At 53.9% G+C, this 56636-nt stretch carries 61 protein-coding genes and 4 pseudogenes (2 of these 65 cut by a window edge); 57 read left to right on the forward strand and 8 right to left on the reverse strand.

Annotation, left to right across the window (positions count from 1 at the left end; genetic code table 11):
* The 3 genes in view from SD71_RS14490 to SD71_RS14500 are tightly spaced (each overlapping or abutting the next) and all read left to right on the forward strand, a layout consistent with a single transcriptional unit that may run on beyond the window.
* Positions 1-692: the 3' portion of an ABC transporter permease gene (locus tag SD71_RS14490; RefSeq protein WP_235427125.1), read on the forward strand. It extends 79 nt beyond the left edge of the window; the window shows 692 of its 771 coding nt (coding positions 80-771); its start codon lies off the left edge, out of view; its stop codon occupies positions 690-692.
* Positions 689-1468, forward strand: a complete 780-nt coding sequence (locus SD71_RS14495; RefSeq protein WP_200889607.1) for an ABC transporter ATP-binding protein — start codon at positions 689-691, stop codon at positions 1466-1468. Before SD71_RS14490 ends, SD71_RS14495 begins: the two co-directional genes overlap by 4 nt.
* The gene (locus SD71_RS14500) at positions 1461-2300 is read left to right on the forward strand and encodes a TatD family hydrolase (RefSeq protein WP_235427126.1); all 840 of its coding nucleotides are present in this window, start codon (positions 1461-1463) and stop codon (positions 2298-2300) included. Before SD71_RS14495 ends, SD71_RS14500 begins: the two co-directional genes overlap by 8 nt.
* Positions 2301-2525: 225 nt before the next feature.
* On the opposite strand, the gene SD71_RS14505 is transcribed toward SD71_RS14500, so the two are convergent.
* The 5 genes from SD71_RS14505 to SD71_RS24035 all read right to left on the reverse strand — a co-directional run bounded on the left by SD71_RS14505 (position 2526) and on the right by SD71_RS24035 (position 3771).
* Positions 2526-2717 (reverse strand): hypothetical protein, encoded by a 192-nt coding sequence (locus tag SD71_RS14505; RefSeq protein ID WP_041064554.1) that lies wholly within the window; start codon positions 2715-2717, stop codon positions 2526-2528.
* Positions 2718-2728: 11 nt separating this feature from the next.
* Complete coding sequence (locus tag SD71_RS14510) at positions 2729-2950, reverse strand: DUF2905 domain-containing protein (protein ID WP_041064785.1); 222 nt, start codon at positions 2948-2950, stop codon at positions 2729-2731.
* Between the two features lie 94 nt (positions 2951-3044).
* A complete protein-coding gene (locus SD71_RS24030) occupies positions 3045-3215 on the reverse strand; it encodes a hypothetical protein (protein WP_161793400.1) in 171 nt (56 codons plus the stop codon).
* 66 nt (positions 3216-3281) lie between these two features.
* On the reverse strand, positions 3282-3494 hold the full coding sequence (locus tag SD71_RS14515) for a PLDc N-terminal domain-containing protein (RefSeq protein ID WP_041064557.1): 213 nt from the start codon (positions 3492-3494) through the stop codon (positions 3282-3284).
* Positions 3495-3594: 100 nt separating this feature from the next.
* A complete protein-coding gene (locus SD71_RS24035; protein ID WP_161793401.1) occupies positions 3595-3771 on the reverse strand; it encodes a hypothetical protein in 177 nt (58 codons plus the stop codon).
* A gap of 377 nt (positions 3772-4148) precedes the next feature.
* On the opposite strand from SD71_RS24035, the gene rsmD reads away from it, so the two are divergent.
* Positions 4149-4748, forward strand: coding sequence for a 16S rRNA (guanine(966)-N(2))-methyltransferase RsmD (gene rsmD, locus SD71_RS14520; RefSeq protein ID WP_041064560.1), 600 nt, complete (start codon positions 4149-4151; stop codon positions 4746-4748).
* Positions 4729-5262, forward strand: a complete 534-nt coding sequence (gene coaD, locus SD71_RS14525; protein WP_041064563.1) for a pantetheine-phosphate adenylyltransferase — start codon at positions 4729-4731, stop codon at positions 5260-5262. Before rsmD ends, coaD begins: the two co-directional genes overlap by 20 nt.
* A gap of 286 nt (positions 5263-5548) precedes the next feature.
* On the opposite strand, the gene SD71_RS14530 is transcribed toward coaD, so the two are convergent.
* The gene (locus SD71_RS14530; protein WP_052476280.1) at positions 5549-6772 is read right to left on the reverse strand and encodes a hypothetical protein; all 1224 of its coding nucleotides are present in this window, start codon (positions 6770-6772) and stop codon (positions 5549-5551) included.
* Between the two features lie 79 nt (positions 6773-6851).
* The gene (locus SD71_RS14535) at positions 6852-8087 is read right to left on the reverse strand and encodes a nucleotidyltransferase (RefSeq protein ID WP_041064566.1); all 1236 of its coding nucleotides are present in this window, start codon (positions 8085-8087) and stop codon (positions 6852-6854) included.
* Positions 8088-8336: 249 nt separating this feature from the next.
* Between SD71_RS14535 and SD71_RS14540 the strand changes: the two genes are divergently transcribed.
* From SD71_RS14540 to hflC, 28 genes and pseudogenes are all read left to right on the forward strand, one after another.
* The gene (locus tag SD71_RS14540; protein ID WP_041064569.1) at positions 8337-8855 is read left to right on the forward strand and encodes a YceD family protein; all 519 of its coding nucleotides are present in this window, start codon (positions 8337-8339) and stop codon (positions 8853-8855) included.
* 48 nt (positions 8856-8903) lie between these two features.
* Positions 8904-9077: a 50S ribosomal protein L32 gene (gene rpmF / locus SD71_RS14545; RefSeq protein ID WP_027090926.1), complete on the forward strand. Its 174-nt coding sequence runs from the start codon at positions 8904-8906 to the stop codon at positions 9075-9077.
* A gap of 208 nt (positions 9078-9285) precedes the next feature.
* Positions 9286-9861 (forward strand): transcription factor FapR, encoded by a 576-nt coding sequence (gene fapR, locus SD71_RS14550; RefSeq protein WP_041064575.1) that lies wholly within the window; start codon positions 9286-9288, stop codon positions 9859-9861.
* A 14-nt stretch (positions 9862-9875) separates the two neighbouring features.
* Positions 9876-10865 (forward strand): phosphate acyltransferase PlsX, encoded by a 990-nt coding sequence (plsX, locus tag SD71_RS14555; RefSeq protein ID WP_041064790.1) that lies wholly within the window; start codon positions 9876-9878, stop codon positions 10863-10865.
* Positions 10866-10875: 10 nt separating this feature from the next.
* Positions 10876-11862 (forward strand): beta-ketoacyl-ACP synthase III, encoded by a 987-nt coding sequence (locus SD71_RS14560; RefSeq protein WP_041064578.1) that lies wholly within the window; start codon positions 10876-10878, stop codon positions 11860-11862.
* A 19-nt stretch (positions 11863-11881) separates the two neighbouring features.
* Positions 11882-12811 (forward strand): ACP S-malonyltransferase, encoded by a 930-nt coding sequence (fabD, locus tag SD71_RS14565; RefSeq protein WP_041064581.1) that lies wholly within the window; start codon positions 11882-11884, stop codon positions 12809-12811.
* Between the two features lie 45 nt (positions 12812-12856).
* Complete coding sequence (fabG, locus tag SD71_RS14570; RefSeq protein ID WP_041064582.1) at positions 12857-13603, forward strand: 3-oxoacyl-[acyl-carrier-protein] reductase; 747 nt, start codon at positions 12857-12859, stop codon at positions 13601-13603.
* 131 nt (positions 13604-13734) lie between these two features.
* Positions 13735-13968, forward strand: coding sequence for an acyl carrier protein (acpP, locus tag SD71_RS14575; RefSeq protein WP_041064584.1), 234 nt, complete (start codon positions 13735-13737; stop codon positions 13966-13968).
* Positions 13969-14045: 77 nt separating this feature from the next.
* On the forward strand, positions 14046-15287 hold the full coding sequence (fabF, locus tag SD71_RS14580; protein ID WP_041064586.1) for a beta-ketoacyl-ACP synthase II: 1242 nt from the start codon (positions 14046-14048) through the stop codon (positions 15285-15287).
* Positions 15288-15364: 77 nt separating this feature from the next.
* The gene (gene rnc, locus SD71_RS14585) at positions 15365-16066 is read left to right on the forward strand and encodes a ribonuclease III (RefSeq protein WP_041064793.1); all 702 of its coding nucleotides are present in this window, start codon (positions 15365-15367) and stop codon (positions 16064-16066) included.
* Positions 16067-16096: 30 nt separating this feature from the next.
* Positions 16097-19669: pseudogene (gene smc / locus SD71_RS14590) on the forward strand (chromosome segregation protein SMC).
* A gap of 299 nt (positions 19670-19968) precedes the next feature.
* Positions 19969-20961 (forward strand): signal recognition particle-docking protein FtsY, encoded by a 993-nt coding sequence (gene ftsY, locus SD71_RS14595; protein ID WP_041064588.1) that lies wholly within the window; start codon positions 19969-19971, stop codon positions 20959-20961.
* 114 nt (positions 20962-21075) lie between these two features.
* Positions 21076-21450: a YlxM family DNA-binding protein gene (gene ylxM, locus SD71_RS14600; RefSeq protein ID WP_041064590.1), complete on the forward strand. Its 375-nt coding sequence runs from the start codon at positions 21076-21078 to the stop codon at positions 21448-21450.
* Between the two features lie 41 nt (positions 21451-21491).
* A pseudogene (gene ffh / locus SD71_RS14605) lies at positions 21492-22875 on the forward strand (signal recognition particle protein).
* A gap of 42 nt (positions 22876-22917) precedes the next feature.
* Positions 22918-23190: a 30S ribosomal protein S16 gene (gene rpsP, locus SD71_RS14610; RefSeq protein ID WP_041064593.1), complete on the forward strand. Its 273-nt coding sequence runs from the start codon at positions 22918-22920 to the stop codon at positions 23188-23190.
* Between the two features lie 27 nt (positions 23191-23217).
* Positions 23218-23451, forward strand: coding sequence for a KH domain-containing protein (locus tag SD71_RS14615; protein WP_041064596.1), 234 nt, complete (start codon positions 23218-23220; stop codon positions 23449-23451).
* A 126-nt stretch (positions 23452-23577) separates the two neighbouring features.
* A complete protein-coding gene (gene rimM, locus SD71_RS14620) occupies positions 23578-24099 on the forward strand; it encodes a ribosome maturation factor RimM (RefSeq protein ID WP_041064598.1) in 522 nt (173 codons plus the stop codon).
* A 1-nt stretch (position 24100) separates the two neighbouring features.
* Positions 24101-24853 (forward strand): tRNA (guanosine(37)-N1)-methyltransferase TrmD, encoded by a 753-nt coding sequence (trmD, locus tag SD71_RS14625; RefSeq protein ID WP_041064601.1) that lies wholly within the window; start codon positions 24101-24103, stop codon positions 24851-24853.
* A gap of 189 nt (positions 24854-25042) precedes the next feature.
* Entirely contained in the window at positions 25043-25384 is a 342-nt protein-coding gene (rplS, locus tag SD71_RS14630) for a 50S ribosomal protein L19 (RefSeq protein ID WP_041064604.1), read from the forward strand.
* 75 nt (positions 25385-25459) lie between these two features.
* Positions 25460-26194 carry a signal peptidase I gene (gene lepB, locus SD71_RS14635; protein WP_082034265.1) on the forward strand — a complete coding sequence of 245 codons (735 nt, stop codon included), beginning with the start codon at positions 25460-25462 and terminating at the stop codon, positions 26192-26194.
* Positions 26195-26244: 50 nt separating this feature from the next.
* Positions 26245-27126, forward strand: coding sequence for a ribosome biogenesis GTPase YlqF (ylqF, locus tag SD71_RS14640; RefSeq protein WP_041064607.1), 882 nt, complete (start codon positions 26245-26247; stop codon positions 27124-27126).
* Positions 27127-27359: 233 nt separating this feature from the next.
* A complete protein-coding gene (locus SD71_RS14645) occupies positions 27360-27986 on the forward strand; it encodes a ribonuclease HII (RefSeq protein ID WP_041064609.1) in 627 nt (208 codons plus the stop codon).
* A gap of 60 nt (positions 27987-28046) precedes the next feature.
* The gene (locus SD71_RS14650; protein ID WP_041064613.1) at positions 28047-29825 is read left to right on the forward strand and encodes a hypothetical protein; all 1779 of its coding nucleotides are present in this window, start codon (positions 28047-28049) and stop codon (positions 29823-29825) included.
* Entirely contained in the window at positions 29822-30142 is a 321-nt protein-coding gene (locus SD71_RS14655) for an EscU/YscU/HrcU family type III secretion system export apparatus switch protein (RefSeq protein ID WP_041064616.1), read from the forward strand. The genes SD71_RS14650 and SD71_RS14655 overlap by 4 nt, the downstream gene beginning before the upstream one ends.
* An 8-nt stretch (positions 30143-30150) precedes the next feature.
* Positions 30151-30537: a YraN family protein gene (locus tag SD71_RS14660; RefSeq protein ID WP_041064619.1), complete on the forward strand. Its 387-nt coding sequence runs from the start codon at positions 30151-30153 to the stop codon at positions 30535-30537.
* Positions 30538-30693: 156 nt separating this feature from the next.
* Positions 30694-31710: an FtsH protease activity modulator HflK gene (gene hflK / locus SD71_RS14665; protein WP_082034269.1), complete on the forward strand. Its 1017-nt coding sequence runs from the start codon at positions 30694-30696 to the stop codon at positions 31708-31710.
* Positions 31707-31970 (forward strand): SPFH domain-containing protein, encoded by a 264-nt coding sequence (locus SD71_RS25635; RefSeq protein ID WP_268747752.1) that lies wholly within the window; start codon positions 31707-31709, stop codon positions 31968-31970. Before hflK ends, SD71_RS25635 begins: the two co-directional genes overlap by 4 nt.
* Positions 31912-32574 carry a protease modulator HflC gene (gene hflC, locus SD71_RS14670; RefSeq protein ID WP_268747753.1) on the forward strand — a complete coding sequence of 221 codons (663 nt, stop codon included), beginning with the start codon at positions 31912-31914 and terminating at the stop codon, positions 32572-32574. Before SD71_RS25635 ends, hflC begins: the two co-directional genes overlap by 59 nt.
* A 77-nt stretch (positions 32575-32651) precedes the next feature.
* Here hflC and SD71_RS14675 read toward each other — a convergent pair whose 3' ends face one another.
* A complete protein-coding gene (locus SD71_RS14675; RefSeq protein WP_041064622.1) occupies positions 32652-34208 on the reverse strand; it encodes a YifB family Mg chelatase-like AAA ATPase in 1557 nt (518 codons plus the stop codon).
* 385 nt (positions 34209-34593) lie between these two features.
* Here SD71_RS14675 and sucC point away from each other — a divergent pair, with 385 nt between their 5' ends.
* From sucC to fliM, 24 genes and pseudogenes are all read left to right on the forward strand, one after another.
* A complete protein-coding gene (gene sucC / locus SD71_RS14680) occupies positions 34594-35754 on the forward strand; it encodes an ADP-forming succinate--CoA ligase subunit beta (RefSeq protein ID WP_041064624.1) in 1161 nt (386 codons plus the stop codon).
* A 31-nt stretch (positions 35755-35785) separates the two neighbouring features.
* A pseudogene (sucD, locus tag SD71_RS14685) lies at positions 35786-36711 on the forward strand (succinate--CoA ligase subunit alpha).
* Positions 36712-36865: 154 nt separating this feature from the next.
* Entirely contained in the window at positions 36866-37987 is a 1122-nt protein-coding gene (dprA, locus tag SD71_RS14690) for a DNA-processing protein DprA (RefSeq protein WP_041064626.1), read from the forward strand.
* Positions 37988-38045: 58 nt separating this feature from the next.
* Complete coding sequence (gene topA / locus SD71_RS14695; RefSeq protein WP_041064802.1) at positions 38046-40145, forward strand: type I DNA topoisomerase; 2100 nt, start codon at positions 38046-38048, stop codon at positions 40143-40145.
* A 22-nt stretch (positions 40146-40167) separates the two neighbouring features.
* Complete coding sequence (trmFO, locus tag SD71_RS14700; RefSeq protein WP_041064629.1) at positions 40168-41508, forward strand: FADH(2)-oxidizing methylenetetrahydrofolate--tRNA-(uracil(54)-C(5))-methyltransferase TrmFO; 1341 nt, start codon at positions 40168-40170, stop codon at positions 41506-41508.
* A gap of 75 nt (positions 41509-41583) precedes the next feature.
* Positions 41584-42126, forward strand: a complete 543-nt coding sequence (gene hslV / locus SD71_RS14705; RefSeq protein ID WP_041064633.1) for an ATP-dependent protease subunit HslV — start codon at positions 41584-41586, stop codon at positions 42124-42126.
* 14 nt (positions 42127-42140) lie between these two features.
* Positions 42141-43532 carry an ATP-dependent protease ATPase subunit HslU gene (hslU, locus tag SD71_RS14710; RefSeq protein WP_041064636.1) on the forward strand — a complete coding sequence of 464 codons (1392 nt, stop codon included), beginning with the start codon at positions 42141-42143 and terminating at the stop codon, positions 43530-43532.
* A 39-nt stretch (positions 43533-43571) separates the two neighbouring features.
* Complete coding sequence (codY, locus tag SD71_RS14715) at positions 43572-44339, forward strand: GTP-sensing pleiotropic transcriptional regulator CodY (RefSeq protein WP_041064639.1); 768 nt, start codon at positions 43572-43574, stop codon at positions 44337-44339.
* A 250-nt stretch (positions 44340-44589) separates the two neighbouring features.
* Entirely contained in the window at positions 44590-45003 is a 414-nt protein-coding gene (gene flgB / locus SD71_RS14720) for a flagellar basal body rod protein FlgB (protein WP_041064642.1), read from the forward strand.
* A gap of 3 nt (positions 45004-45006) precedes the next feature.
* On the forward strand, positions 45007-45450 hold the full coding sequence (gene flgC / locus SD71_RS14725) for a flagellar basal body rod protein FlgC (protein WP_041064645.1): 444 nt from the start codon (positions 45007-45009) through the stop codon (positions 45448-45450).
* 42 nt (positions 45451-45492) lie between these two features.
* The gene (gene fliE, locus SD71_RS14730; protein ID WP_041064648.1) at positions 45493-45804 is read left to right on the forward strand and encodes a flagellar hook-basal body complex protein FliE; all 312 of its coding nucleotides are present in this window, start codon (positions 45493-45495) and stop codon (positions 45802-45804) included.
* A gap of 89 nt (positions 45805-45893) precedes the next feature.
* A complete protein-coding gene (fliF, locus tag SD71_RS14735) occupies positions 45894-47450 on the forward strand; it encodes a flagellar basal-body MS-ring/collar protein FliF (RefSeq protein WP_041064651.1) in 1557 nt (518 codons plus the stop codon).
* Positions 47451-47461: 11 nt separating this feature from the next.
* Positions 47462-48475 carry a flagellar motor switch protein FliG gene (fliG, locus tag SD71_RS14740; protein ID WP_041064654.1) on the forward strand — a complete coding sequence of 338 codons (1014 nt, stop codon included), beginning with the start codon at positions 47462-47464 and terminating at the stop codon, positions 48473-48475.
* Positions 48468-49310, forward strand: coding sequence for a FliH/SctL family protein (locus SD71_RS14745; protein ID WP_041064657.1), 843 nt, complete (start codon positions 48468-48470; stop codon positions 49308-49310). Before fliG ends, SD71_RS14745 begins: the two co-directional genes overlap by 8 nt.
* Positions 49297-50616, forward strand: coding sequence for a flagellar protein export ATPase FliI (gene fliI, locus SD71_RS14750; RefSeq protein ID WP_041064660.1), 1320 nt, complete (start codon positions 49297-49299; stop codon positions 50614-50616). Before SD71_RS14745 ends, fliI begins: the two co-directional genes overlap by 14 nt.
* Before the next feature lie 12 nt (positions 50617-50628).
* On the forward strand, positions 50629-51072 hold the full coding sequence (fliJ, locus tag SD71_RS14755; RefSeq protein WP_041064663.1) for a flagellar export protein FliJ: 444 nt from the start codon (positions 50629-50631) through the stop codon (positions 51070-51072).
* Positions 51073-51114: 42 nt separating this feature from the next.
* The gene (locus tag SD71_RS14760; RefSeq protein WP_041064666.1) at positions 51115-52026 is read left to right on the forward strand and encodes a magnesium transporter MgtE N-terminal domain-containing protein; all 912 of its coding nucleotides are present in this window, start codon (positions 51115-51117) and stop codon (positions 52024-52026) included.
* Between the two features lie 36 nt (positions 52027-52062).
* On the forward strand, positions 52063-53463 hold the full coding sequence (locus SD71_RS14765; protein ID WP_041064670.1) for a flagellar hook-length control protein FliK: 1401 nt from the start codon (positions 52063-52065) through the stop codon (positions 53461-53463).
* 22 nt (positions 53464-53485) lie between these two features.
* Positions 53486-53956, forward strand: a complete 471-nt coding sequence (locus SD71_RS14770; protein WP_041064673.1) for a flagellar hook capping FlgD N-terminal domain-containing protein — start codon at positions 53486-53488, stop codon at positions 53954-53956.
* Positions 53949-54337 (forward strand): annotated as a pseudogene (locus SD71_RS14775) (TIGR02530 family flagellar biosynthesis protein). The gene SD71_RS14770 and the pseudogene SD71_RS14775 overlap by 8 nt, the downstream one beginning before the upstream one ends.
* A gap of 95 nt (positions 54338-54432) precedes the next feature.
* Positions 54433-55251, forward strand: coding sequence for a flagellar basal body rod protein FlgG (flgG, locus tag SD71_RS14780; RefSeq protein ID WP_041064676.1), 819 nt, complete (start codon positions 54433-54435; stop codon positions 55249-55251).
* Positions 55252-55309: 58 nt separating this feature from the next.
* Positions 55310-55543: a flagellar FlbD family protein gene (locus tag SD71_RS14785; RefSeq protein ID WP_041064679.1), complete on the forward strand. Its 234-nt coding sequence runs from the start codon at positions 55310-55312 to the stop codon at positions 55541-55543.
* The gene (locus SD71_RS14790) at positions 55540-56022 is read left to right on the forward strand and encodes a flagellar basal body-associated FliL family protein (protein ID WP_041064682.1); all 483 of its coding nucleotides are present in this window, start codon (positions 55540-55542) and stop codon (positions 56020-56022) included. Before SD71_RS14785 ends, SD71_RS14790 begins: the two co-directional genes overlap by 4 nt.
* Before the next feature lie 39 nt (positions 56023-56061).
* A protein-coding gene (gene fliM, locus SD71_RS14795) for a flagellar motor switch protein FliM (protein ID WP_041064684.1) crosses the window boundary here: on the forward strand, positions 56062-56636 show its 5' portion. 427 nt of this gene lie beyond the right edge of the window; 575 of the gene's 1002 nt are visible here — the first part of the coding sequence; its start codon is at positions 56062-56064; its stop codon lies off the right edge, out of view.

Raw genomic sequence — 56636 nt, forward strand, 5'->3', positions numbered from 1 at the left:
CGCTGCCTCCTTACATGCTGCCGGATCCGTTACGGGTGGCTGAGCGGATGGCTGAGGACTCCTCTCTGCTGCTGAAGCATGTTGCGGCCACATTTCAATTGGCGCTCATGGGAGTCGCGGCCGGAGTCGCTGCAGGAATTATCGTGGCATTGATTTTGCACTTTGTACCGTGGCTGCGGTCAGCTGTAGCGCCGCTTATCGTCATGTCACAGAACATTCCGCTGATTGTTCTCGCGCCGCTGCTGATCATGTGGTTCGGATTCGGACTCAGCCCGAAGCTGATTTTGCTCGTCATTATTTGTTTTTTTCCGATCGCATGGTCGATGCTGGCCGGGCTTCGTCACGCGGAGCCTCATCTTCGCGAGTATTTGGCGATGATCGGGGCTTCCCGCCGGCAGATGCTGCTCCGTCTGGAGCTGCCGGCTTCGCTTCCTTATTTCTTTTCCGGTCTGAAAATAACGACAACCTACAGCGTTTCGAGCGTGGTCGTTGCGGAGTGGCTCGGTTCAAGCAAAGGCATCGGTTATTATTTGTATCTTAAATTTAAAGGCTATGATATTGCTGCTGCCTTCGGTGCCGTAGCGTGTATTATCGCTCTAAGTCTGTTGTTTTACGGTGCGGCCGCGCTTTTGGAACGTCTGGTCATTCGTTGGCGGCCGAGAACAGGTGAGAAGGGGGGCCGACAGGCATGAGTCCTATCCATAAGCTCGAACTTAGCGGGGTCTCCAAAAGTTACCGGCGGCGCGGGCACCTGCTCCCCGTTCTGGATCATATTTCGCTTCATGTTCGCGAAGGAGAATTTGTCACGCTCCTAGGCCCCTCCGGCAGCGGGAAATCGACGTTGTTCCGGTTGATCGGCGGTGTGGAACGGCCCGATGAAGGAAGCATCTCAATTGCCGGTAAAGAAATGACAGGCAAGACCGGGCATGTCAGTTATATGCCTCAGCAGGCCTCCCTGTTTCCTTGGATGTCGGTGGCCGATAATATCTCGACTGCGCTGGTTACATGCGGAGTTGAAAAGAAAGAAGCGAAAGAACAGGCTCGTGAATGGTTGAGCCGTATCACCCTCGGAGATGTCGCCGATGAATACCCGCACGTGCTGTCGGGTGGGATGCAGCAGCGGGTTTCGTTCTTGCGTGCGCTGCTGATGCCGAGAGATGTGATGTGCCTGGACGAACCGTTCGCCGCATTGGATGCGTTGACGAGAGCGGAGATGCAGCGATGGCTGCTGGAATTGTGGGAGAGCAACCGGCGATCCGTGCTTTTTGTTACGCACAGCATCGAAGAGGCATTGATATTGTCCGACCGTATCTATGTTCTTTCCCGCGCGCCTGCACGAATCCTGCGGGAGATTACGGTGCCGTTCGAACGTCCCCGCCGATCCGATGTCTGGACGCTTCAGGAGTTCGTGGAGCTGAAGAAGGATGTCCTGGAGCTGCTGGAAGAAGGAGAACCGGCTATTGTTTGATACGCATATTCATCTCGATCTGTATGAGTCCGGCGAGAGAGAGCTCATGTTGGAGTCGGCTTTCGAGTCGGGAGTGGATGGTGTCGTGTCCGTATCGATGGGATTGGAATCATGCCGCGTGAACCGTGAACTGGCGAGGCGTTATTCGGGAAATATCATGCCGGCTTACGGCCATCATCCCGAGCAGCCGCCGCTTAGTGACGAAGGGCTGACAGAGTTGATCGGGTGGATCCGGGAGCAGGGCGAGGAGCCGTTCGCGATCGGTGAAGTCGGACTTCCTTATTATTTGCTCAAGGAAGCTGAGAAGAAGGGTGAGAGGTTTGATCTTGAACCCTATATTCGGCAGCTTGAGCAGTTTGTCAGGCTGGCAGGGGAACTGGATCGTCCCATCGTCCTACACGCCGTGTATGAAGATGCGGAAAGGGCAATGGAGCTGTTGGAACGATATTCGATCCGCAGGGCCCATTTCCATTGGTTCAAAGGAAGTGCGGCTGCCGTACAGAGGTTAGTCAAAGCCGGCGCGTATATCTCGGTGACGCCTGACGTCCTGTATGAACGGGAAATACGTGAGATGGCAAGCAGCTATCCGCTGGAGCGGCTAATGGCAGAGACGGACGGTCCTTGGCCTTTTGAAGGCCCTTTTGCCGGACAGAAGACACAGCCAACCATGGTGAAAGCAGTCCTGGAGGAAATTGCTTTGCTTCGGGGGATGGAAGTGACGACCGTCACTGATCTCGTTAACGCGAATAGCAGAACGTTTTATGGGATGTCCCGACGGGGGGACGATTCGACTATTCACTCGAGGGCTTGCGCCACCGAACGCGATAACTAACGGGAAAAGCTCATGCTAATTTCTCTGTTTGATCATGTGGAAACCATTTAGATGGAAAAACTCCCGATAAATCGGGCAGGAGTTTCTCTCTCGCGACAAACCGGCATTATTAGCTGGAGCTTTTCCATCTAGAGTAAATAACGGTGTTGCCGCTCGGAGTTTAGCGGGAGGATTTCCAGTACAGCATATAAATGCAAGGGGCGGCCATTAAGGCCGCCGATTTTTTTAGCTGTGATAGCTGCCGATCGGTGCGTTCAACACCCACTCCAAAAGAAGCATCTGCTCCTCGAGACGGGCAATTTGACTCTGCAACGCCTGCTGTTCGGACGGATCAGTGGATGACGCTCTATTTTCAAACGTTTGTTTCTGAGCAGCCAGCTCATTGTACTTCCGTTTGATTTGATCGACTGTCCTCACCAAGAAACCTCCTACCGCGAAAATAATCTTATGATATAGAAAATGAGAGAAAGAACGATGCTGGCTACTATGCAAGTTACGATCGGAAAATAAAATCTGACATTCCCTTTTTCGTAAACAATGTCGCCGGGCAGCCTGCCGATGTTAAAAAACCGCCCTCCGACCATCCAGACGACACCCATGACAATGAGTGCAATACCCGCAATAATCAGCATTTTTGGAAAAGGATTCATCATTCATCACCCGCTACTATTATAAACAACTAAGGGTGGCTGATACACTATACATACGAAAGGCAGCTGCGAGGATCCCGCAACTGCCTTTGCGTCATACTGTGTCCGATCGACTCCGGCGTCTCGACATCATGAGCAGGCCGATAACGGCAGCGACGATGCCGGCAGCTCCGAACCAGAATACTAAAGTGATCAGCGCTTTTGTCAGCCACAGCACGACTGCAATAATTAGAGCGAAAATGCCCAGATAGAGGAGCATACGCATGGTGATGACCTCCTTGATAAGTAGATAGGTTCTATTACCCAAAATTGGAGGCCTAATCGATATCCGCTACAATTCATTGCGAATAAGCAAATACACGATGAGTCCCATTAGAGGGAAGAATAACAGCCCCAAAAGTACGAGCAGCGCATACTCATGGCTTCTCCCGCGCCGCAAGCAATCCCGGTAGCCCCACACGCAAATCGCGATATGAATGATGAATAGTACGATTGAAAAGAGCAAGAAGATCACGAACATACCGCCAAACACATCAAAAGGCATCAACGGCAAATCCCCCTCATCGATTATTTCATCACTTTGTATACGATTATGCAGGGGATGGAGTTACATGAAAAAGGCACCGTTACCGGCGCCTCAGAGTTTAAGATTTTCTTGGCTTGTCCTGCAGTCCGACATCCTCCTGGATGTCCTCGATCACCGCTTCAACCGCCCCGCTTATCATATCGATCGCCGAGACATCCTCTTGTTCGTGCGGCGTAGGAACGCTCGCTTCGTTGTAGAAATCGATGTCCAGCTCTTCGTTTTTCTTTTTGCTCAAAGGGCTCAACTCCCTTCCATCGTGTTTCTCTATATTAACCTGTTGACAATGCATCAATATCAGATACGCGTATAAAAAAGTCGAGCCCCGTCTCGCGACGAGGCCCTTCATGGGAGAGGAGAAACCGGACGAAGAGCTTATGGGGAAACGTAAGTCTTCTCCGCGGTTGTCCCCGACACCTCTCGGTGCCGGTAATCCTATTGTCACCTGAGAAAAGGAAAATATACGCACGGGCGGAAAAAAATTAATCGGGCAGAGATATCGACACAGCGTAGAAAGATGACGGCTTTTGAAAAATGCGGCAATGTGGTAACATAACACCTGCAAACATAGTACATAAGTGCTACCGTTCATGTCATCGTGCAGGGGTTGAAGATGTGCGAGTTATATCCGGACAAGCCAAAGGGCATCCGCTGAAGGCGGTTCCCGGGAGCAATACGCGCCCGACAACCGACAAAGTGAAAGAATCCATGTTTAGTATCATCGGTCCTTATTTCGACGAGGAGCGCGTGCTGGACCTATTCGCCGGAACCGGCGCATTGGGTATAGAGGCACTGAGCCGGGGAGCGGGAAGCGCAGTTTTTATTGATGCCAATTCACAAAGCGTAGAGGTTGTACGCCGCAATCTGGAGTCCACAAAGTTGTCCGGGAAGGCCGAAGTATATCGAAATGACTCTCGCAGAGCGCTTAAGGCGCTTGAGCGGAAGGGCGTGCCGTTTCATATCGTTTTTCTCGATCCTCCTTATGTGATGAAGGATTGCGACGAGCTGTTGAAGGAGATGGCTTCGCGGGGATTGTTGGCTGACGGTGCGCTCGTTGTCGTTGAACATCATCCGGACGTTAAATACGAAGACCGCTTCGCTGGCTTTGAGCGCACCAGATATGCCGAATACGGCGAGACCGCTTTATCGATCTACACGTATCAGATGCCTGCCGAGGCAGAGGAGGAACTTGGGCATGACAGTGAAGCCGAATGAATTCAGACATGAGCATCGTATAGCGGTATGCCCCGGCAGCTTCGATCCCGTCACTTTCGGTCATTTGGACATCGTCCGCAGAGCAGCCAAACAATTCGATCGCGTCATCGTGGCCGTGTTGAACAATACCTCGAAAAGTCCGCTGTTCAGCGTTCTGGAACGAAAGGAATTATTGGCGGAGGTTACGAAGGATTTGCCCAATGTCGAAGTCGACAGCTTCCGCGACCTTTTAGTCCGGTACATGCAATCCCGCAAAGCGCATATTATCGTGCGCGGCATTCGTTCCGTCACGGATTTCGAATATGAGCTGCAGATCGCTTCAACGAACCGCCAGCTGGACGAAGATATTGAAACCGTGTTCATGATGACCAATCCGAAATATTCCTATCTGAGCTCGAGTATTGTGAAGGAGATTGCCAGGTTTAACGGCCCCGTGCATGATCTGGTGCCCCCCGCGGTTGAGGCCGCACTCGTGCGGAAGTTGGGCGGAAAAGCCGGCAGCTCGCAGAAATAGTCAGCTGCATAAAAGTCCCAGGCCGTTGAGGCTTGGGACTTTTTGTCGTTGCTGTATGGGGCTGTGCCGGGAGTGGATGATGCATTGTAAGGCGGGTTTTCGGCCTTACAGCTCGCTGTGCCGATAGATGATCCGCTGTAGGGCGAATTGTTAGGCTTACAGCTCGCTGTGCCGATAGATGATTCGCTGTAGGTCGAATTGTTAGGCTTACACCTCGCTGTGCCGGCAGAGGATTCGCTGTAAGGCGAATTGTTAGGCTTACAGCTCGCTGCCGATCTGAACAGATTCATTTACCAGGCGGTTTTGGGCGTATGAGGGCTGCAATCATGGCCAGCAGCAGGAAAACTGCGAAGCTGGCTAGCGCTACAATCAGGGTCTCGGACATATGCCCCCATCCGTTAGGGAGAGGACCTTGTGCTGCCCATGCGTCCATCGCGTTCCATCGATCCGGCCAAAGGGCATACATCAAGTTCTCCACCGGCTTTGATGCGGCAGCCAGCGCCAGCGGATACGTACAAACAAGCGCGAGCGCGCTATGTAACAGGCGGCCGGCGATGATTCTGCCCCAAGGGAAGGAACGGCCTGTGCCGAAAGCAGCTCTCGCTTGCAGCAGACCGCTCCAGCCGCTCCAAGCCAAAGCCGCTGCAAGCAATGCCGAACCTTGTGCGGGAGCGAATGCGAAAATACCGGAACGGCTGCTTTCATAGGCGCCCAGATGCATTTCATAAAACCCTGGAAAGGCAAGCCACATATCGCTGCCTGGCACGAACAGCTGCAGAAGGGTGATAATGACGGCGCTCATCATGATGAGACCGCCCAAAGTCATCAAAATTCCGACGGCATGTGTAACGGAGTCCGCCAATTGTTTGCCGAAGGGGCGTCCGTCTTCTCTGCGGGCATCCGATGCCGCGCGATAAGCTCTTCTTAGAATAGCGGCAGGCTGGTTGAAGGGGAGCGGGGGAACTTTCGGTCTCGGCGGTTTCGTTATTCGCGCCCACAAAAAACCGGCTGCCACTGCGGAAGACCAAAGCCCTAAGGCGATCGCCCATCCGAGCTCAGGCGACTGCAAAAAACCGAAGCCGATGATGAGTACGACGAGGAACGGATTGGGCACGTGTGAGACCAGCAGCACCGTATCCACATCGTCGTCCTGGATCAGGCCTTTATCTCGCAGTCTGGCGGTTTCTTTGGCGCCTGCCGGAACTCCGGCCGACCAGCCGAACGCGATGGCCCAACCTGATGCGCCCGGCAGCCGAAACAGGCCCCGGGTGAACGGTTCGGCTAATGTGGAAAGGCCGTGAAGCAAGCCTGAAGCCGCCAATAATTCGGCAAGCATGAGCGGCGGCAATAAACCGGGGAACACATTTTGCCACCAAATCTGCAAACCTCGCAGCGAAGCCCGAAACGCTTCCCCCGGAGAGTGGACAATCCCGGCTACGACTAGCAATGCCGCTGTTCCGAGAACAAGTGAAAGGAAGATGGAGCCTCTCTGACGTATCACATTCTGCATACCGCTCCCCCTCCAGCGTGAGAAATACAATACAATGTACGCTCTTCGCAGGAGTGTTAGACCTACTTGTCCCTAACGGCTAGACTCGAATCGGCGGTTTGGTGAAATCGCGCATGGCATCTTCAGCGTTCGCATTGCGGAAGGCCAGCGAATACATCGCAGTTGCAGCGGTATCGAGCGACAAATAAGGCCAATCTGCGCGGGCTGCGGATGAAATGATCGGACGAGATGCTTTTGCGCGCATGTCATGGAGAAGCTTTTGACCGCGTTCGGAGAAGCCGAGCACTCTTATGTAATCGATTCCGGCCGACAGCCGCTGGGATGTCAGCAGCTCTTTATGATGTCCGAGCAGTATTCTGAGCAGCATTCGCTGCAGTTTCGTATGGGTATATCTTTTCGTTTTGAGAGCGGCAAGAAGGGAAGCGACGGTTAATTCTTCAAGCTCAGGAAGCACGTTTCGCACCCGATTTTCCAACCCCTCCGTAACTTCGGCAAACAGAGCCAGTTGGGAGACGTCCCGGCGGAACAGTTCGTGAAAAAGCGGACGCGCAAACAGTTCCCAGTGGATCGGAGCACGCCCGGCCTTGATCTCCCGTTCTAAAATTTCCAACGTAGAAGCGGGTACATAAGAGGCAAGCGTTGCCAGCGATCCGGACTCTCCGAGCAGCAGCTTCCGCAGAGCGGTCGCGCTGGCGATTTGGGCATCCGTGATATCGGCTTGCCCGTAGCCGGATTTCTCGCGCCGCACTGTATAAGGAACGATTGAGCTGCCCAGCTTCTTGAGAGCAATTAAATAATGAAGCCCGAGAGTATGATTAGGCTGCTCTAATGAGAAACCGATATCGCCCAAGCCTTTGTCTTGCAGCAATTGTTTGGAAGCCGCAGCGAACGCGGACGGATAAGGCACCCCTTGCTTCAGCATCCGGGCCAAATGCTCGGAAAGCTCGGGAGCTTCCTCCGCCAGCAAGGATGCCATCCGATCCAGTGCCTGTAAGTCTCCGCTCTCACTCCCGAAGCACAATGAATCCACGACACCTGTCGCTTCAAGCACGGCAACCGCCCCGTAGCCGAACCATTGCGCAGGCTGAGAGCTGTAAGCTGCAGGAAGCTCCAGCACAAGATCGCAGCCGGCACGCAGCGCCATTTCCGTGCGTGCCCACTTGTCCGCCAACGCCGGTTCTCCCCGCTGCAGAAAATGGCCGCTCATGACTGCAACCACATTTTCCGCCCCTGTTACGGCTTTAGATTGCTGAAGATGATAGAGGTGGCCGTTATGAAACGGATTATATTCGACGATGACTCCAACTGTAGACATGGGTTGCTCCTTTATTTAAACGGCAATGGTGTGTTCTCTTTCGACAGCCACAATATACCATGGGGCGCACATAGAAGAGAAGCGGCTGAACGACTTTGACGGGCCTCATTGCTTGACACGGCCATCCGGTGTTGTTAGACTAAAAACCTTGATAAATCCGCGAAGAACATGGAATCATGAAGTATAAACTCATTGACAAAATAGTCGAAACATCGGTATAATAATTTTTGTTTGTTTGGAGTGATCCCGATGCTGTTAAATGTACAAGAACTTGTGAGCCGGAAGCAGCCGATCGAGCTGCAAGGTACTCTCGATACAGCCGATATGTTCCGGAACAGCCCGGAATTCAAACCGCTCAGCCCGTTGGAATACAATCTGACTGCTGAAGCGGCGGATGAACGGATTCTTGTGTCCGGTCGCATTTCATGCAAAGTACGGATGCAGTGCTCACGCTGTTTGGAACCGATCGAAGAAGACATCCGTCTTCCTTTTAAAGAGCAGTTCCGCATCGTGAAGGCCGGCGAACCGAAGCCTGGTGAACAAGACGAGGCCATACCGGTGACGGGCGAACGCATCGATCTGGCGCCTTTGCTGGCGGAAGAGTTGATGGTTCAATTACCGTATGCCCCTGTGTGCCGGGAAGATTGCCAAGGTCTATGCCCGAAATGCGGAACGAACCGTAATGAACAATCATGCAGCTGCAATACGGAGTCCGTTGACCCCCGACTGGCAGCGCTCCAGGATTGGTTTAAATCTAAGGAAGAATAGTCGGGCTTATGGTCCGGCGGCGTTCACTCTGATAAGGAGGTGGGAACATTGGCAGTACCTTTTGGAAAAACATCGAAATCCCGCAAAAACAAGCGCCGTACTCATTTCAAATTGGTCGTTCCAGGAATGGTGAAATGCGATCAATGCGGCGAATTGAAGCTGGCGCACCGCGTATGTAAAGTTTGCGGTACGTACAAAGCTCGCGAAATTATCAAGCAATAAAGTCTAGCGCGTCTGGATTCTACGACGGAGGCGCGGCCGTATGTTTTGCAGCGGCTGCGGGCATCTGCGTTCGTTGCATACCGACGCGTTTTTCTTTATACTCTTTTTGGCACCTGGTATTAAATCCTATACATAAATTAAAGGTTCAATCGTATTCTATTTCTATTATTTTTCGGTGGTTCAATCTGCCAGGAAAGCGGTGGTGGCTATGGAACGGCTTCCTAAACGTCAGCGTCACCAGCAGCTCAGCCGGCTGCTGGAAGAAAATCCGTTCCTCACTGACCGTGAACTGACTCGGAAGCTGAAGGTCAGCATCCAGACGATTCGTTTGGACCGCCTGGAGCTGGCTATCCCTGAACTCAGGGAAAGATTGAAGCTGATGGCGGAGCGGTCTCACGACTCCGTTAAGTCTTTGCCTTTGCATGAGGTGATCGGCGATATTGTGGATTTGCAGCTGGACAAGAGCGGCATCTCTTTATTCGAAATTACTGAAGAGCATGTATTCTCCCGCACCGGCATCGCCCGAGGGCACCATGTCTTCGCGCAAGCGAACTCGCTGGCCGTCGCCGTCATTAACGATGAAATCGCTTTGACGGCATCTGCCGACCTGCGCTTCATTCGTCCGGCGCGGCTCGGGGAGAAATGCATCGCAAAAGCGTACGTCCGCTCCAGCGGCGAGCAAAAAGGAAAAGCGAAAGTGGAAGTATTCACTTATGTCGGAGAAGAAATGGTGTTTCAAGGCAATTTCGTCATTTACCGGTCCGCGGGAGAAACGAACACATGAAGGAGTTGACACTCATGCGTATCGCAATAGACGCCATGGGCGGAGACCACGCACCGCGTGCACAGGTTGAGAGCGCGATTGCCGCAGCCTCCGAATGGCCAGATATCGAACTTATACTTGTCGGCAATCCTGGTGTGCTGGAGCCGTTATTGGGCGCAGACGCACCTTCGAATATCCGTATTCACCCCGCAATGGAAGTAATCGAAAGCGACGAAGAGCCGGTTAAGGCAGTGCGCCGGAAAAGCGACTCTTCCATGGTGGTGGCCGGGCGGCTGGTGAAAGAAGGCCAGGCGGACGCGATGATTTCTGCGGGTAACACGGGCGCACTCATGGCCGTCGGCTTGCTCGTTGTCGGCCGTCTGAAGGGAATAGATCGCCCGGGATTGGCCCCTATGCTGCCGACATTGGACAATGCGGGCCTGCTCGCTTTAGATCTTGGGGCGAATATGGATGCCAAACCGGAGCATCTGCTGCAATATGCGCTGATGGGCAGCTTATACCGCCAGAAGGTGCATGGTATCGCCAAGCCGCGCGTAGGCCTCCTCAATGTGGGCAGTGAAGCGGCGAAAGGCAACGAGCTGACGAAAGCGGCATACGAGCTGCTCGTGCAAGCGCCGATTAACTTTATCGGCAACGTCGAGTCGCGGGATGTGCTGGAAGGGCAGTGCGATGTCCTGGTGTGCGATGGATTTTCGGGTAATATTCTGCTGAAAGGCATCGAAGGAACAGCATCCGCGTTATTTAAAATATTAAAGCGAGAGCTTACCGCCACGTGGACTTCCAAGCTTGCCGCGCTGGCGTTGAAACCCAGCTTCAGCAGAGTTAAGCGCAGTCTTGATTATAACGAGTATAACGGCGCACCCTTGCTTGGCCTTAACGGATTGGTATTGAAGGGCCATGGTTCCTCCGATGCGGCTGCGATGAAGACCGCTATCCGTCTCGCCCGCACGGCCATCGGCAACGGGCTGGTTACCGCGCTCGCCGATGAATTCAAGGGAAAGTGAGAGATATTGCATGAGTGAAATTTCAGTCGGCATTCTTGGTACGGGTAAATACGTGCCCGAACGCTGCTTAACGAATCAGGATTTGGAACAAATGGTTGATACGAACGATGAGTGGATCGTATCGCGAACCGGTATAAGGGAAAGAAGGATCGCCGCCGAACATGAAGCCACTTCGGATTTGGCGTATGAGGCATCTGTGCGCGCATTGCAAAGAGCGGGCATTACGGCTGACCAGCTGGACCTTATTATTGTGGCGACCGTAACTCCGGACATGTTCTTTCCTTCCACTGCGTGTCTGCTGCAGGAAAGGCTCGGCGCAAAGAAAGCCGCGGCATTCGATCTGTCCGCCGCTTGCTCCGGGTTTATATACGGTCTCGCGAATGCAACCGGGTTTATCAAGATGGGCATGTATCAGAAAGTGCTTGTCGTAGGAGCTGAATGCCTGTCGCGGATCACGGATTACACCGACCGCAACACTTGCATCCTCTTCGGTGACGGCGCAGGCGCTGTCGTGCTCGGCGAAGTGCCGGAAGGCCGCGGGTTCAAGTCTTTCGAGCTCGGCGCCGACGGGTCCGGCGGCGAACTGCTGCGTATTCCAGGCGGCGGCTCCAGGTTGCCTTCTTCGGAACAAACTGTGGCCGATCGCCGTCATTTTCTCGAGATGAACGGACGCGACGTATTCAAGTTCGCCGTCCGCGTCATGGGCAACTCCGCGGAGGTAGCTCTGTCCAAGGCAGGGCTGGGCACGGAAGACATCGATATGCTTATTCCGCATCAAGCGAATATTCGCATCATTCAATCCGCACTTGAAAGACTGCATTTGTCGCAGGACAAAGCAATGATCAATCTGGACCGTTACGGCAATGTGTCGGCCGCATCGATTCCTCTTGCGCTCGCGGAAGCGGTCGAAGAGGGCCGGGTGAAGGAAGGCGATTGTCTCGTGCTCGTCGGTTTCGGCGGCGGTTTGACCTGGGGAGCTTCCGTATTGATCTTGTAGGGAAAGGATGAACGTGAAGATGGGCAAAATCGCATTCGTATTTCCCGGCCAAGGCGCGCAAGCAGTAGGTATGGGGCGCGATGCTTACGAGACCATTCCTGCAGCCCGCGCCGTATTCGATCGAGCGGATGAGGCGCTCGGTTTCCCGATTTCCAAGCTTGCATTCGATGGGCCGGATGAAGAGCTGCGCCAAACGGCGAACACCCAGCCGGCGCTGCTCGCAACAAGCATCGCCTTGCTGGAAGCCTACAAGCCTCTCGGAGTGAAGCCGGATTTCGCAGCCGGCCATTCACTCGGCGAGTATAGCTCTCTGGTATGTGCGGGCGTGCTTTCGTTCGAGGATGCGATCCGGCTTGTCCGCGCGCGCGGACAATTCATGGAGAAGGCCGTTCCCGGAGGGCAAGGCGCAATGGCGGCGGTACTCGGTGCCGAAAGGGAGCCTCTTCAAACGCTTTGCAGCGAGATATCGGCATCTTCCGGGCTTGTCGAACTGGCCAATATCAATTGCCCCGGCCAAATCGTCGTTTCCGGATCGGCGCAAGGCGTTGCCTCAATCGCAGAGCGGGGCAAAGAGGCTGGAGCCAAACGGGTTATTCCGCTGGAAGTAAGCGGACCCTTCCACTCTTCGCTCATGCAGCCTGCTGCCGAAGCGCTTGCCCGCGAACTGGAACGTGTCACGTTCCATAACGCTTCGGTGCCGGTCATTGCCAACGTGCATGCCAGGCCGGTAACTTTCGGCGCCGAGCTTCGCACACTGCTCGTACAGCAAGTGGTGTCTCCTGTCTTATGGGAGGACACGATACGTTACCTCATTTCCGAAGGGGTCGATACTTTCGTGGAGATCGGTTCCGGTACCGTATTGGCAGGCTTGATTAAGAAGATTGACAAGTCCGTTCAAGTGATATCGGTCAACAGCGCGGCTGCAGCGAATGAAGCAGTTGCACAATGACGCTGAAAAAGCGACAATGGACGAGAGGTTGTGGAGAACATGCCAATGTGGGATTTAAGCGGCAAAAGCGCGCTCGTGACCGGCGCGTCCCGCGGAATCGGGCGAGCCATTGCCATTGCGCTGGCTGAAGCCGGCGCGGACGTTGCGGTGAACTATTCAGGCAGCGAAGCCGCAGCGGCAGAAACCGTAAAGGCGGTTGAGGCTCTCGGGCGCAGGGCGATCATGGTCAAGGCGAACGTAGGGAAAGCCGCGGAATTCGAGGATATGGCGGCGAAGACGCTGGAAGCGTTCGGAAAACTGGATATCCTAGTGAATAACGCCGGTATAACCAGAGACAACCTAATCATGCGAATGAAAGAACAAGAGTTTGACGAAGTGATCGAAACGAATCTCAAAGGCGTATTTAACGGATTGAAGGCCGTAACCCGCTCGATGATGAAGCAGCGCTCCGGTCGTATCATCAACATTTCGTCCGTCGTAGGCACCATCGGTAACGCCGGCCAGGCAAACTATGTGGCCTCGAAAGCAGGGGTGATCGGTTTGACCAAATCCGCCGCCAAGGAATTGGCTTCGCGCGGAATTACAGTCAATGCCGTGGCGCCGGGCTTCATCGAATCCGACATGACCGACAAGCTTCCTGCCGAGTATCGGGAGAAGCTGCTCGCGGAAATTCCGCTGGGCCGGATGGGCCGTCCCGAGGACATCGCGGCGGCCGTCGTCTATCTTGCCTCAGATGCTTCGGCTTATATGACCGGCCAGACGATTCACGTCGACGGCGGCATGTATATGTAAGCCGGGCGTGCACTCGAACGCCACGCATAGCGCGGCTAAATCGTGTGCACGGATTCACACAGTTCCTGTGTGATGGCTCTATGGCTTTTTGTCCATGATTCACGTATAATCATTTAAGGGAGGTGAACCGGATGTCCGATGTTTATGATCGCGTTAAACGCATCGTTATCGAACGCCTGGGGGTAGAAGAGGCGGAAGTAACCGCCGAAGCATCCTTCAAAGACGACTTAGGCGCTGACTCTCTCGACGTGGTAGAACTCGTAATGGAACTCGAAGACGAATTCGACTTGGAGATTTCAGACGAGGATGCAGAGAAGATCACAACGGTGGGAGAAGTCGTGAAATACATACAATCTCATGCGTAATGATCAAGCGGGTCCCGTTATTGTGACGGGACTTCGCCACATTCATGCGTCTGTTACCCTGAAGAGGTGAATCTGTTTTGAAGCATCGTGTAGTAGTGACCGGGATGGGGGTCGTCACGTCCCTCGGTTCAGATTTGCCCGAGTTCTGGAATAATTTATTGAACGGCAAATCCGGTATCAGCTCAATCGAAGCCTTCGATACATCCGAATATACAACTAAAATTGCTGCCGAGATCAAGGGTTTTAATCCCGAAGCATTCGGCATAGACAAGAAAGATTCCCGCAAGATGGACCGCTTCGTCCAGTTCGGCGTCGCCGCCAGCAAACAAGCCGTGCAAGACGCAGGTCTGATCATCGGGGACAATGCGGACCCCGAGCGGGTGGGCGTCATCGTGGGCTCCGGTATCGGCGGTCTGGGCACCTGGGAAGAACAGCACACCGTGTTGATGGAAAAAGGCCCGCGCCGTGTGAGTCCTTTCTTTATTCCGATGATGATCGCGAACATGGCCAGCGGCCAGGTGTCGATGGTTACCGGAGCGAAAGGCCCGAATACGACAGCCGTGTCCGCTTGCGCTACCGGCACTCATTCCATCGGTGATTCTTTCAAAATGATTCAGCGCGGGGATGCCGACGTTATGATTTGCGGAGGCGCTGAAGCGACGATCCGGCCGATCGGCATGGCGGGCTTCTGCGCAATGAGAGCGATGAGCACCCGTAATGAGGAGCCGGAAAAAGCAAGCAGGCCGTTCGATATCGACCGTGACGGATTCGTCATGGGAGAAGGCGCCGGCGTTATGATTCTCGAATCGCTTGATCATGCTTTGCAGCGCGGAGCCCGGATTTATGCCGAGGTGATCGGCTATGGGATGAGCGGCGATGCATTCCATATGACGGAACCGGATCCTGACGGTGCGGCTCGCTGTATGACACGCGCAATCAAGGATGCCGGTCTCGAGCCGGAAGAAATCCAATACATCAACGCCCACGGCACGTCGACTCCTGTCGGCGACAAATCGGAAACGACGGCCATCAAGAAAGCTTTCGGCGATCATGCATACAAAGTCGCCGTCAGCTCGACGAAGTCGATGACCGGACATTTGCTCGGCGCAGCGGGCGGCGTTGAAGCGGTTATTGTCGGATTAACTCTGCAGAACGGGATGATCCCTCCAACCGTGAATCTTGACAATCAAGATCCGGAGCTGGATTTGGATTACGTACCGAACAAGCCGCGTGAAGCGGATGTGCGGGTGGCCTTATCGAATTCCTTTGGATTCGGCGGCCATAACGCGACCATCATCATGCGTAAATACGAAGCCTAATGAGCGCGAACGGCGACGCAGGCGGCGCTATGCCGCCTGCGTTAGCTGTTTTCGCGGCTTTTGACCGGGGTGTTATAATGAGCGACTTTTTTGATCAGCTGCAAGCGCGCGCTAAAGTTACTTTCCGCAATACGGCCTTGCTCAAACAAGCGTTCACGCATACGTCTTATGTGAACGAGCAGCGGGGAGAGCGGCTCGGCCATAACGAGCGGCTGGAATTTTTAGGCGATGCGGTGCTGCAGTTGACCGTATCGGAATATTTATACAGACGGTATCCGGATCGTCCGGAAGGCGAGTTGACACGCTTGCGCGCAAGCATCGTCTGTGAACCGTCGCTTGTCCGTTTTGCCGAGGCGCTCGAATTCGGGCAAGTCGTGCTGCTCGGCAAAGGGGAGGAGCAAACGGGAGGCCGCACGCGGCCCTCTTTGTTGGCCGACGCTTTTGAAGCTTTTGTCGGCGCGTTGTACTTGGACCAAGGTCTGAATGTCGTACGTATTTTTTTGGAGGGTCATTTGTTTCCGCACCTGCCCGGAGACGGCGAGTCTCCGCTCAAGGATTTCAAGACGGAGCTTCAGGAGAGAGTGCAGCATTTGGCGATGGGCACCCTCGACTATCGGATCGTGGAAGAACGAGGGCCAGCTCACGACCGGGAATTCGTATCTGTTGTTGTCGTCGGCAAGCAGCGTCTGGGCAAAGGAGTCGGCCGCTCCAAGAAAGAAGCGGAGCAGCAGGCGGCTTCCGAAGCGCTGCGCATGCTGGCCTCGCAATATCCGGTTTAACCGAACAACTCCAGAGGTGAATACATTCTTATGTTTTTGAAAAGAATCGAGCTGTCCGGATTTAAGTCGTTCGCCGACCGCACCGAATTGGAGTTTGTCCGCGGTATAACCGCCGTGGTTGGTCCCAACGGCAGCGGCAAAAGCAATATCTCAGACGGAATCCGTTGGGTGCTGGGCGAACAAAGCGCTAAATCTTTGCGCGGCGGAAATATGCAGGATATCATTTTCGCAGGAAGCGATTCTCGTAAGGCCGTTAATATCGGTGAGGTCTCTTTGACGCTCGATAATCAGGATAAAGCATTGCCGCTGGATTTCAGCGAGGTGACCGTCACCCGCCGGGTGCACCGGAACGGGGACAGCGAGTATTTGATCAACAAACAGCCGTGCCGCCTCAAGGATATTACCGAGCTGTTCATGGATACGGGGATCGGCAAAGAAGCCTACTCGATTATCGGACAAGGCCGGATCGAGGAAATACTGAGCACACGCTCTGAAGACCGCCGCGGTATTTTTGAAGAGGCTTCGGGTATCGTCAAGTATAAAAGCCGTAAAAAAAGAAGCGCAGAAGAAGCTTGAAGATACCGAAAACAACCTTCTCAGGATTCATGACCTCGTCAGTGAGCTTGAAGGGCAGATCGAGCCTTTGAAAGAGCAAGCCGCCAAGGCGGAGATGTACAAGACGTTAAAAGAAGATTTGAAAAATAAAGAAATCGCGCTGTACGTTCATCAGATTGAGGGAGTCCACACTTCCTGGACGGAGACGAACGAACGGCTGGCGGTTCTTCGTGATGAGCAGCTGACTCTGTCCACCTTCATCAGTAAACATGATGCTTTGCTGGAGGAAGAACGTCAGGCGCTTATTCAGCTTGAGGAATTGCTCGCGAAGCTGCAGGACGAGCTGCTGCACTGCAGTGAAGAGACGGAGAAAGCGGAAGGTTACGGGGAGCTGCTCAATGAGCGCCGCACCCATTTGGAGCGCAATCGTGAGAATTTGGCAGAGTCGCTGGCATCCGCAGAAGAGCGGATTCAGCAAGCCGCATCGGAAGAAGCGGCCGTCAAGGACAAACGCGCGGCGCTGGAAACGGAGTTAGCCCATTTAACGGCGAAGCTTGCCGAGGAACAAGACAAGCTGGCTTTGGCCGACGGCAGCTCGGAAGTGGAGGAGCGGCTCAAGGCGGAGCTTTTTGATATTTTGAATGCGATGGCACAGGCACGTAACGATATCCGTTACGGCGAGGGGCAGCGTGAAGTGCTGGAGCGCCGTGTAACGCGGATCAGAGAAGAGGAAGCGAAATGGCGCGAGCAACTGGAAGGGCTGCAGGCCAAGCGCGGCCAATTGGATGAGCGGCTGGCTGCGGTAACCGCCGCGCTCACGGAAGTTAGGGACCGTTACGTGGCGGAAGGCGCCCGCTCTGCGGAGCTTCAGCGCAAGCTGGAGGAAACGCAAGCTTCTGTGCGTCGTTTCGAGCAGAAACGCGAGGCGCTTGTATCACGGCGCGATACGATCAAAGAATTGCAAAATGACTATGACGGCTTTCAGCATGGCGTGCGTGAAGTCTTGAAGGCATCCAAACGGGGTAATCTGCAAGGCGTACACGGCGCAGTTGCGGAGCTTGTAAGTGTGCCCGCCCACTTGGAAACGGCCGTTGAGACCGCGCTCGGAGGCGCGCTTCAGCATATCGTCATGGAGGATGAGAAGACGCCCGCACCGCTATCGCTTATTTGAAGCAGCGGCAATCGGGCCGAGCCACATTCCTGCCTCTGGATGTCATCCGGCCGAGGAATATGAGCGACAGCGACCGGCGGTTGTTGCAGCAGGCGGAAGGCTTTATCGGTATCGCATCGGAGCTTGTGCAGACGGACGCGAAATATGAGAATATTGTGAGCAGCATGCTCGGCAATGTGATCGTTTCGGAGAGTCTCGAGCAAGCGAATAAGATCGCTTCCCGGTTGCAGTACCGTTATCGCGTAGTGACAAGGGACGGCGACATTGTGAATGCCGGCGGATCCATGACGGGCGGAAGCTTGCAGAAGAAATCATCCAGCCTGCTTGGACGCCAGCGGCAGCTCGAAGAGCTGGAAAGTGAAATCAAGAACGCAGAAGCGATGCGCGATAGTGCGAAGGCGGAAGCCGAAGATTTCAAAAAGGAACTGGCCGAAACGGCGCAAAATATCGAGCAGCTGCGGGAGCAGGGCGAAAAAGAACGGATGAATGAGCAGCAAGTGGCCGCGGAACGCCAGCAGCTCATTCAAGAAGAGAGACAGCTTCAGGAGCAGCAATCCGCTCTAAGCGGGGAAAAGGCGGCGTTCGACGCCGAAGCCGGCGGACTGGATTCCGTCCGCAGTGAAGCGGAAGCGCGTCTCGCTTCATTGACGGAAGACGAGCAGCGTATGCAGAACCGCATCCGCGAAGCGGAGGAGCTTCGCCGCCGCAGCCAATCAGAGAAAGAGCAGCTGCAAGGCGCGCTGACAGATCTTAAAGTCTCGATCGCGCGTTTGGAGCAGGACCGGTCGGCGCTGGACGAGCAGGCGATGCGCCGGCGTGCCGATCTGAGTCGTTTAACCGCAGAACGCAAGCAGCTTCAAGAAGGTCTGGAGCAGAATGAAACCGAAGCTTCCCGTACTTCGCAAGAGTCGGTCGATCAGAAGGAACGGCTGAATGAGCTGCGATTGCAGAAGAAACAGCTGACCGAGAATATCGAGTTCAAACGTGCCGACCGTGCCGAGAAGCTTCGCGACCTTGAGCTTAAGGAAAGCGAAACCAAGGAACAGCGGACAAAGCTGAAAACCGTTGAAGAGGGTTTGCGGCAAGCCGAAATTTCGGTAAACCGTCTGGACGTTGAGCTCGACAACCTGCTTCGCAAGTTAAGCGAGGAATATGAAATCGGTTTTGAGCTTGCCAAGGAACGGTACGAGATTCCCGAAGATATAGCCGGCACTCAGAACGAGGTCCGCGATATGAAAAGAAAGATTTCCTCGCTCGGCGACGTCAATGTGGGCGCGATCGAAGAATATAAACGGGTGTCCGAACGCTTCCAATTCCTGTCCGAGCAGGAGAACGACCTCATTGAGGCCAAGACCAAGCTTCACGGCATCATTCGTGAAATGGATGACGAAATGTCGAAGCGGTTCCGCACGACATTCGAGGACATTCGCAAGCACTTCGTAGTCGTATTCTCCCGCATGTTCGGCGGAGGCCGCGCGGATCTCATCTTGAGCGAGCCGGATCGGCCGCTGGATACGGGTATCGATATCGTTGCGCAGCCGCCGGGCAAGAAGCTGCAAAATCTGCAGCTTCTCTCCGGAGGCGAGCGGGCGCTGACGGCCATCGCGCTTTTGTTTGCCATTTTGAACGTCAAACCTGTTCCATTTTGCGTATTGGATGAGGTGGAAGCGGCACTGGATGAAGCGAATGTGACCCGGTATGCGCAATACATGCGCGAGTTTTCCGATTCAACGCAGTTCATCGTCGTTACCCACCGCAAAGGTACGATGGAAGAGGCCGATGTCCTATACGGAGTTACGATGGAGGAAGGCGGCGTCTCGAAGCTGGTCTCCGTGCGCTTGGAAGAGAGCGACGAGATTATGACCGCAACGGCGTAAGTAGAAGTACATCGCCCTGCAAGCCCGCGAAGTAGTATGTTCGCAAAATAACTGGAAAGTCTGCTGCTAATTCTGCGATATTGCGCTCAACTTTTCTTTTAGGTGGAAATCTCCATCTAAATAATGATTGTGAGAGCGATAACCTCAAATCCGTTATATCATAGGGAGTTTTTCCCGCTAATTATCGTAATAGGGCTTATCCGGCGAAATTAGAGGGAGAATTTCCGGTTAGAAGGAATTCTGTTGCGAAACATACGTACCATACAGTTAGAGTTCATCTGAGTTGGAGGATAAGGCCAATGAGCTTTTTTAAGAAACTGAGAGAGTCGATCGCCTCCAAGACGGAAGCGGTAACGAACAAGTTCCGCGACGGGCTGGCCAAGACGCGTGACGCTTTTGTCGGTAGAGTCGAAGAGTTGTTCACGCGCCGCAAAAAAATCGATGAGGAGTTTTTCGAAGAGCTGGAAGAGATTCTCATCGGTGCGGATGTCGGCGTGAACACCGTCATGGAACTCATAGATGATTTGCGTACGGAAGTGAAGAAGCGTAAAATCGAGCAGCCGTCCGAGCTGCGGCCGATCCTGTCCGAGAAGCTTGTGAACATGCTGCGGGGCAGCGGTGAAGATGCCGGGCTGAAAGAGAATCCGAACGGAATAACGGTAATCTTGTTCGTCGGCGTCAACGGCGTCGGCAAAACGACGACGATCGGCAAGCTGGCATGGCGCTTTAAGCAGCAGGGGAAAAAGGTGCTCCTCGCCGCCGGCGACACATTCCGTGCCGGTGCGATCGAGCAGCTGGAAGTATGGGGCAATCGTGTAGGCGTAGACGTCATTAAGCAGGAAGCGGGCTCCGATCCTGCAGCGGTGATGTTCGATGCGGTGCAAGCGGCTAAGAAGCACAATGTCGATGTGCTCATTTGCGATACCGCGGGACGGCTGCAAAATAAGGCGAACCTGATGGAGGAGCTGGCCAAAATTCACCGGGTCATCCAACGCGAGATCCCTGGAGCGCCTCATGAGACGCTGCTTGCGCTCGATGCGACGACCGGCCAGAATGCGCTGCAGCAGGCGAAGCTGTTCGGAGAGAAGAGCGGTGTGACCGGGCTCGTACTGACGAAGCTGGACGGCACCGCCAAAGGCGGAATCGTCATCGCGATCCGTAATGAGCTCTCTTTGCCTGTGAAATTCATCGGACTCGGCGAGAAGATGGACGATCTGCAGCCGTTCGATGCCGACCAGTTCGTTCATGCTCTATTCGCCGGACTGGCAGCCGCTGAAGAAGAAGAAAAATAAAATAAGGATGTTAAGGGGTTTCCCTTGACATCCTCTTTGTTTTTTCGTACCATTAGGAACGGAAGCAGGCTGTAAAGTGTTTTTCCTTTACGCGAATACGAAAGGAGCAGCTTGATGCACGGGGAGAACGCATTAGAGAAGACGAACCGGATCAATGTGCTGTTTGATTTTTACGGACCGCTGCTCACCGAGAAACAGCAGACATTCCTGAAATGGTATTTTCACGATGACTTTTCGCTGGGCGAAATTGCGGCTGAATTCGAAATCAGCAGGCAGGCCGTCTATGAGCATCTTAAGAGAGCGGAGCAAGTGCTGGAAGGTTACGAGCAGAAGCTTGGCTTGGCCGCGCGGCATGAAGTTCTGGAAGCCGGACTTTCGCAATTGGACCGGCAAATTGCCTTGCTTGAATCGCCGGTTCGCGAGAAGCTTCAGGAGACCGTTAATCGTCTCCGGGGTGCCGAACAATCACAATCAGCAGATGAATTGTAAATATAGAAGATAAGCATCGTTCGTAAAGGAGGGATGGGATTATGGCATTCGAAGGTTTGACAACCCGGCTGCAGAACGTGTTCGGCAAGCTCAAAAGCCGAGGCAAAGTATCCGAGGATGATGTTAACGAAGCGATGCGCGAGGTTCGCCTCGCCTTGCTGGAAGCGGACGTCAACTTCAAAGTCGTGAAAGATTTCATCTCCAAGGTCAAAGAACGCGCCCTCGGCCAGGAAGTGACCAAAAGCTTCACTCCCGCGATGGTTATTATCGATATCGTTAACAAGGAATTAACCGAGCTGATGGGCGGATCGCAAGCGAAGCTCGCGAAAGCGAACAAGCCCCCGACGGGTTATTCTGATGGCGGGTCTGCAAGGCGCCGGCAAGACGACGCTCGTAGGCAAGCTTGCCAAGCTGCTGCAGTCCCAGAATCATAAGCCGCTGCTCGTTGCGGGTGACATCTATCGTCCCGCGGCGATCAAGCAGCTGCAGGTGCTTGGGGGTCAGATCGGAGCGCCGGTGTTCTCATTAGGCGATCAGGTAAGTCCCGTTGAAATTGCCAGGCAAGGCGTTCAGCAAGCCAAGGACCAGGGCAATGATTATGTTCTGATCGATACGGCAGGCCGCTTGCAAATCGACGAAGATCTGATGAAAGAAATCAAGGACATTCATGCCGCAGTCAAGCCCGATGAGGTGCTGCTGGTCGTCGATGCGATGACCGGGCAAGAAGCCGTTAACGTGGCGCAAAGCTTCCACGAGCAGCTCGCTTTAACCGGCGTCGTGCTGACGAAGCTCGACGGCGACACCCGAGGCGGTGCGGCATTGTCGGTTAAAGCCGTTACGGGATGTCCGATCAAGTTCGCATCCGTCGGCGAGAAGATCGACCAGTTGGAAGCCTTCCACCCGGATCGCATGGCTTCGCGGATTCTCGGCATGGGCGATATGCTTTCCTTGATCGAGAAAGCCCAGTCGAATATGGATGCGGACAAAGCGGCGGAGATGGAGCGCAAAATGCGCAACGCCGAGTTTACTTTTGACGATTTCATCGAGCAGATGGAGCAGGTTCGCAAGATGGGGCCGCTCGACCAGCTCCTCGATATGATGCCTGGAATGAACAAGATGAAAGGCAATCCGAATTTCAAAATCGACGAGAAACAGATTGCGCGAACGGAAGCGATCGCCAAGTCGATGACGAAAGTGGAGAAGGTCAAGCCGGATATTATCAACTACAGCCGTCGTAAGAGAATAGCAGCCGGCAGCGGCACGAGCGTGGCTGACGTCAACCGGCTGCTCAAGCAGTTCGAAGACATGAAGAAAATGATGAAGCAGTTTTCCGGCATGATGGGTCCCAAAGGCAAAGGCCCGAAGGGCGGCATGAAAGCTCTCAAAAACATGTTCGGCGGCAAAAATATGAAATTCCCTTTCTAAGATTGACACAGCGTTTATTTCGTCAAGGAGGTGAAAGTTAAAATGGCAGTTCGCATTCGTTTGAAACGTATGGGTGCTCACAAAGCCCCAGTCTACCGCGTAGTTGTTTCCGATTCCCGTTCTCCGCGCGACGGCCGCTTCATTGAAGAGATCGGCGTGTACAACCCGGTCGCTCAACCGGCTCAAGTGCAGATCGACGAGGAAAAAGCGTTGAAATGGCTGCAAAACGGCGCGCAAGCGTCCGAAACCGTTCGCAATCTTCTCAGCACTGCAGGCGTTTTGAAGAAATTCCACGAATCCAAGCTCCAGAAGTAAGACGTCCTAATACCGGAGGGCTGAGCCATGGAACAATTGATTCGGGTCATTGCCCGAGCGTTGGTGGATCATCCGGAAGACGTGCAAATTCAGGTCAGGGAAGACGCGAGAGGCCTGGTGTACGAGCTTTCCGTTCATCCCGACGATGTCGGCAAAGTAATCGGCAAGCAGGGACGTATCGCCAAGGCGGTACGCACCGTAGTCTCTTCCGCCGCCGTTAAGGAGCGGAAGCGCGTCATCGTGGATATTGTCTCAGAATAGCTTCACAGAGGGACCGCTGATGCATTTATGCATGTTCGGTCCCTTTTTCACGATTCATCGGGACGGCTAAGCCGGCAGAGCCGGTGGAAGGCTTAAGATAGAATTGCCCAAAAGGGGGCTGCTTCCATGAAGGAAGAACGCTTGCTCAATGTAGGTAAAATTGTAAATACGCACGGCATTCGCGGTGAAGTGAAGGTATGGCCGCAGACCGATTTTCCGGAGGTACGTTTCCAGGTCGGCAGCAAGCTGCTCATGTTCCCGCCGGAATCCGGCGACCCTGTGACTGTTGAAGTGACCAGCTCGCGCGAGCAGAAAAATATGTTCGTCGTGAAGCTTAAAGGCTTCGACGACATTAACCAGGTAGAGAAGCTCAAAGGCTGTGAGCTTAAAGTGAGCGACAGCGAACGGGTGCCGCTATCCGAAGACGAATATTATGTCCGCGATATTATCGGATGCTCGGTTGTCACTGAAGAAGGCGAAGAGCTCGGAGTTATCGCCGATGTACTTACACCGGGAGCGAACGACATTTGGGTTGTGACAATGCCGAAGGGCAAAGAGCTGCTGCTGCCGGTCATCGATGATGTCGTGCTCGATGTCGATCTCACCGCCCGCAAGGTAACCGTCCATCTGATGGAAGGGCTGCTTTAACATGCGCATCGACGTGTTGACTTTGTTTCCTGAGATGTTCACGGGCGTGTTCAATGCCAGTATTCTCGGGAAAGCGCGGGACAAGGGCATTGTGGAATTGTCCACGGTGAACTTCCGTGACTTTTCGGGCAATAAGCATAACACCGTAGACGATATGCCCTATGGAGGCGGCGGCGGTATGGTGCTGCAGGCTGAGCCGGTTTTCGGCGCTGTCGAGCATCTGTTGCAGCAAGCGGGTGAGGACGCGTCCAAACCGCGTATGATCCTCATGTGTCCGCAGGGCACCCCGCTGACGCAAAAGAAAGCAATCGAGCTGTCCGGGGAGTCTCATCTCATTTTCATTTGCGGCCACTATGAAGGTTATGACGAGCGGATCCGGGAGTTTCTCGTAACGGACGAGCTTTCCATAGGCGATTATGTGCTCACGGGGGGAGAGCTGCCCGCTATGGTTGTGATCGATACCGTGGTGAGGCTGCTTCCAGGGGTACTCGGCAACGAGCAATCCGCGATCACCGACTCTTTCAGCGACGGCCTGCTGGAGTATCCGCACTACACCCGTCCTGCCGACTTCCGGGGCTGGCGGGTACCTGACGTGCTGCTGTCCGGGCATCATGCGGAAATCGAGAAGTGGCGCCGGCTCCAATCGTTGGAGCGCACGCTGGTGAGAAGACCGGAGCTGCTGGAAAACGCCGATTTGACGCCGAAAGAGAAGCAATGGCTCGAAGACAAAAGGAAGCTGCTGGACAGGGAATAAAAAAACGTGCACATTGTACGAGTTTACAGGCGCTATCTGAGAAACTCGCAGTTGTGTTTTGCCTCTGATTGTGATAGAATTTCAAATGTTGTCTGTGTATATCAGGACGGTCCTCTGCACGCCATGAGCCGGATGAGAGCATCCGGGGAGCGGGGCAAGAACGTCTGTTGTGGAAGGAGGGGAGACCCCATGAATCTTATTCAAGCGATCACACAAGAGCAATTGCGTAAGGACGTTCCTAATTTCCGTCCCGGCGATACGCTTAAAGTGCATGTTAAAGTCGTCGAGGGTTCCCGTGAACGCGTTCAGCTGTTCGAAGGCGTAGTAATCAAACGCCGCGGCGGCGGAATCAGCGAAACATTCACGGTTCGTAAAATCTCTTATGGTGTTGGCGTGGAGCGTACCTTCCCGGTAAACTCGCCCCGCATCGAGAAAATCGAAGTGGCTCGCCGCGGTAAAGTTCGCCGCGCGAAACTGTACTACCTGCGCAACCTGCGCGGTAAAGCAGCACGGATCAAAGAAATTCGATAATGTGCGTCAAAGGGAGGCTTGGGCGGAGTTCAAGTCTCCCTTTTTGCATTTTCAGAAGAATAGAGGTGATTACGAATGGATCAGCATCGGAATGATAAATCAAACGAATCAACCGGTCATGGATTAAATCATAGTGCCGATGAGAACGCGATTCGTAATCAGGACGCGGGCGGAGTTACGGAGCAGCCCTCCCAAGGAGGCGTGTCAGCCCCTGCCGCATCAAGAAAATCATCGAACCGTGCCGGCGGAGAACTGTTCGAATGGATCAAGGCGCTGGCGATTGCCGGCTTGCTTGTTTTCGTAATCCGGTGGTTTCTGGTCAGTCCGTTCATTGTGGACGGCGACTCGATGAGACCGAATTTTCACGACCGTGAACGCATTATCGTCAATAAAATATTGTACGACATCCGGCAGCCCCAGCGCGGTGAAGTGATCGTATTCCATGTTCCGGAAGAAGGACGGGATTTCATCAAACGCGTGATCGGCGTCCCCGGGGATACCGTCAAGGTTGAGGATGACAAAGTCTACATAAACGGGCAGCAGATTGAAGAGAATTATTTGAAGGAAGCTTATGAGAAGGCGCATGCTTCCGGGGACTTGTATAATAAGCAGGATGAACTGAGCGATTTTCCGAATGACAGGTTCCCGGACGGAAAAATCCCGGACGGCACGTTGTTCGTGATGGGGGACAATCGCTCGAACAGCGAAGACAGCCGCATGATCGGGTATATTCCGATGGATCGGGTCGTCGGGAGGGCGGATCTCGTCTTCTGGCCGTTGAACGTCTTTCATTTTATCGGCCATGACTGAACGCGGGGGATCCCCCTCTCGTTTCGCGAGGTAGGAGAGGGGGATACACAATGACGATACAATGGTTTCCCGGTCATATGACCCGGGCGAAACGGCAGATCGAAGAAAAGCTGAAGCTGATCGATGTGGTTTTCGAGCTCCTCGACGCGCGCATACCGCAGTCCAGCCGCAATCCGATGGTTGACGAAATCACCGGAACGAAGCCTCGTTTGATTTTACTTAACAAAGCCGATCTCGCGGACCCCGAGATGACCGCGGCATGGAGCCGTTATTTCCGTTCCCTGGGCAAGGAGACGCTTGCGATCGACGCCAATGCCGGTACCGGAGTGAAAGAAATTTCCGGTAAAGCCAGAGAACTGCTTCGGGACAAAATCCAACGGCAGGTGGACAAGGGCATGAAGCCGCGTCCGGTCCGGGCGCTGATCGTCGGGATTCCGAACGTCGGCAAATCTACACTGATCAACCGGCTGGCGGGCCGCAACATTGCAGTGACCGGCGACCGGCCGGGGGTTACGAAGGGCCAGCAGTGGATTCGGTTCGGCGGAGATCTGGAGCTTCTGGATACTCCCGGAATTTTGTGGCCGAAATTCGATGATCCGCAGGCGGGATTCCGCCTCGCTGCAACGGGAGCTATTAAGGAGGATGTGCTTCACATCGATGAAGTCGCCTGCTTTGTGCTTCAAGAGCTGGTCGGTCGTTACGGCTTCGTGCTGGCTGAACGTTACGGCCTGGAGGAGCTGCCTCCGGAGCTGCCGGACATGCAGTCTGCTATCGATGTACTCGAAAATATAGGACGGAGACGGGGCTGTCTTACAGGAGGCGGTCACGTCGACTATGAGAAAGCGGCTGGAATTCTGTTGCGGGAACTTCGTGCGGGCAAGCTGGGCCGGATCACGCTGGAGAGTCCGGATGACTTTGAGCTCGGTGGCTGAAGCCGCGAACAATAGTCAGAGTGAATAAGAATGATAACTATAATTCTGTGTGCATCAATACGTAAGAGCGTCCGGTTCGGACGCTTTTTTTTCGTTGCCGTAAAGCCGGCTAAGTGTCTTTTTTTATACCTGCCTATTCCAATAATTTTTTCATCTGTTTTATTAAAATAATCCTTGGCAACCGCTGCGCCATGTCGGACAATAGGAGAATAGGTCGGAAAGGCGGTACCGGTATGGCGGAAATCGAGCGTTTGGAATTTGAAACCGCGCTGTGGGGCCAGGGGCTCAACATGGTTGCGGGAATTGATGAGGTAGGCCGGGGCTGCCTGTTCGGAGATGTCGTGGCTGCGGCGGTCATTCTTCCGGCGGGCCTCGTAATGGAAGAAGTCGATGATTCCAAACAGATCAGCGAGAAAAAGAGAGAACGGCTGTACGATGAAATCATAGAAGCCGCTGTCGCATGGTCGGTCGCGAGAGTGGAAGCTTCGGTTATAGATACGATCAACATACGGCAAGCATCGAGGCGGGCAATGAAGCTGGCGGTCCAGGGGCTGGGGGTTGCGCCCGAGCATTTGCTGATCGATGCCGAAAGCATAGATTTAGACATTCCACAGACGGCGATTGTAAAAGGGGATGCCCTCAGCCAGTCCATCGCAGCCGCATCGATCGTCGCAAAGGTAACGCGTGACCGTTTGTGCCGTGAAGTCTGGGACACTTTATATCCCGGCTATGGGCTTGCGAGCCACAAAGGTTACTCCACCAAAGAGCATCGCGAGGCGTTGCTTTCACTCGGGCCTACTCCTATGCATCGGCAGAGCTTTTTAAGCAATTTTTTTGTGCAGCAGCAACAGCTGTTTTAACGCATCTCTTGGAAAAAGCCGATACATAGAATAGAGATTTACTCGTGAGGAGGAAGCGTCATGAGCATGAACATCGGTCCGATGCTCCGGGCATTGATCGGCGACGGGCAACCGGCTGATGGCAGCCGTGCGCTGGAGCTCCGTATCGGTCAGATCGTCCGGGGCGTACTTATGGAAATGCTGGACAACCATGAGGCGCTCATGAACATTAACGGGGTGCAAGTCCGTGCCAAGCTCGAAGCGGAGCTGCCGCTCGGCCGCAGTACTTTGCTGCAGGTGCAGCCCGGCGGAAGCGGCGGAGCGGTGACTCTTAAGCCGCTGCCGGATGCCTCGGATGCCATGCCTGAGGATGGGCTGAAGGATGTTCTTAAATCATTCGGTCTGCCGGAACAAAAATGGGCGATGGAGCTCATGCGCGGATTAAAACGTGACGGTTATCAACTCGGACGGGAAACGGCGGCTTTTTTCAATTCTGCGGCTGCCCTCAAGCCTGCGAATGCGGATGTCCAGACATGGATGGGAGCGGCTGATGTCGCGTTTCGCAGGGGACTCAGTCCTACCGAAACGACATTAGCCTCATTGCGGCAGGCTTTGTTCGGACCACCCCTGCAGCAAGCTTTAGCGGATTTTGAGTCTGCAGTTACGCGATGGCTAGGGGAATCCGGTGTTTCGGACCATACCGCCGCACTCGGACAGCGTCTGCAAAATTTGTTCAAGCAAGGCGCTGCGGTTCTGGCGCAAGGACAAGCCCAGTTGACGGGACAATCCGCTGCTCCAGAAGTAGCCGCTCCATTGAACGATGCTGCGAGCATCCAGAAGGCTGCGGAACAGGGCAGGACGGAGATTGATATGGTGCAGTCTCGAGGCGAAGGAGCGGGACGAGCTGTTGGTGCTCCGCAATCTCAGGCGTTTCAACCGAGCGTGCCGGGTCATGTAATGGCGGCTGAAACGGATCCGCCTGCATCAGGGCTGACTGTGAAGCCGGCCGCAGAGGATGGCGCTGCGGATAAGCCCTCGCGCAATCAACCGCAGCCGGCGGAAGCGAACCGCACCGCCGCTCAATCTGCGGCAGAGGGCGTGGAGCCGTCTGCCCCGAAGCAGGAAGCGCCGTGGATCGGGCGCTTCCTCCAATGGCTCGGAGCCGGGCATGAGCACCGGCTCCTGCACCCCGCCGAAGGGCGGCTGCCCGGCGAAGCCGGCCTTCTTGGCGGGCCAGGCCCCGCGTTGACGCCTGGCGATGACCCCCAGGCGCCTGCGCAAGAGGCGCGGCACGCGGATACGCTCAAGGGCGCATTGCTCGCCCTTGCGGCGCACGAAGAAGTGCCTCCCGCTCTGCGAGAGGCAGCCCAGACGCTGGCCGGCCAAGTAACCGGCCAGCAGCTGTTGCTCTCCTCCGAGCGGAACCCGGCGGCACCGTTCAGCCATATGACGCTGTTCGTGCCGATGAAGGGAGCCGACGGCGAGACGACAGCCGCCGTCCATGTCCAGACGCGGCGGAACCGCCGCGGAGAATGGGATATCGACAACTGCCGTCTATTGTTCGACCTGCGTATGCGGCATGTGGGTGCCACGGTGGTCGATGTACAAGTTGTCGACCGGATCGTATCTTTGAAGCTGCTGAACGACTTTCCGGGCATGAGCGATTTAATAGAGCAGGCACGGCCTGAACTGGCGGCCGGAATGTCCGCGGCCGGATTTCAACTGCTTTCTCTTTCGGTTTCGCCGCTGCCGCAGTGGAAGGACGACGGTGAAACACATGCGGCTACTCAGGAGCCAAATCCGGCTGTGGGCGCCGGCTATGCAGCCAAGCCTTATAAAGGGGTAGATTTCAGAGTATGAGCCGATCCCGCCCCCCGGAACGAAGCCTGCCCAAAAAGGCAGTCGCACTCAAATATGAACCCGATCAGCGCGCGGCTCCGGTTGTTATTGCCAAAGGCCAAGGCCTTATGGCGGAACAAATATTGCGCCGTGCCCAGGAGAACGGAATACCGGTGCAGGAGGATGCCTCCTTGGTAGAGGTGTTGTCCAAATTGGATCTGGAGCAGGAAATTCCTCCGGAGCTGTACCAACTTGTTGCCGAGGTACTCAGCTTCGTGTACCGCTCAGACCGGCGCGCCGGACTCGGCGGGACAGAAAGCAGCGAAATCTCACGTTGAAGGAGACGATGCCGTTGAACTCACGTTCCCAATCGGGACCCAATCGCGCTGCAGTCGGCCGGGCAGGAGAAGAGGCGGCAGCCAGGCATTTGGCTGACCTGGGATATACGGTTATCGAGCGCAACTGGCGCTGCCGCTCCGGTGAAATCGATCTGATTGCGCATGACGGCGCAACCATCGTCTTTATTGAAGTACGCTCCCGGTCCAACCCGACACGGTTCGGAACCGCGGTCGAAGCGGTCAATGCCCGCAAATGCCGGCAGGTCAGGGAAGTGGCAGCCTATTATTTGCGGCAGCAGGCGGGTTTTGAGCGGTCCGTTCGTTTCGACGTCATCGCCGTTACATTCCTCCAAGACGGCATATCGGAAATCAAGCATCTGCCAGGTGCTTTTTAGCTCCTATATCTCCTGAAACCCGTTGCCGTGACAACGGGTTTTTTCATTGTAATAGACAGGCAAGTGGTAAAAATTATGAAACGAAACACCGGTGCTGCGCGTATCATTCCCGTAAGCGAAAATGGAACTGATGATCGCGGGGAGGCATACAAACGAATGGAACTCGTGCAATTGGAGAAAAAACCGCAACCACCTTACGGAGTACCGCCGGGTTTAATCAAAAAAATTCTTTTTGGAATCGGTGCGTTTATCGTCGTTCTGATCGGCTATTCCACTTTTTACACGGTTCAGGAGCAGGAGAGAGCCGCGATTCTTACCTTCGGTAAATATACCGGCGAGAGCACGGCGGGGCTGCACTTCAAGTGGCCTTACCCGATCCAGCAGGTGATTAAAGTGCCGGCGGAGCTGACACAGCATATCACCATCGGCTATAGACAGGAAGGGAGCAACATCACTCCGGTAGAAGAAGAAGCGATGATGATCACAGGGGACGAGAACATTGTATCGGCCGATGCGGTCGTACAATGGAAAATCAGCAATATCCGGGACTATCTATACAATATCGACGATCCGGAGCAATTTCTGCGCAATGCCGCCAGCTCGTCCATCCGTTCAGTGATCGGTTCAGAGAAGCTGGATTATGCGATCACGGACGGAAAGACGGAAATTCAGGACAAAGTGCGGGAGAAGCTGCTCGAGCTCCAAGGCAAGTACCAGACGGGCATGCAGATTATCGACATTAAATTCCAGGACATCGAGCCGCCGAGCGGTCAGGTTGAAGAGGCGTTCCGCGCGGTTACGAATGCACGTGAGGAGAAGAACACCAAAATCAATAATGCGGCCAAGTACCAGAATGACCGTATTCCGAAAGCGCGAGGCGAAGCGCAAGCTTTAATCGAGAACGCCGAAGGGCTAAAAAAGTCACGTATTCTTAACGCGCAGGGTGACGTCGCCCAATTCAATGCCATTTACGCAGAGTACAAAAAGAACCCCGGCGTCACACAAAGCCGTCTGCTCATGGAGACGCTTGAGAAAATCTTGCCTAATGCTAAAATCTTCATTTCAGACTCCAGCAGCGATACGGTGAAATATTTGCCCATCAACGAACTTCTGCGAAGCGGTGGAACTGCACCATCCGGAGCAGGTTCAGTGGAAGGAGGCGGGGCGAAATGAAAAAAAGGCTCATTATTGGCGTTGCAGCTTTCGTCCTGATCATCGTACTCGGAGCCGCTTCTTCTTTCATCGTAAAGGAAGGGCAGTACAAGGTTGTCCTGAAATTCGGAGAAGCGGTGAGGGTTGTGGAAGCGCCCGGCTTATATTTCAAAATTCCTTTTATCGAAAATGTGTCGACTCTCCCCAAGTATCAGATGACTTATGAAAGCAATCCAACCCAAATTCTCACAAAGGACAAAAAAACCGATCATCGTCGATAACTTTACGGTTTGGCGTATCGATAACCCGCAAAACTTTCTGAAAACCGCCAAAACGGTCGGAGTAGGTATTCAACGGATCGACGAAGCGGTATATAATACGGTTCGCCGTAAGCTGTCCGAGATCAATTACGATGCGATCATCAGCGAGAACACCGCACGAGGAAACATAAACGACGACATTACGAAAGATGTCGCTGCCGTATTAAAAAGGGATAATTACGGCATTGCAGTGATCGATGTCAGGATTAAACGCACCGATTTGCCGGAGGGCAACAAGCAGAGCGTGTATAACCGAATGATCTCGGATCGGCAGTCGATAGCCGCCCAATATTTATCCGAAGGCGATGAGGAATCGCGTAAAATAACATCCAAGGCGGATCGCACGGCAACCGAACTGCTTGCTCAGGCGCAGGCGGATGCCAAAAAAATCGTCGCGCAAGGCGAGCAGGAAGCGGCGCAAATATACAATGAAGCATACGGAAAAGACCCCGAGTTTTACAGCTTCTACCGGACGCTCGAGAGTTATGTCACAACGCTGCAGAACGAACCGGTCATCTTGATGCCGATCGATTCACCGTACACACGTATATTATTAGGAAAATAGAGAGCAACGGGTCCCGACAGGGGCCCGTTTGCAATTTCCCGTTGCAAAATAGTTACAAAACTACACGGCGATTTCAGTTACACCGCCGCTTCCGCAGTCTTGTCCAAGCAACGGTAGCTGACCGCTTCCGCCACATCCTCGGCCCGGATCTTTTCCCTTCCGGCCAGATCGGCGATCGTCCGCGACATCTTGAGGATCCGGTCATGCGCTCGGAAACTCAAACCAAGCTGCGAATACACTTGCTGCAAGAGCATCTCGGCGTCGGAAGCCATCGCGGTGTATTTTTTCAGCAGCGGACCTTGCAGCTCGCTGTTCCAGCTCAGCCCGTGCCTGGCGTAACGGGCTTTCTGGCGCGCAGAGGCTTCGTTCACCCTTTCCCGAGCCTGTGCGGAGGTTAAGCCGCTGTCTGATGCGGGACGAGCCAGCTGCCGAGGCAGTTCGACCTGCAAATCCATGCGGTCGGCAAGAGGCCCCGACATTCGCGCCCTATACCTGGTAATGGCGGAGAGTGAACATGTGCAGGGCCTGTCTTCAGCACTGCCTCCGGCAAAGCCGCACGGACAGGGGTTCATCGAAGCGGCCAGCATAAAGCGGGCCGGAAACCGGCAAACACCGCGGGCGCGGCCGATCGTCACTTCGCGATCCTCAAGCGGCTGGCGCAGCGCCTCCAAACAAACGCGTGAGAATTCCGGCATCTCATCGAGGAACAAGATCCCGTGGTGAGCAAGTGTCACTTCACCGGGGCTCGGGCCAGACCCGCCGCCGATCAGCCCGGCGGATGAAATCGTATGGTGCGGAGCGCGGAAGGTACGGCGGCGAATGAGCCCGGATTTGGCACCGCCCAATTTCCCGCACACGCTGAAGATTTTAGTGACGGTCAATGCTTCCTCATCATCGAGCGGCGGCATAATCGTGGGAAGCCGACGGCACAGCATCGTTTTGCCGGTGCCTGGCGGTCCAACGAACAGCAGGTTATGCATGCCCGCCGCAGCAATGAGCAATGCACGCTTTCCTTGCGTCTGTCCGATCACATCAGCCAGATCGAGTTCGCCTTCAAACGCGCTTGCCGGCCAGCCCGTAGAATCTGGCGTATCCACTGAACCGGCGCGTTCCTGCGAACCGTTTTTCTCCGAAAAGCCGTCAATCCACTCTGCGAGCGATGTAATTCCGATCACTTCAATGCCATGAATCAATCTTGCTTCCGCTACAGCGGCTTGCGGGACGATAATGCGTTTGATTCCCGCTTTGCGGGCCAGCTCGGTCATCGGAAGTACGCCGGGCACGCTGCGAACGGTGCCGTTTAACGACAATTCGCCGATAAATAGAGTATCCTCAAGCCTCGACGACTCCACTTGCCCGCTTGAACATAGAATCCCCGCCGCGATCGCAAGATCGAATGCGCTGCCCTGCTTGCGCAAATCCGCCGGAGCAAGATTGATCGTAACCCGGTCCATCGGAAACTTCATACCGCCGTTCTGAATGGCGGATCGCACCCGTTCGATGGATTCGCGGACGGCCGAGTCCGGAAGCCCGACCACGTTTACTTGGGGAAGCCCGGAACAAATATCCACTTCAACCTCGATAAATCTTCCTTCGACGCCCAGCACGCTTGCGCTCATTATTTTGACATACATAAAAAAACACCTTCCTCCGCCGTTGTCGAATCGCGCGGGAAAGGTGCTTCCTCTCCGAACCGTTCTATAGTTGAGTACAGTCTACATCGGGATATTCAAGCTTGTCAATGGCAGCTGTTTTTCTGGAGCTCATGCGTTTTTGATGCTAATGCCGTTCATGATATACTAAATTCATATGATTTTCCATCTCGGAATTAGATCAAATCATTGCCAAAATGAACTAAAAAATATATGAAAAAGGGAGGAACGGTTGGACAAATAGTGATACAATAGGAAAGGTTTTGTTACATTTTAGTTTAATGTTATGGCGGCTGCTAGCTTTTAAAGCATTGCGCTGCCATCAGTAGAAAGAGACATTGCGTGCAAAACGGGAGGATGCTCAATCATGAATATTCATGAGTATCAAGGCAAGGAAGTCTTGAGGCAGTACGGCGTCAACGTGCCCCGCGGCAAAGTGGCGTTTACGGCGGCTGAAGCGGTCGCCGCGGCTAAGGAACTCGGCAGCCCGGTTACTGTTGTAAAAGCTCAAATCCATGCCGGAGGACGCGGAAAAGCGGGCGGCGTCAAAATCGCCAAAAGCTTGGACGATGTGTCCAAATATGCGGAAGAACTGCTCGGCAAAGTTCTTGTCACTCACCAGACGGGACCTGAAGGCAAAGAAGTCAAACGCCTGCTCATTGAAGAAGGCTGCGACATCAAAAAAGAATATTACATCGGTGTCGTCGTTGACCGGGGTACCGGCCGCGTCGTCATGATGGGATCTGAAGAAGGCGGTATGGACATTGAAGAAGTCGCCGCTCATTCCCCTGAAAAAATCATTAAAGTGGTTGTAGATCCCGCTGTCGGACTGCAAGTGTTCCAAGCGCGCAAGCTCGCTTACGACATCCAAATTCCTGCAGAGCAGATCAACAAAGCGGTCAAGTTCATGATGGCGCTCTATAAAGCTTTCGAAGAAAAAGATTGCTCCATCGCGGAAATCAATCCGCTTGTCGTTACCGGCGGCGGAGATGTTATGGCTCTGGACGCGAAGCTGAACTTCGACTCCAACGCGCTGTTCCGCCACAAAGATATCGTAGAGCTTCGCGATCTGGATGAAGAAGACGCCAAAGAAATAGAAGCTTCGAAATATGATCTGTCTTATATCGCCCTCGACGGCAACATCGGCTGTATGGTTAACGGAGCCGGCCTTGCGATGGCTACGATGGACATCATTAAATACTACGGCGGCGAGCCGGCCAACTTCCTCGATGTAGGCGGCGGCGCAACGAAAGAGAAAGTTACGGAAGCTTTCAAAATCATACTTTCCGATGCTAACGTTAAAGGTATTTTCGTTAATATCTTCGGCGGCATTATGAAATGCGACATCATTGCCGAAGGCGTTGTCGCAGCGGCCCGCGAGCTCGGTCTCGACCGTCCTCTGGTTGTTCGTCTGGAAGGTACGAACGTAGCTCTGGGTAAAGAAATCTTGAACAAATCCGGCCTCAACATTGTGGCTGCGGATTCGATGGCCGACGGCGCGCAAAAAATCGTGTCGCTCGTGAAATGATTAGGGAGAACCTACCGGGGAGTGTAGAATCATGAGCATTTTAATCGATAAAAACACCAAGTGATCACCCAAGGCATCACGGGCGCTACGGGACTTTTCCACGCCAAAGGCGCCCTGGATTACGGTACGCAGATGGTCGGCGGAGTTACGCCGGGCAAAGGCGGCACGAATGTCGACATCACTTTGGAAAATGGCAGTAACGTTTCCCTGCCGGTATTCAACACGGTTGAGGAAGCGGTAAAAGCGACAGGCGCGACGGCTTCGGTCATTTACGTTGCTCCTCCTTTCGCCGCTGACGCGATCATGGAAGCGGTGGACGCCGAGCTTGATCTCGTTATCTGTATCACTGAAGGCATTCCGGTGCTCGATATGGTTAAGGTAACGCGCTTCATGGAAGGCAAGAAAACCCGCCTCATCGGGCCGAACTGCCCTGGCGTCATTACACCTGAAGAATGCAAAATCGGCATCATGCCGGGCTATATCCACAAAAAAGGCCATGTGGGCGTCGTATCCCGCAGCGGTACTTTGACGTATGAAGCGGTTCACCAACTGACGACGCGCGGCATCGGCCAATCGTCGGCAGTCGGAATCGGCGGCGACCCTGTGAAAGGTTCGGAGTTCATCGACATTCTCAAACTGTTTAATGAAGATCAGGACACCTACGCGGTTATCATGATCGGTGAAATCGGCGGTACGGCTGAAGAAGAAGCGGCAGAGTGGATCAAAGCGAACATGACGAAACCTGTCGTCGGCTTCATCGGCGGGGCCACGGCTCCTGCAGGCAAGCGGATGGGACATGCCGGCGCGATCATTTCGGGCGGCAAAGGCACGGCGGCCGAGAAAATTTCGGTGCTCGAATCCTGTGGGATCCGTGTCGCACCGACACCTTCCGAAATGGGCGCCACACTGGTCAGCGTGCTTGAAGAACGCGGACTGCTGGAAAAATGCAAAGGTTAATGTTATAGTTTCAGCATAGTTTTATGGGTAAGGCAAGCAGCCTTCCGCCCCCTCGGTTCGAGGGAGTGGAAGGCTTTTTGTTTTTTTAACGGAACTCAGTTCCGCTATCGTGACAGATCAACAAAAAAACATTTCCATTAAAGGAGATGCTCCTATGTCGAAACCCACCGCATTAATAAGAAATAACCTTGTGGCTTTACATGAAACGGAAGGCATCGGATGGTTAACGATTCAGCGAATATTCAACGCGGCAGCTATGGAGGATGCGCAGGCGAGAAGGGAAGCGGATTGGCGCGATTTAGGGCTGACACCCAAGCAGATCGCAGCTTTGATGAAGAACCTGCAGCCGGACGTTGCGGATTCCCGTATGACGCGTTATGAACGAAGCGGAATCAAGGTCTTAACGATTTTGGACCGTAAGTATCCGCGCCGTCTTCGCCAGATTGCAAGAGCACCATGGGTGATTTACTATGTTGGCCGGCTGGAATTGGCGGCTCGTCCGTCGGTTGGAATCGTTGGAACGCGTCTCGCTACATCTTATGGACGCCGCGTTGCAGAGGATCTGTCCGCAGCTTGCTCTGCACAAGGTCTTACAATCGTCAGCGGCTTAGCGCGCGGCATCGATACAGCCGCGCATGTCGGTGCGTTGAACAAAGCCGGCGGAACCGTGGCTGTGCTGGCAACACCGGTAAATATCTGTTATCCGGCAGAAAACAAACATCTGTACCGGGAAATAGGAGAGAAAGGACTCCTCATTTCAGAAACTCCGCCGGGCACGTCTTTGCATCCGGGATTGTTTCCGCTGCGTAACCGGATCATAGCCGGTCTTTCGCTCGGGGTAGTTGTCGTTGAAGCTGCCGAGGGGAGCGGCGCTTTGATCACTGCCGAAGATGCAACCAAGGCAAACCGCGATATTTTCGTCGTACCCGGTCCCATCACGTCTCCGCGGAGCCGCGGCGGAATGCTGCTGCTTCGACAAGGTGCCAAACCCGTTCTTGACGAGGAAGATATTCTGGAAGAGTACCGCAAACACCTGACCAAGTCGAACGACATACAATTTGATCCGAAAAACATTTTACACGCCGGGGATCCTCTCCTTCACCTCACTCCGGACGAGACCTCCATCTACAATATTTTACTGGATCAGCCCCGTTCCATCGAAGAGCTGGCAGCGGAATCCGGGATGACATTTGGACTTTTACACTCGGTTCTGCTATCTTTACTAATAAAAAGACGAATACACCAGCAACCCGGTTCTGTATATAATGTCCTCTGATAGAGCGAACACGGCTTAACAGCAGGAACTTGTCGACCGTAGGAGAGGAGGAATGGACGTGGCGGATTCACTCGTCATCGTAGAGTCGCCGGCTAAAGCCAAGACGATCGGAAAATATTTAGGCAGCAAATTTATCGTCAAAGCGTCCATGGGCCATATTCGCGATTTGCCGAAAAGCCAAATCGGGGTTGAAGTCGACAACGACTTTCAACCGAAATACATCACGATCCGCGGTAAAGGCAACATACTGAAGGAACTGAAAGATGCCAGCAAAAAGGTAAAAAAAGTGTATCTCGCAGCCGACCCCGACAGAGAGGGAGAAGCGATCGCGTGGCATTTGGCGCATTATTTGGAGATAGATGAGAAGGATGCTTGCCGCGTTGTTTTTAATGAAATTACGAAACAAGCGGTGAAGGATGCGTTCAAATCGCCGAGGCCAATAGACATGGATCTGGTCAATGCCCAGCAGGCGAGGAGAGTGCTTGACCGGCTCGTCGGTTACAAGATCAGTCCGCTGTTGTGGAAGAAGGTCAAAAAGGGCTTGAGCGCAGGCCGCGTGCAATCCGTAGCGGTGAAGCTCATCTATGACCGCGAGAATGAGATCAAAGCTTTCATTCCGGAAGAATATTGGAGCATCACGGCGCATTTTCTTAAAGAGAAAAGCAAGTTTGAAGCCAAATTTTTTTCCTTGAACGGGGATAAGAAAGAACTGAAAAGCGAAGCGGACGTGCAGGAAGTCCTAGCGCTGATTCAGGGAAAATCTTTCGTCGTGGGCGAAGTGAAAGAAAAGGAACGTCTGCGCAACCCTTCGCCGCCCTTTATTACCAGCTCGCTTCAGCAGGAAGCGGCGCGCAAGCTGAATTTTCGAGCATCGAAGACGATGCAGATTGCGCAGCAGCTGTACGAGGGCGTCGACCTGGGCAAACAAGAGGGCACCGTCGGACTTATTACGTATATGCGTACCGATTCCACCCGGATCTCGCCGGTAGCACAAGATGAAGCCAAGCAGTATATAGCGGAGAAATACGGCGACAAGTTCAACCCGGAAAGCCCGCGCGTCTATGCCAAGAAAAATGCCAATGCCCAGGATGCGCACGAAGCGATTCGTCCCACTTCCGTGCTGCGGACTCCGGATTCCATCAAGACGTTCGTCACGCGTGATCAGCTGCGTTTATACAAGCTGATCTGGGAGCGTTTCGTCGCAAGTCAGATGGCATCCGCCGTTCTGGACACGATGACCGTCGATTTGAACAACGGCCCGGTCGTTTTTAGGGCGAACGGTTCCAAGCTGAAGTTTGCCGGATTTATGAAGGTATACGTGGAAAGCAATGACGACGGCACGACGGAGGAAGATCGACTGCTGCCGCCGCTGGCGGCGGGAGACGGTGTGAACACCGACAGCATCGATCCGAAGCAGCATTTTACACAGCCGCCGCCGCGTTATACCGAAGCCCGTCTGGTCAAAGCGCTGGAGGAATTGGGAATCGGGCGTCCGAGCACCTATGCCCCGACTCTGGAGACGATTCAGAAGCGCTATTACGTAGCTATCGAAGAGAAGAAATTCGTACCTACAGAGCTTGGCGAACTCGTTATCCAGTTAATGGAGGAATTCTTCCCGGAAATTCTTGACGCGGAATTTACCGCACACATGGAAGGCGACTTGGACCATGTGGAGGAAGGCACGCAAGAATGGGTCAAAGTGATCGGCGAGTTCTACAAATCTTTCGAAAAAAGGCTGAACGTAGCTGAAGAACAAATGAAAGAAGTCGAGATCAAAGATGAGCCTTCGGATGAAGTTTGCGACAAATGCGGAAATCCGATGGTATACAAAATGGGCCGCTTCGGCAAATTTCTCGCCTGCTCCGGATTCCCGGACTGCCGCAATACGAAGCCGATTGTGAAGGACGTAGGGGTGCACTGTCCGAAATGCCCGGACGGACATATCGTAGAACGGCGCAGCAAAAAAGGACGCCTTTTTTACGGATGCGATCAGTACCCGGCTTGCGATTACGTATCCTGGGATAAACCGGTGCCGCAGCCTTGTTCGAACTGCGGCGGCTTGATGGTCGAGAAAAAAGTGCGAGGAGACGTGCAATGGCATTGCACCGTTTGCGGCCATACGGAGAATGCTCCGGAGACTGACGAAGCCGCAGAGTAGTGTTGTCAGGAGGTAATTTGTCTTGAATCCACATCCATCCGTGACGGTCATCGGCGCAGGTCTGGCCGGCAGTGAAGCCGCTTGGCAGATCGCCAAGCAAGGCGTTCCCGTCATTTTATACGAGATGCGCCCGGTGAAGCGCACACCCGCGCATCATACGGACCGATTCGCCGAGCTGGTATGTACGAACAGCTTGCGGGCGAACGGTCTGACCAATGCGGTAGGCGTTCTAAAGGAAGAGATGAGGAGACTGGATTCTCTCATCCTGTCCTGCGCCGACTTGCACGCGGTCCCTGCAGGAGGCGCTCTGGCCGTGGACCGTGAAGGCTTCTCCGGCGAAGTTACCCGCAGGCTGAGAGAGCACCCGCTCGTTACCGTCATCAACGACGAGGTAACGGAAATTCCGCAAGACGGCATTGTGGTGATTGCAACCGGTCCGCTCACTTCGCCCGAGCTGTCCGAGCAAATCAAGCGGCTGATGGGAGAACAATATTTCTATTTCTTTGACGCCGCGGCGCCGATCGTTGAGAAGGATTCCATCGACATGGAAAAAGTGTTCCTGCAGTCCCGTTACGACAAAGGTGAGGCAGCTTACTTGAATTGCCCGATGACCGAGCAGGAATTCGATGCTTTTTACGAGGCGCTTGTGACTGCGGAAACGGCGGACATTAAAGACTTTGAAAAAGAAATGTACTTTGAGGGCTGCATGCCCATCGAGGTGATGGCCAAACGAGGCAAGCAAACGGTGCTTTTCGGTCCGATGAAGCCCGTCGGCTTGACTGATCCGCGGACCGGCAAGCAGCCGCACGCCGTCATACAGCTTCGCCAGGATAATGCGGCGGGTACGCTGTACAACTTGGTCGGCTTCCAAACGCATTTGAAATGGGGAGAGCAGAAGCGCGTCTTTTCGCTTATTCCGGGCTTGGAGAATGCGGAGTTTGTCCGTTACGGCGTCATGCATCGCAATACCTTCATCAATTCTCCCAAGCTTCTTCTTCCCACGTACCAGTTCCGCCGGCGGGATACGCTGTTTTTTGCCGGACAAATGACGGGTGTAGAAGGCTATGTGGAATCGGCTGCTTCCGGGCTCATATCGGGGATCAATGCGGGACGCTTGGCAAGAGGCCTGGACCCCGTCGCGCTGCCTGCCGACACCACGCTCGGAAGCATGGCGCAATATATTACGACGGCGGATTTCAAGCATTTTCAGCCGATGAATGCAAACTTCGGGCTGTTCCCGCCGCTTGAGCACCGTGTCAGGAGCAAAAAAGAAAAGAACGAATCAATCGCGGCGCGAGCCTTGGAAAGTATCGATACATTAAGCGCGGAACTTCGGAGCGAGTCCGGCAGTGCCGCCCATTGAAGCAGCGGCAGCGTCTCACATGGAGCCGCTGCTTTGCCGCTTTATACCGTTTGTTTATTGAGGGAGGAATTATCCGTGGATATGAGCTTTCATGCGACGACAATATGCGCCGTGCGCCATAACGGCAAGGGAGCGATAGCCGGCGACGGCCAGGTGACATTCGGCAACAGCATGGTCATGAAAAGCACTGCCAAAAAAGTCCGTCGGCTATATCGGGGACAAGTCGTCGCCGGTTTCGCAGGATCTGTGGCGGATGCCATTACACTGTTCGAGAAATTTGAAGGCAAGCTGGAGGAACATCACGGTAATCTGCAGCGTGCAGCGGTGGAGCTCGCCAAGGAATGGCGTTCCGACCGCGTTCTGCGAAAGTTGGAAGCGATGCTGATCGTGGTGGATGCGACAGGCATGCTTCTGATCTCCGGCAACGGCGAAGTCATTGAGCCGGATGACGGCATCCTGGCGATCGGCTCGGGCGGAAGCTTCGCTTTGGCTGCCGCAAGAGCTTTGAAGCGTCATGCGCCTCATTTGGAAGCCAAAGATATCGCACGCTCCTCGTTGGAGGTAGCAGCGGATATTTGTGTGTTCACCAACAGCAATCTGGTTGTCGAAGAAGTTTAATAGGAGGGTATCCCATGAACGATAAACTGACCCCCCGCCAGATCGTGGCGGAGTTGGATAAATATATTGTCGGGCAGAAATCCGCCAAACGTTCGGTTGCCGTTGCGCTGCGCAACAGATATCGCCGGAGCCGTCTGGCCGAGGAGCTTCGCGATGAGGTCGTACCCAAGAACATTCTGATGATCGGCCCGACCGGAGTCGGCAAAACCGAAATCGCACGCCGCTTGGCTAAGCTTGTGCATGCGCCGTTTATCAAAGTCGAAGCGACGAAGTTCACGGAAGTCGGTTACGTCGGCAGAGACGTGGAATCCATGGTGAGGGACCTGGTGGAAACGTCTATTCGGATGGTGAAAGAGGAGCGTACGGATAAGGTGAAGGACAAAGCCGGGCAAGCGGCTAACGAGCGCCTCGCCGCACTGCTCGTGCCGTCACCGGTTAAGCCCAAGTCTCAGCGCAATCCGCTGGAGATGCTGTTCGGCGGCGGCAGCACACCGAATGACGAGCCGGAGCAGGTGGACCCGGGGCTGCTGGACAAACGGCGGGAGACGAAGCAGAAGCTCGAATCCGGACAGCTGGAGAACGAGAATGTGGAGATCGAAGTGGAAGACGCCTCTCCTAATATGATGGACATGTTTGCAGGCCCGGGGCAAGAGCAAATGGGCCAGAACATGCAGGAGATGCTCGGTCAATTCCTGCCGAAACGCCGCAAAAAGCGCCGTCTTACCGTGAGAGAAGCCCGTAAGGTGCTGATCGTTGAGGAAGCGACTAAGCTGATCGATATGGACGATGTCATTTCCGAGTCGGTGCGCAGAGCGGAGCAGTCGGGCATTATTTTCATAGACGAGATTGACAAAATCGCAAGCCAAGGCCGGGGGCAAGGTCCGGATGTTTCCCGCGAAGGCGTGCAAAGGGATATTCTGCCCATTGTTGAAGGGTCCACGGTCATGACCAAATACGGCCCTGTGAAAACCGACTACGTGCTGTTTGTTGCCGCCGGAGCTTTCCATATCGCGAAGCCGTCGGACCTGATTCCCGAACTGCAGGGCCGGTTTCCGATCCGCGTAGAGCTCAGCAGCTTGACCGACCAGGATTTCGTGCGGATTCTGACCGAGCCGGAGAACGCGCTGACCAAGCAGTATACCGCGCTGCTTCAGACCGAAGGCATCAATGTCATTTTTACGGACGGCGCAATCTCGGAGCTTGCCCGCATGGCGCAGGATGTTAACCACAATACGGAGAATATAGGGGCGCGCAGGCTTCACACACTGCTTGAAAAGCTGCTGGAGGATCTGTCTTTCGAGGCTCCTGAGCTTTCGCTCGATGAAATGACGATTACACCGGAATATGTCCGGGAGAAACTGGCAACCATTGCAAGTAACCGTGATTTGAGTCAATATATCTTATAAAGGCTCCGTTTTTGTCGTACTAGGAGGATTAAAATAAACATGACGCTTTTGATGAAAACCCGCACGCTGAACCTTTTGCTGCAAAAGGCGGCGGGCAAGCCGTTGAACTTCCGCGAGATGGCGGAGGTGCTTCGCGAAACGATGCAAGGAGATGTTTTTGTCGTCAGCCGCAGGGGCAAAATTCTGGGCTCCGCGCATTCCGAACGATTCTCAGAAGCTTGGCTGCGTCAGGAGCATCCGGAGGAGCTACGTTTCCCGGCTGAGACGAATGAGCGGTTTTTACAGATTACCGAGACCGAGGCTAACGTTTCGCCGGGCGAAATTCTCTCGCCGGTGGAAGCCGCGTTCGAAGGGCGAATCGTGACGATTGTGCCGATCATCGGCGGCGGAGACAGGCTAGGGACTTTGGTACTATCCAGAGAAACCCGCTTTTCCGGTGAAGACGATCTGATTCTTGCCGAATACGGAACGACGATCATCGGAATGGAAATTCTCCGGGAGAGAGCCGAAGAGAGAGAGACGGAGGCAAGGAGCAAAGCCATCGTATCCGTCGCTGTCAACTCGCTATCCTTCAGCGAGATGGAAGCCGTGGAGCAGATTTTCGAGGAGCTTGAAGGCAGGGAAGGGCTTTTAGTCGCCTCGAAGATCGCAGACCGGGCAGGCATCACAAGATCCGTCATCGTCAATGCCCTTCGTAAATTGGAGAGCGCAGGCGTAATTGAAACCCGGTCTCTCGGGATGAAAGGCACCTATATCCGGATACTGAATGCTCAATTGCTGCAGGAGCTGGAGCTGCGCAAAGGCTGATTTGTAACATAAATTTAAAAGATGAGCCCTAATCTTGTCACAAAGATTAGGGCTTTTTTCTTATTGTCACTTGCCTATATGTCGTAGATGATGTTATTAGAAAGTTTTAATTTCACCAATATATAGATTTTTTTTTGCCAAATAACTGAAAAAGCTGTCGAAACGAGCAGGAATATGCCAATTCGACGTGGAATTAGGATGAAATCACAATGAATAATTTCTCATTTTTTATCGAAAAGAGGCTGCACATATGAATGTATTGGGCGGAGTTGCCTTTCAAAGGTTGGAGGGAGCACTGCAAGCTGCGTCCATGCGGCAGCGCGTATTGGCCGACAATGTTGCCAATGTCGATACTCCTCATTTCAAACGGTCGGATGTTGCTTTCGAGGAAATGCTGAGCCAAGCGATCGGAAATGACGGTTCGCCGATGTTAGCAGGCCGGGTGACCGATCCGCGGCATATACCGATTAACGGCTCTTATCCGGTTCCGTCAGCCCAGGTGGTTACGGATGAGTCTACATCGATCAATATCAACCGCAACAACGTGGATATCGATAAAGAAATGTCGCTGGTTGCCGAGAACCAATTAAGATATAACCTGTTTATCCAGCAGGTGAATCACGAAGTGAAAATGATGCGCACCGGAATAGACGGGAGGGCTTAACGGATGAAGCTCGGAGGGTTTGATATAAGCGCTTCGGCGTTAACGGCGCAGCGGCTGCGGATGGACATTATCTCGTCCAACATCGCCAATGCCGAAACGACCCGGGCCGGTTTCGTCAACGGCAAATTCGTACCCTACCGCCGCAAGATGGTGGTCATGGAGCCGGTGCAGCCGCAATTCAAGAATTTGCTCAATGATCGGCTGGACGCTGCGGCATCGAGGGGCGTGCAGGTGACCGGTATCCGTGAGGATTCCACTCCTTTTAAGCAAGTGTACAATCCGTCGCATCCGGATGCGGATGAAACCGGCATGGTATATATGCCGAACGTTGACATCATGAAGGAAATGGTCGACATGATCTCGGCCTCGCGGTCGTATGAAGCGAATGTAACGGCGCTCAATGCAAGCAAAGCGATGTTCATGAAATCTCTTGAGATCGGGCGTTAAGCCTGAGCGGTTCATTTTATCAACTGAAAGCGGGGGACATGATTGATAACTAACGGTATGATCGCTCCGGTTAACCTTACTGCCAACGTTAACAACTTGAATCAGCTGCAGAATAAAGCGACGCCGGCCGAAGCTGCGGAAAGCTTCGCGAGTTTTCTGAAGAACGCGCTGGACAGTGTGGCCGCGCAAGAACAGAACGTCCATAAGGTTAACGATCAGTTCATTATAGGCGAAGCGAACGTGAACGATGTCATGATCGCTTCTTCCAAAGCCGAATTGAGTCTTGCTTTAACCTCACAGGTTCGTAACAAGGTCATAGAGGCTTATCAGGAGATCATGCGGACGCAATTGTAGATTAATCGTAGAACGCAGCATAATGCAGCAGGCACAACAGCAGGATTCATGCGGGCGCCTGCTGCGCTATCCGCAGGTGAGGTGACATTGTGAACGAGAAGTGGGCGCAGGCTCGGGAGAAGCTCGCGATTTTCTGGAACCAATACAGCAAAACGCAAAAATGGGTGCTTGCCTCTACGGCGGCACTATTGCTATTTGCAATTATTTTGCTGACATATTTGTTCACAAGAACGGAGTACGAAATCGCATTTCAGAATCTGGATAGCACCGACTCGGCGGCTATCATTCAATATTTAGAGGGCAGCGGAATCAGTTATAAGTTAAGTGCGGATGGGACGAGCATCTCAGTGCCGAGCGCATCCGCTCCGCGGGTTAGAGTCGATGTCGGCTCACAGGGGCTCGTGCAGAACGGCTCCATCGGCTTTGACGGAATCAGCCAGTCGTCCGCAATCGGTACGACACAGCAAGAGTTTGAAGTGAAATATGTGGCCGCGCTGAACGGTGAAGTTCAACAGCTGCTGCAGGGAATGCAAGGGGTCTCGACCGCAAAGGCGCTCATTACCTTGCCTGAAGATACGGTATTCCCCAGCGATACAAGCGATAAGGCCTCCGCCTCTATCGTCATGAAGTTTAAGCCCAGCTACCGTCCTAAACAGTCGGAGGTTGACAGCTACTATAATCTCGTAAAAACCGCGGTGCCGAATCTGGATCTTGAAGGCATTACGATCACAAGCAGCTCGGCGGGCGAGTTAATGCCATCCCAAAGGGGAACGGGCGGCCCAGGCGTGTCGCTGGATCAATTCGAAATTCAAAATCAGTTCGAGAACGAGCTGAAAAGCAATATCCAGCAGTTCCTCATGCCGATTGTCGGAATGGACAATATGGTCGTCGGCGTGGTTTCTTCTTTGAATTTCGACAAGAAGGCGACGACGGAAAATCTGGTACAGCCTTTGCCGGATAACGACAATAAGGGGATAGAGATCAGCCGTCAGGAGTCGTCCGAGACTCATACCGGACAAGATGGCCAGACGGGAGGCGTTCCCGGTACAGGCGACACGGCTATCCCGAATTATCCCGGCGCTGCCGGCGGAGGCTCATCCTCCTCCGAGAAAGTACAAAGCACGATCAACTATCAAGTAAGCACCATTACTAATAATATCGACTACGGTCCATATAAAGTGAAGGATCTTTCGATAAATGTCGGTTTGGACAATGCGTCGCTGCCGCCGGAGAAGCTGAGCCAGATCCAAGGCGTCCTCCGCAACAGCGTACGAGTATTACTAGCCGAATCCGGACTGGATTTGACGGACACGGCTTTAGATCAGAGGGTATCGGTAGTTGCGCAGGCATTCGCCGGCGTTGATGGCGACAGCGGAGGTATCACTCCTTCCGGATACCTGCTTGCGGGTCTAGGCCTGCTCGCAGTAGCGTTGCTGGGCGGAGGCGGTTACTACATTTACCGCCGGCGCAAAGCGGCGCAGGAAGAGTCGGCAGCTATGGCGGATGTGCCGCGGGTTGAACTTCCGACTATCGATATCGAGAACGTCAACAACGAGAATGAAATGCGTAAACAATTAGAAGGCCTGGCGAAGCGGAAACCGGATGAATTCGTGAATTTGCTCCGGACCTGGCTGGCGGATGAATAGAGGTGGCAGTGATGGCAAAAACGTCGTTAGGATTAACCGGCCGTCAAAAGGCCGCCATACTGCTTATCACGTTAGGGCCTGAAGTGTCCGCGCAAGTGTTTAAGCATTTACGCGACGAGGAGATCGAACAGCTGACGCTGGAGATTGCCAATGTGCGCAAAGTGGACAGCTTGGATAAGGAAACGATATTGTCAGAGTTTCATCAAATATGCGTTGCGCAAGAATATATCTCTCAAGGCGGTATCACTTACGCGAAAGAGATTTTGGAGAAAGCGCTGGGTACTACCAAAGCGACGGACATTCTGAATCGATTGACCGCCACCTTGCAGGTGCGGCCTTTCGATTTCGCCCGCAAAGCGGAGCCCACACAGATTCTGAACTTTATCCAGAACGAGAATTCACAGACGATTGCATTGGTGCTCTCCTACCTGCAGGCAGAACAGTCCGCGGCCGTTCTATCTTCTCTGCCTCAAGAGAAGCAGGCGGACGTCGCGCGTCGGATCGCACTGATGGACAGCACATCGCCGGAAGTCATCGCACAGGTTGAGAGAGTGCTGGAGCAGAAGTTGTCCTCGACGGTCACTCAGGATTATACGAATGCCGGAGGCATCGAGGCGATCGTGCAGATTCTGAACGGAGTGGATCGGGGAACGGAAAGAACCATTCTGGATTCCTTGGAAATACAAGATCCGGAGCTTGCCGAAGAAATCAAGAAGCGGATGTTCGTATTCGAAGATATCGTCAACCTGGACAACCGTTCCATTCAACGTATCATCCGCGATATCGAGAACGCCGACCTGCAGCTGGCGCTTAAAGTGGCCAGCGAAGAGGTGCGGGAAGCCATTTTCCGCAATATGTCCAAACGGATGTCGGAAACCTTCAAGGAAGAGATGGAATATATGGGGCCGGTACGGCTGCGCGACGTCGAGGAAGCACAGACCCGCATCGTAGCGACGATCCGCAGATTGGAAGAAGCGGGAGAAATCATCATAGCCCGCGGCGGAGGAGACGATATTATTGTCTAATCTCATCAAATCCTCACACGTAGTGTCGTTGGAAGATTTAAAGAGATTGGAAATCATCCAGAGAATCTCGCCGAAGCAGCACAATATTTCAGAAACCGACGCATCCAGCGGAGGAGATTTCGCGGCTGATGTCGAAACACATTCATTGAAACAACGCATTCTGCAGGATGCGGAACAAGCAGCGTACGAGATCATGCGGCAGGCGCAAGCGGAAGCTGCTGAAATGCGTGCCGCCGCTGAGCGTGAAATAGAAGCCTGGTGGCTGCAGCGCCGGGAGCAAGATGAACGGCATCTGGAAGAAGCGCAGCGTTCGGGATTTGAGGAAGGCTACCGGATTGGAACCGCCCAAGCGGAACAGGATCTGACCCTGCAGTGGGATAACCGCATCAAGGAAGCCGAAGAAATCATCGAACAAGCGTATGCTGCCAAGGAATCGGTCATATCGGAAGCCGAAACCTTTGTCGTCGATCTGAGCTGCTCCATTGCCGAGAAGATCGTAGGCAACGAGCTGCAGGCTGCGCCGGCAACGGCGATCTCCATGTACATGCGGGCACTCTCTCGCAGAAAAGAGCAGGGAGCGATCGTGTTATGTGTATCCCCTTCGCAGTTTGCTTACGTGCAAGCCGCGAAGGATGAATTGATATTAGCGCTGGATTCCCAGGCAGAACTGCAGATTGTACCGGATTCCACGATCAAGGAAGGCGGTTGTATCGTGCGTTCGGCCTTCGGCAGCATCGATGCCCGAATCGATACGCAGCTGGAAGCGGTACGCCAGGAATTGCTGCGGGTTGCCGCCCAGTCCGCCGAGGAGGGAATTCGTGATGCCGCTCCTTGACATTGATCGCTATAAGGAAACATTACGCCATCTGGATCCCGTTCGGGTGAACGGCAAAGTGACGCAAGTCATCGGACTGACCGTTGAGTCGGAAGGACCCGATGCGAGCATCGGCGATGTATGCACGATCCATCCGATGAAGGGCGGCTCGCCGGTTATGGCGGAGGTCGTCGGATTTCGCAACAATCGGGTACTGCTTATGCCTCTCGGCGAACTTCTATCCGTCGGCCCCGGGTGCGATGTTGTCGCGACAGGCCGGCCGCTTACCGTTCAGGTCGGCTCCGAGCTGCTCGGCAAAGTTCTTGACGGGCTCGGCAGACCCCTAGACGGTTCTCAGCTTCCGGTGAGAATGCCGCATCATTCCACCCATAATTCACCCGGCAACCCGCTTGAACGGCCGAGGGTGACGGAGCCGCTGGGCATCGGCATTCGAGCCATCGACGGCTTGCTTACAGTCGGCCAAGGGCAGCGGGTGGGCATCTTCGCAGGCTCCGGCGTCGGCAAGAGCACACTGCTCGGCATGATTGCCCGCAATACTTCGGCGGATGTTAATGTCATCGCCTTAGTCGGGGAGCGGGGACGCGAGGTGCTGGAATTTATCGAGCGCGATCTGGGTCCGGAAGGGCTTGCGCGATCGGTCGTCGTAGTGGCGACATCCGACCAGCCCGCACTTGTGAGAATCAAGGGCGCGCTTATTGCGACAACGATTGCCGAGTATTTTCGCGACCGGGGCTTGAACGTCATGCTGATGATGGATTCCGTCACCCGCTATGCCATGGCGCTGCGCGAAGTGGGCCTGGCCATAGGCGAGCCTCCTGCAACCCGAGGATACACACCGTCGGTATTCGCCGCGCTTCCGAAGCTGTTGGAGAGGGCGGGTACAGGGGCGGCCGGTTCGATCACCGCCTTCTACACCGTGCTCGTCGACGGTGATGATATGAATGAGCCTATTGCGGACGCGGTTCGCGGCATTCTGGACGGGCATATCGTTCTCCATCGGAATCTGGCCAACAAAGGCCACTTTCCGGCGATCGATGTACTGTCGAGTGTCAGCCGGGTGATGAAAGACATCGTAGGCGAGGAGCAGCAGAGCGCTGCCGACCAATTAAAGAGAATGTTGTCGGTGTATCGCGAGTCGGAGGATCTCATTAATATCGGAGCTTATCAGCCGGGTTCCAACTCGGAAATCGATAAAGCCATCCAATATAACGATCTTATCAAGTCGTATACGCAGCAGAGAACGAATGAGAAAATTTCGCTGCAGGATGCGCAGGAACGGTTAATCATCGATTTTTACAGGAGATGAAAATAAGCGATCATGACATTTCGGTACGCTTTGCAAAAGGTCGTCGATCTCAAAGGCAGCGAAAAGTCATTGGCGGAATGGGAATATGCCGCGTCGCTCGGCAAGCTGAAGGACGAAGAAGAGCGGTTCCGTGAGCTGCTTGAAGAGCGGGCATCTGTGGAGCAGGAATTGCAGGCGGCATCGGAGCGTCCGACACCGCTGGCCAAGCTCACGATGCTGCAGCGGTATATCGAAATCCTGGATGAGCGGATTATCCGTCAGACAGAAGGTGTGCGCTGTGCTGCAAGCGACGTGCAAACAAGTCAAGGCCGATTAACCGATAAAATGATAGACGAGAAAGTATGGCTGAATGCCAGGGAAAAAGCTTACGACCGCTTCAAGCACGATAAGCTTGCCAAAGAGCAAGGAGAGTTGGACGAAATGGCGATCGTCCGCTCATCCGCAGCCCGCGGTTAGTCGGCGAACGATAGACCAGGAGAGAGAAGGGAGGGGAGAAACGTGGCGAGCATAGAGGATGAGAAAGGCAGCTACAGCGGCTTTGAACGGCTTCTCTTTTTTGTGACCCCGATCTTGTTCACTGCGGTGCTGCTTGGTGTTCTTCTATTGATGTTCAACAATCAATGGCGGAACTCGGCACTCGAAATAGGCAATAAAATTCCGCTGCTGAGCTCGATTCTTCCGGATCCTGCAGCGCCGTCTTCTGAAACGTTAAACACCGATGAAGAGCTGACGGCAAGCAGCGCAAAGGCCAAAGTGGACGAGCTGCAGGCGCTGCTGGCGGACCGCGAAGCGGCGTTAAAGCAGGCGACGGAACAAAGCGGCCGGCAGAAAAAGCAAATTGACGATTTGCAAACCCAGGTTGACCAATTGAACGAAAAGGGTTCTGAAGAAGCCATTACGACTGACGCTTATCAGAAACGGATTTCGTCATTGGCTGCTATGTACGGGAAAATGACCCCCAGCAAAGCGGCTCCGATTTTCGAGAACATGACCAAAGAGGAATCGGCTCTCGTACTGTCAGCAATGTCGGAAACCGAACGCGGCAGAGTGCTGGAACGGATGAATCCGAAAACGGCAGCCGAGGTTACCATGTTGCTGAAAGATGCGGACACCGTGGATCATCAGCAAATCGCGGCTCTGCAATCCCGTATTAAAGAGCTTGAGAAAAAGACGGGCGCAGCTTCGACATCACTGGACACTGCGAAGCTGAACAAGACGTTCTCCGCGATGAAATCGAAAGACGCGGCGGCTTTGCTTCTCGACATGGTGATCAAGGATCAAAGCAAGGTGCTTCAGATTCTCGCAGCCGTAGATGATGGCGCTCGCTCCGGTATTTTGTCGGAGATGTCGGCTATGAACGACAAGGTAACCGCGGCTTTGGTAAGCAAAATGATGCCGGCGAAGTCTTAAGCAGATGAAGCGCATATTGAAAGGAGGTGAGAAAAAATGAACATGGCAATAACATCGGCACCGACATCGCCTAGTGCGGCAACAGGCTCGACAGCGGGGATGGCGGCCGGAACGAATGCAGGCAGCGGCTTTGCAGGCTTATTGATTCAAGCCATCGGCGGCGGAGGCAGCAACGGGAACGTCGCAACAAGCTTGCCGCCGGGAATTGCGTTGATCGGATCGATCGGGCAATCGGGAGAACAAAAAGCAGATGGACAGCCCCAGGATGTTCTCGCTCTGTTGACCCAGCTTATGGAACAATTGCAGCAGTTGGAGCAAGCAGATACCGTTCCGCAAGAGATTCAGGATCAATTGGCGGCAATGCTTCATGCATTCCAAGGTATGCTGCAGCAGCTTGGACAACCCATTGTGAACGTTACGGAGTCCGCCTCGTTGTCCTCCGGCTCGGCTTCAAGTCCTGCAGTGAATGCTCTTCAGCAAACATTGCAGCAATTGTCCAAGGCTTTGACCGACAAAAGCGAAGCCGCCGGCAAAGCCTATCCGCTTATCGGGCAATTGAAAGCCGCAGTGGACAGTCTTGTACAGAATTCTGTGAGTAACAATACGGTTCCCGTACCAGCTGCACCGCAACAGAAAGATGCTTCAGCATCAGCTGCGACAACCGCATTTGTCCTCCGGACAGTAGACACTGCAGCCGCTGAAGCTTCCAAGCAGACGGCGCCGGCCGTTGTCGCCGAAATCAATCGTCCCGTTTCTGCGCTCCGCGATCCGGTCTGGAAATCCAATATCATAGACGGAGCCGAGACAACCGTCACCGAGAGCAGCCAGACAGCCGCACCGACTGTCGTTACTTCCGGCGATACAGCGGGCGGTACAGCGTCCCATCCGGCGTGGACTTTCATGCAAACCGATTCACTGATCACAGGCGATTCCGTTCAAGGTAAATCCGGTTTGCCTGCCCAAGTTCCGGTTCAGCAGTTCGCGCAGCAGATGGAGAAATTTCTCGTCAAGCAGTTCGCCCTTACACAAGGCAACGGAACGACAGAAGCGAAGCTGACTTTGACGCCTGAGAATCTAGGGCAAGTGGATGTCCGGATTGTCATGCAGAACGGGCACTTGACGGCTCATTTCATGACCGACAATGCGATGGCTCGCGATCTGCTGGAAAGTCAGATGTCGCATTTGAGAGCCGCATTGCATGGACAAGGGCTTCAAGTCGAGCGGTTGGAAGTTGTACAGCAGCCATCCTCGTCGTCCAACATGTCGTTCTTGCAGCATGACGGGCGTCAGCCGGGATCCGGAAGCAACCGAAGCGGTGCAGGTGGAAGCGGCAAAAGCGGATCGTATGACGACACGGCTATTTTCGAAGCGGAGCTGGAGAGAACTTCGTCACTGAGAGAATTCGGTTACGGCAGCTCGCTGAATGTAACGGCTTAAACCGGTAAAGGAGGTGAAGTCTGTGCCGGACAATTCAAGCAGCACGCTCAATGTTTGGCCTTATTACTCTGCGCATAACGTTCAAATGGCGGCAAGAAAACCGGTCAAGGATTTGGGCAAGGATCAATTTTTGCAGATTCTCGTGACGCAGCTGCGCAACCAGGATCCGATGCAGCCTTTGCAAGACAAGGAGTTTATTGCCCAAATGGCGCAATTCTCATCCTTGGAACAAATGATGAACATGGGTAAGGAAATGCACGCGCTGCGCCAATCCGCAGGAATGGCAGCCGGGCTGATCGGCAAGGAAGTTTCGTGGACGGAGACGACCGAAGCCGGTGTGGTCGACCACAAGGGAACCGTTGATGCCATCTTATGGCGGGACGGCGTTCAATACTTGAAAGTCGGTTCAGCGGAATTGCGTGTCGACGAAATTACATCAATCTCAGAACCAAGCGGTAATGGGAGCGGAACGGAGGAGGCTGCCAGTGAGTGACCGTATACTCATCGGACAATTAGCGACGGGACGTACGGGACCGCTTCAAGGCACCAGCCGCAATGCGGACCGAAGCCGTACGGAAGACCGGGACAATGTTTCTTTCCAAGACATATTGAACCGGCAGCAGCTGAAGTTCAGCCATCACGCCGAACAGCGGCTGCAGCAAAGAGGTATTCAATTGATGCCGGACCAGTTGAACGCATATCGAATGCGGTCGATAAAGCGGCGTCCAAAGGCGCCAAGGATTCGCTCGTTTTATTCAAGGACATCGCTATGATCGTTAACGTTCCGAACCGTACTGTAGTCACTGCTATGGACGGCAATTCTATGAAAGAACACATTTTCACACAAATCGACAGCGCCGTCGTTGTCAGCTAGCAAGCAGATTCAGGGCTGGTCCTGCCAAAGGAAGCCCTCGGCCGCGGACCGAATGAAGCGGCCAAATTTCAATCATTCCGGGAGGTAGGCAATTCATGTTACGTTCTATGTATTCAGGCGTGTCCGGTATGCGCGGCTTCCAAGCGAAGCTCGACGTGATCGGCAACAATATCGCCAATGTCAATACTGTCGGCTTTAAAGCCGGACGCGTTATGTTCAAGGATATTCTGAGTCAATCCATGTCGGGGGTCACTGCACCGGTTGCCGGAACTTCAGGCGGCGTCAATGCCAAACAAGTCGGTCTCGGGGTCACAGTTGCCTCGATCGACACGATCCACACGCCGGGAAGTGCGATGACGACCAACGTCGTCACGGACTTAAGAATCGACGGCGACGGATTCTTCGTTGTGAGCCCGAATGGAACTCAGCAATTTTTAACGCGTGCCGGGAATTTCACGCTGGATTCCAACCGCCAGCTCGTTAACGCAGACGGAATGTTCGTAATGGCTGCTGACGATGGGGGTCCTATTACATTGGATGAGGCTGTTACTGCATTCTCCATAGGTCAAGACGGAACGGTAATGGCGATCGATCAAAGCGGGAATGCCACTGCTACGGAGTTCAAGATCGGCGTGGCTAAAGTCGTTAACCCGGGCGGTCTGGAAAAGGTGGGGGGCAATCTGTATCGGATGACTCCGAACGCCAACCCGGACAGCGCACTGACAGTGGGATCCGCCGCTGATCCGGACACCGGAACAGGCAGCATCATCTCCGGTCAGCTGGAAATGTCCAACGTCGATCTGACGAACGAGTTCACGGAAATGATCGTCGCGCAGCGCGGATTCCAAGCGAACTCGAGGATCATCACCACTTCGGATGATATTCTGCAAGAAGTCGTTAACCTGAAGCGATAATTGACCTTCTGACCGGGGGAGAAGAATTCTCCCCCGGCAGTTATGGAGGAGCCTGGCTATGATACTTGTCACGCGCCTGAATGGAACTCAATTTCATGTGAACGCGCTGTTGATCGAAACGGTGGAACAAACACCGGATACGCTAATTACGCTTACGACGGGAAAGAAATACATCGTTACCGAAAATTCTTCGGATGTGATCCGGTCCATCCGGCATTACATTCGCAGTGTCGGTGTCCTTGCGGCCGTAGCCGGCCACTCGGACGCAAAATCGGAGGGAGCTTCTTCATGAAAAAATTGTTGCCGTGGCTCGTTTCGCTCTTATTGGCGATTACACTTATTGTCATTGTCGGCATCTACTTCTGGTCTACTTTGTTCGGGGAATCAAAAGCGTTAAGTCCTGAAGAGCAGGCTAAAGCAAGTGTCGAACAAGTAGAAGCCGAGCCGAAAACTGCGGATGAGATGGTCGAAATCACATCGGAATTGACTGATATCAGAACGAATCTTGCAGATACCGACTATGTCGTGCAAATCAGCCTGTCTTTCCAGCTGGACGACAAGAAGACGAAAGAAGAGTTCGACAAGATCAAAGATTTCGAGGTCAAACCGATTATCAATCGCGCGTTGTGGGTGTTGAATCCGGAGGATATGAAGGGGACCAAAGGTAAAGACCAATTGACGGCAGGGCTGATCAATGCGATTAACGCCATGCTGCCGGAAGGAAAGCTGACCAAGGTTGAAATCACGGATTTCATCATGACGCCGATTTAATGGTATAGCAAGAGCCTTCGCCTGAAAGGGGTGAGAGTTTTGGTAGACGTTCTTTCACAGAATGAGATTGATGCGTTGCTAGCCGCGTTATCGTCCGGTGAAATGGATGCGGAAGAGCTTAAAAAAGAGGAAGTTCAGAAGAAGATCCGGTCTTATGATTTCAAACGGGCCGTTCGCTTTTCCAAGGATCACATCCGCAGTTTGACCCGGGTACACGAGAATTTTGCCCGGTTTTTGACAACGTACTTCTCTGCTCAGCTGCGGACGTTCGTACAGATCAGCGTCGTACAGGTGGAACAGCTGCCATACGACGAATTCATCCGCTCCATCCCGAAGATGACGATACTGAACATCTTTGAGGCGGAACCACTCGAAGGACGCATGGTGTTAGAGGTGCATCCCAACGTCGCTTTTGCGATGCTGGACCGGCTGCTTGGCGGCGCGGGCTCCGCTCCGTCGAAGATCGGCAGCTTGACGGAAATCGAAACGATCATCATGGAGAAAATTTTCAGCCGCGCGCTGGAGAGTTTACAGGAAGCATGGAAGACTGTGATCGACCTGCATCCGAGACTTGAAGCGCTGGAAACGAATCCGCAATTCATGCAGATCGTTTC

The organism is Cohnella kolymensis (genome assembly GCF_000829465.1).
Classification (GTDB): Bacteria; Bacillota; Bacilli; order Paenibacillales; family Paenibacillaceae; genus Cohnella; species Cohnella kolymensis.

What these genes read in the sequence shown, in the direction of transcription:
- plsX (WP_041064790.1), top strand. Translation starts at nt 9,876, where the DNA reads ATGCGTATCGCAATAGACGCCATGGGCGGAGACCACGCACCGCGTGCA.
- SD71_RS14765 (WP_041064670.1), top strand. Translation starts at nt 52,063, where the DNA reads ATGAACATGGCAATAACATCGGCACCGACATCGCCTAGTGCGGCAACA.
- fliG (WP_041064654.1), top strand. Translation starts at nt 47,462, where the DNA reads ATGGCAAAAACGTCGTTAGGATTAACCGGCCGTCAAAAGGCCGCCATA.
- SD71_RS14675 (WP_041064622.1), bottom strand. Translation starts at nt 34,208, where the DNA reads ATGTATGTCAAAATAATGAGCGCAAGCGTGCTGGGCGTCGAAGGAAGA.
- SD71_RS14655 (WP_041064616.1), top strand. Translation starts at nt 29,822, where the DNA reads ATGAGCCGATCCCGCCCCCCGGAACGAAGCCTGCCCAAAAAGGCAGTC.
- SD71_RS14615 (WP_041064596.1), top strand. Translation starts at nt 23,218, where the DNA reads ATGGAACAATTGATTCGGGTCATTGCCCGAGCGTTGGTGGATCATCCG.
- SD71_RS24030 (WP_161793400.1), bottom strand. Translation starts at nt 3,215, where the DNA reads ATGCGTATGCTCCTCTATCTGGGCATTTTCGCTCTAATTATTGCAGTC.
- ylqF (WP_041064607.1), top strand. Translation starts at nt 26,245, where the DNA reads ATGACGATACAATGGTTTCCCGGTCATATGACCCGGGCGAAACGGCAG.
- SD71_RS14535 (WP_041064566.1), bottom strand. Translation starts at nt 8,087, where the DNA reads ATGTCTACAGTTGGAGTCATCGTCGAATATAATCCGTTTCATAACGGC.
- rpsP (WP_041064593.1), top strand. Translation starts at nt 22,918, where the DNA reads ATGGCAGTTCGCATTCGTTTGAAACGTATGGGTGCTCACAAAGCCCCA.
- SD71_RS14510 (WP_041064785.1), bottom strand. Translation starts at nt 2,950, where the DNA reads ATGAATCCTTTTCCAAAAATGCTGATTATTGCGGGTATTGCACTCATT.
- trmD (WP_041064601.1), top strand. Translation starts at nt 24,101, where the DNA reads ATGCGCATCGACGTGTTGACTTTGTTTCCTGAGATGTTCACGGGCGTG.
- ftsY (WP_041064588.1), top strand. Translation starts at nt 19,969, where the DNA reads ATGAGCTTTTTTAAGAAACTGAGAGAGTCGATCGCCTCCAAGACGGAA.
- fapR (WP_041064575.1), top strand. Translation starts at nt 9,286, where the DNA reads ATGGAACGGCTTCCTAAACGTCAGCGTCACCAGCAGCTCAGCCGGCTG.
- flgC (WP_041064645.1), top strand. Translation starts at nt 45,007, where the DNA reads ATGAAGCTCGGAGGGTTTGATATAAGCGCTTCGGCGTTAACGGCGCAG.
- hslU (WP_041064636.1), top strand. Translation starts at nt 42,141, where the DNA reads ATGAACGATAAACTGACCCCCCGCCAGATCGTGGCGGAGTTGGATAAA.
- SD71_RS14495 (WP_200889607.1), top strand. Translation starts at nt 689, where the DNA reads ATGAGTCCTATCCATAAGCTCGAACTTAGCGGGGTCTCCAAAAGTTAC.
- fliI (WP_041064660.1), top strand. Translation starts at nt 49,297, where the DNA reads ATGCCGCTCCTTGACATTGATCGCTATAAGGAAACATTACGCCATCTG.
- fliJ (WP_041064663.1), top strand. Translation starts at nt 50,629, where the DNA reads ATGACATTTCGGTACGCTTTGCAAAAGGTCGTCGATCTCAAAGGCAGC.
- SD71_RS14785 (WP_041064679.1), top strand. Translation starts at nt 55,310, where the DNA reads ATGATACTTGTCACGCGCCTGAATGGAACTCAATTTCATGTGAACGCG.
- rplS (WP_041064604.1), top strand. Translation starts at nt 25,043, where the DNA reads ATGAATCTTATTCAAGCGATCACACAAGAGCAATTGCGTAAGGACGTT.
- SD71_RS14645 (WP_041064609.1), top strand. Translation starts at nt 27,360, where the DNA reads ATGGCGGAAATCGAGCGTTTGGAATTTGAAACCGCGCTGTGGGGCCAG.
- flgG (WP_041064676.1), top strand. Translation starts at nt 54,433, where the DNA reads ATGTTACGTTCTATGTATTCAGGCGTGTCCGGTATGCGCGGCTTCCAA.
- hflC (WP_268747753.1), top strand. Translation starts at nt 31,912, where the DNA reads ATGAAAGCAATCCAACCCAAATTCTCACAAAGGACAAAAAAACCGATC.
- ylxM (WP_041064590.1), top strand. Translation starts at nt 21,076, where the DNA reads ATGCACGGGGAGAACGCATTAGAGAAGACGAACCGGATCAATGTGCTG.
- codY (WP_041064639.1), top strand. Translation starts at nt 43,572, where the DNA reads ATGACGCTTTTGATGAAAACCCGCACGCTGAACCTTTTGCTGCAAAAG.
- fabD (WP_041064581.1), top strand. Translation starts at nt 11,882, where the DNA reads ATGGGCAAAATCGCATTCGTATTTCCCGGCCAAGGCGCGCAAGCAGTA.
- flgB (WP_041064642.1), top strand. Translation starts at nt 44,590, where the DNA reads ATGAATGTATTGGGCGGAGTTGCCTTTCAAAGGTTGGAGGGAGCACTG.
- sucC (WP_041064624.1), top strand. Translation starts at nt 34,594, where the DNA reads ATGAATATTCATGAGTATCAAGGCAAGGAAGTCTTGAGGCAGTACGGC.
- rnc (WP_041064793.1), top strand. Translation starts at nt 15,365, where the DNA reads ATGAGCGACTTTTTTGATCAGCTGCAAGCGCGCGCTAAAGTTACTTTC.
- SD71_RS14530 (WP_052476280.1), bottom strand. Translation starts at nt 6,772, where the DNA reads ATGCAGAATGTGATACGTCAGAGAGGCTCCATCTTCCTTTCACTTGTT.
- dprA (WP_041064626.1), top strand. Translation starts at nt 36,866, where the DNA reads ATGTCGAAACCCACCGCATTAATAAGAAATAACCTTGTGGCTTTACAT.
- lepB (WP_082034265.1), top strand. Translation starts at nt 25,460, where the DNA reads ATGGATCAGCATCGGAATGATAAATCAAACGAATCAACCGGTCATGGA.
- acpP (WP_041064584.1), top strand. Translation starts at nt 13,735, where the DNA reads ATGTCCGATGTTTATGATCGCGTTAAACGCATCGTTATCGAACGCCTG.
- coaD (WP_041064563.1), top strand. Translation starts at nt 4,729, where the DNA reads ATGACAGTGAAGCCGAATGAATTCAGACATGAGCATCGTATAGCGGTA.
- hflK (WP_082034269.1), top strand. Translation starts at nt 30,694, where the DNA reads ATGGAACTCGTGCAATTGGAGAAAAAACCGCAACCACCTTACGGAGTA.
- SD71_RS14790 (WP_041064682.1), top strand. Translation starts at nt 55,540, where the DNA reads ATGAAAAAATTGTTGCCGTGGCTCGTTTCGCTCTTATTGGCGATTACA.
- SD71_RS14540 (WP_041064569.1), top strand. Translation starts at nt 8,337, where the DNA reads ATGCTGTTAAATGTACAAGAACTTGTGAGCCGGAAGCAGCCGATCGAG.
- SD71_RS14650 (WP_041064613.1), top strand. Translation starts at nt 28,047, where the DNA reads ATGAGCATGAACATCGGTCCGATGCTCCGGGCATTGATCGGCGACGGG.
- SD71_RS14515 (WP_041064557.1), bottom strand. Translation starts at nt 3,494, where the DNA reads ATGCCTTTTGATGTGTTTGGCGGTATGTTCGTGATCTTCTTGCTCTTT.
- rimM (WP_041064598.1), top strand. Translation starts at nt 23,578, where the DNA reads ATGAAGGAAGAACGCTTGCTCAATGTAGGTAAAATTGTAAATACGCAC.
- SD71_RS25635 (WP_268747752.1), top strand. Translation starts at nt 31,707, where the DNA reads ATGAAAAAAAGGCTCATTATTGGCGTTGCAGCTTTCGTCCTGATCATC.
- fabG (WP_041064582.1), top strand. Translation starts at nt 12,857, where the DNA reads ATGTGGGATTTAAGCGGCAAAAGCGCGCTCGTGACCGGCGCGTCCCGC.
- SD71_RS14560 (WP_041064578.1), top strand. Translation starts at nt 10,876, where the DNA reads ATGAGTGAAATTTCAGTCGGCATTCTTGGTACGGGTAAATACGTGCCC.
- SD71_RS14660 (WP_041064619.1), top strand. Translation starts at nt 30,151, where the DNA reads ATGCCGTTGAACTCACGTTCCCAATCGGGACCCAATCGCGCTGCAGTC.